The following is a 43,234-nucleotide window of genomic DNA, read 5'->3' on the forward strand; positions in this document are numbered from 1 at the left end:
GCCCACAACGGCCCCCACCACCCCCACCACCCCCACCACCCCCACCACCCCCGCCGCGCACGCCGCCTCCACCTCACCGGACGCCGCCCCCGACATCGCCCCCGACCCCACCCCGGTCCCCGACAACGAGTGGCTCTGGCTGCTCGCCCACGACAACGCCCCCGAGCCCGACGCGCTCGAGCTGCTGCTGGCGGCGGTCGAGATCGCGCCGTCGGTCTCCATCGCCGGACCCAAGCTCATGCAGTGGTCGCAATCCGACGTAATCTCCGAGTTCGGCGAGTCGATGACGAAGTTCGGGGCATCCGTCGACCTCGTCGACGACGAACTCGACCAGTCGCAGCACGACGTGCAGGACGACATCCTCGGCGTCTCCGCGTCCGGCATGCTCGTGCGGCGCTCGCTCTGGACCGAGCTCGGCGGCTTCGACGAAGCCCTGCCATCCATCGACGCGTCCCTCGACTTCTCGGTGCGCGCCCGCCTCGCCGGGCACCGCGTCGTCGTCGTTCCCGACGCCAGGGTCGCCAGCGCAGGCGGACCCCACCTCTTCGGCCGGCGCACCATCTCCGAGGCGCGCCGCGCCCGCATCGCCCGCACCGCGCAGCTGCACCGCCGCCTCGTCTACGCCCGCGGGTTCGCGCTTCCCCTGCACTGGCTCACCCTCGTGCCGCTCGCCATCCTCCGCTCGCTGTGGCACCTCGTCGCCAAGCGCCCCGAGGTCATCAGCGGGGAGTTCTCCGCGGCCCTCGAGGTGGCGTTCTCGGGCGGGGAGGTCACCGCCGCCCGCCGCGCACTCCGTCGCACGAGAACCGCGAAATGGTCGTCGATCGCGCCGCTGCGCCTCACCTCACGGCAGGCGAGGGAGAACCGCATCCGCCAGGCAGACCGCGCCCCCGCGGCCGAACCGATCGTGGCCCGCGAAGACCGGGTCAGCTTCGTCGGCGGCGGAGCGCCGTGGGTCATGCTGGGCCTCGCGGTCGTCGGCCTGGTCGCGTTCGGGCGCCTCATCCCCGCGCAGACCCTCGTCGGCGGTGCCCTGCTCCCGCTCAGCGACACCGCCGCCGCACTCTGGGCGCAGGTGGGCTATGGATGGCGCGACATCGGGGTCGGCTTCACCGGCGCCGCGGATCCGTTCACCGCCGTGCTCGCCGTCATGGGATCCCTCACCTTCTGGCAGCCCTCCTACTCCATCGTGCTGTTCTACCTGGTGGCGCTGCCCCTGGCCTCGGTGTCCGCCTGGTTCGCCGCGCGCCGACTCTCCGACCGGCCGTGGCTCCCCGCCGTGGCCGGAGTGCTCTGGGGCGTCGCCCCGCCGTTCCTCGATTCACTCGACTACGGACACCTCGGCGCTGCGATCGCCCATGTGCTGCTGCCATGGCTCGTTCTGCTGGCACTCGGGGCACGCCGGTCGTGGGCCGCGTCTGCCGGCACCGCCCTGCTGTTCGCCGTGGTCGCGGCATCCGCCCCCGTCATCATTCCCGCGCTGCTGGTCGGCTGGATCGCCCTCATCGTGGCCAGGCCACGCGGCGCGCACCGCCTGGTCGGCATCCCGATCCCGGCCGCCCTGCTCTTCGCCCCCCTCGTCGTCGACCAGCTCGCGCGCGGCAATCCGCTCGCGCTGTTCGCCGAACCTGGCGTGCCGGTGCCGTTCGCCCAGTCGACCGGAATCCAGCTGGCCTTCGGTGCGGCGGGCGGCGGCTCGAACGGGTGGACGTCGCTGCTGCAGCAGCTGCAGTTCTCCGGTTCCGCGGCTCCATACGTCGTCGCCGCACTGCTCCTCCCGCTCGGGGCGCTGGCCGCGATGTCGCTGTTCGTCAAGGGCTCGCATCGCGCCATTCCTGCCCTCTCGGTCGCCCTGCTCGGCTATGCCACGGCCGTGCTCGCTTCGCGCGTCGACGTCGCCAGCGTGGGACCCGAGACCGTGGGCATCTGGACCGGCGCCGCCCTCAGCCTCTACTGGATGGGCCTGCTCGGCGCAGCGCTCGTCTCGCTCGACGCCATCAAGGACTCCGCGAACGGCTCGGCCGTACTGCTCGGCGTCGCCTCGGTGCTCGTCGTGCTCCCGCTCATCACCGCGGCGCTGGCCGGGGCGTCCCCCGTGCAGCCCGGCATCGGACGCCTCCTCCCCGCCTTCGTCGACGCCGAGGCGAACACCCTGCCCGACACCGGAACCCTGCTGATCGAGCCGCGCGGCGACGACGCCCTCACGGTCACCGTGCAGCGCGGCCGCGGAACGACGCTCGACGACCAGTCGACCCTGCAGGCCACGGCGACCGAGGTCAGCGCCGACGAGCGCCTGCTCTCGGTGCTCGCGGGCAACCTCTCCTCCCGCAGCGGCCGCGACGTCGAGTCCGACCTGCGCGACCTCGGCATCCGGTTCATCGTGCTCTCCGCCCCCGACGGCGACCCGATCGCCCTGACTGCCACCGAGGACGAAGAGGTCACCGGTGGCCAGGACGACGACACAGTGGATGCCGGCGCCGACCCCGACGCGGCCACCGACGGTTCGGCCACCGACGAGCCGGGCACCGCGTCACCCGACACTGACGGGTCCGACACCGGTTCCGGCACCGACGGCGACGGAACGGGCACCGGCACCACCGAGCCCGCGGTCGACGATCCGGAGCGACTCGCGAACGAGGCGACCTTCGTGCGGGTGCAGGAGGCCCTCGATGGCAACCCGATCCTGGTGCCCGTCGGCGAGACCAGCAACGGTCTGCTGTGGCGCTTCGACGGCGTCGACGACGAACCGACCGACGCGGGTGCGGGGCCGGGTAATACCGACACGGTCGGCGGCACGCTGCTGCTCGTCGTCCAGGGCATCGTCTTCGGGGCCACGCTGCTGCTCGCCATCCCCACGACGAAGCGCCGCAAGCGACAGGTAGCGCGCGGCACGGCGGCCGACGTTCCCGCCCGCACCTTCGAGGAGCCGACGGATGACTGACCGCGACGACACCACCCCCGTGAACCCCACGCCGGCGGATGCGACGCCCGGCACCGGCGCTCCCGGTACGGGCGCACCCGGCACTGGAGCACCCGGTACCGGCGCTCCCGACACGGGCGCACCCGGTACAGCCCCGTCCGGCACCGTCCCGCCCGGCGCCAGCACGCCGAATCGCTCCGCTCCTGCCCACGCGGCATCGTTCGACGCTGATTACAGCGACTCGCAGACCGCCCCTGAACCGACCGGGTCCGAGTACGACGAGCCATCGTCGCTCGAATCGGTGCACGTGCGGGACGACGTGCCGGAGCCGCCCCGGCGGCCGTCGCGAAGCACCGTCATCTCGGTCGGCGCCCGCGGTCTGGCCGGAGTGGTCGGACTCGCGATCGCGGTCGTCGCCATCGCCGGCGCCACCGTCGTCGAGCTGCCGTCGTACCGCATCACGCCACCCTCCGTACTGGTGAGCCCCACCGCGGCCGAGCAGCAGCGCGTCTGCCCCGGCCCGCTGCTGCGCCTGGGCAACGCCGACCAGGGCGCGAGCGCAGTCACCTCCGACGGGCAGGCCCAGGTGGCCTTCACCGCTGAGCCGGGGGATGCCACGGCCAGCGACCTCCCGACGACGGAGAACACTGCCGGGGTCGCCCCCCTCGTGCTGACGCTTCCCCCGGTGGGCGGCACTGCCGCGTCACCCGAATCCGCGCTTCCCGCCGATCCCGACGCCGCACTCGACATCGACCCCACCCTCACCGGCAGCCAGTCGCAGGCCATCCAGTCCACCGACCTCACCGGATTCGCCGCCGCCGAGTGCGCCGAGGCCAGCGCCGAGTCCTGGCTCGTGGGCGGCTCGACCATCACCGGCCGCACCACCCTGGTCAGCGTGACGAACCCGACGACCGTCATCGCGACGGTCGCCATGACGATCTACGGGGAGGACGGCATCGTCGCGGCACCCGGTGCCGAGGGCGTCGTCGTCGAGCCCGGGGAGCAGCGCATCTTCTCCCTCGCCGGGTTCGCCGGAACCATCGAGTCTCCCGTCGTGCGCGTGCAGAGCCGCGGCGGACTGGTCGTCGCCAGCCTGGTGCAGGAGACCGTGCGCGGTCTGCAGACCGGTGGAGTCGACATCGTCGGAACGTCGGAGGCGGCATCCACCACCACCGTCATTCCCGGCGTCGTGATCGACACCGCCGATCGTGTCGCGGCCGCGCAGTCCACCGACGGCTACACCGACCTCCAGCCGACCATCCGGGTCGTCGCGCCCGACACTGCAGAGGCGACCCTCGAGGTGACGGTCACCCCCGAGCAGGCCGGCGGCGAAGATGCCGCCACCAGCTTCGAGGTGGACGTCGAACCCGGGGAGGTCACCGAGCTGCCGCTGCAGGGCGTGGCAGACGGCCGGTACTCGGTCTCGATCGTCTCGACGTCGCCCGTCGTCGCGGGCGTTCGCGTCAGCACGGTCACCGAGGCGGGCCCGAACGACTTCGCCTGGCTGCCATCCACGCGCGCGCTGGGCGAGCGGGCCCTCGTCAGTGTCGCGCCCGGGCCGTCGCCGCGGTTGAGCCTCGCCAATACCGGCGGGGCCGACGCGACCGTCGAGGTCGTGGCATCCGGAGCTCAGGACGGCGACGCGACCGGCGAGACCGACAAGACGGTCACCGTGCCGGCCGGCGGAACGGCGTCAATCGAGGTCGCCGCGGGCAGCGACCTCGTGCTGACGGGAGCGGAGGGCCTCGGCGCCACGGTCACGTACCTGGGCGACGGGCAGCTGTCGTCATTCCGGGTCACCCCGCCCGGGCCCGCGTCGCGCGACATCACGATCTACCCGTAGCGACCCGTCCATTCGATGCGACCCGTCGCGGGGTGGTGCCGGTGCCGTCCGCGCCTCGCCCGGCGGGGGACTCACCGCTGCGGACCGACTAGCGACGCGAGTTCTGCCGGTGGGCGCAGGTGCGTCAGGGCAGGTGCCGGAACCGGTCGGGCGCGAGGTCCCACGGGTCCTTGCCCAGCAACTCGGCGACCGCGCGGAACACCGACGTCTCGACGAGCATCCGCCGCTGCAGCTCGTCGACGCGGCGCGCGCGGGCGAGTCGCTCGATGGGCAGCCTAAACAGCACTACCCGGCGCTCGGGCGCGACGACGAGCCACCGGTCGACGCCCGTCGCACCGACCGACCTGGGCAGGTCGGCCACCTCGAACGTCACGTCGGCGAGCTCGTCCTCCCACAGGTCCCTGAGGTACTCGGCGGTCGCGGCGACCGTGCCCTCGAACACGTCGGCGCGGGAATTGAGCGGGGGCAGGAACGGTCCGGTGACGGCCGAACGGATGCCGCGGCCGTGCCTATCCCGGGATGCCCCTCGCCCCGAGGGCCGCGAATGATCGCGGCGGGATGTTCCAGCCATCCGATCAGTCTAGGCGCGGCATCCACGTGTCCGGTGGGTCGCACCGGGCTGGCTGCCGGCCCGTCATAGTGTGGGCCGAATGAACGCACGGCTCTGCAGCAAGGTCACCTGCTCGCGCGACGCGGTGTCGACCCTCACCTACGACTACGCCGACCAGCTGGCGGTGCTCGGGCCCCTCAGCTATACGGTCGAGCCGCACACCTACGACCTATGCTCGATGCACTCCGAGAAGCTGTCCCTCCCTCGGGGGTGGCAGGTTATTCGGCACGTTCTCATGCGTGACCTAGGCTTCTCGGCATGACCGATGCCCGCACCGCCCCCATCGACCTCGCACCATTCATCAAGGCGTACGACGTCCGCGGACTGGTCGGATCGCAGCTCACCCCCGAGGTCGTCACCGCCCTCGGAGCGGCCTTCGCCGACGAGGTGGGCACCCCCGGAAGCGCCGTGGTCGTCGGGCACGACATGCGCGACTCCTCGCCGGGATTCGCCGCGGCTTTCGCCGACGGCGTCATGGCCAGGGGAGTGAACGTCGTCTCGATCGGACTCTGCTCGACCGACGAGACCTACTTCGCGTCGGGGCACCTCGACCTTCCCGCGGCGATGTTCACGGCGAGCCACAACCCCGCGACCTACAACGGCATCAAGTTCAGTCGCGCGGGTGCCAAGGGCATCAGCTTCGACACCGGCCTCGAGGCGATCCGCGACCGCGCGACCGCGTTCCTCGCCGGCGGCATCGAGACCCTCGCTACCCCGGGGTCGCTCGAGAACGTGGATGTGCTGACGGACTACGCGACCTACCTGCGCAGTCTCGTCGACCTCCGTGGCATCCGCCCCATTCGTGTCGTCGTCGACGCCGGCAACGGAATGGGCGGGTTCACGGTGCCCGCCGTGCTCGGCGAGGCGGCCGGGCTCGAGGCGCTGCCGATCGAGGTCATTCCGCTGTACTTCGAACTCGACGGAACGTTCCCCAACCACGAGGCGAACCCGCTCGACCCGGCGAACATCGTCGACCTGCAGGCCGCCGTCGTCGAGCACGGCGCCGACCTCGGACTCGCCTTCGACGGCGACGCCGACCGCTGCTTCGTCGTCGACGAGAAGGGCGACGCGGTCACCCCGTCGGCCCTCGCCGCGATCGTCGCGCTGCGGGCGATCGAGCGCGAGCAGGTGAAGAAGACCGGCGACGAGATCGTCGTGCTGCACAACCTCATCACCTCGCGCATCGTGCCGGAGACGATCCAGGGTGCGGGCGGCGTGGCCGTGCGCACCAAGGTCGGGCACTCGCTGATCAAGGACGAGATGGCCTCCACGGGCGCGATCTTCGGCGGCGAGCACTCGGCGCACTACTACTTCAAGGAATTCTGGGGAGCGGATAACGGCATGCTCGCCGCGATGTACCTGCTCGCCGAGTACGGGCACAACTCCGAGGCGATGTCGGTGATCTCGGAGCGGTACACGCCGTACGCGCTGAGCGGCGAGATCAACTCGACTGTGACCGACATCCCGGCCGCGTACGCGCGCATCGTGGACGCGTTCACAGGCGTCGGCGACTTCGACGAGCTGGACGGCCTCACGGTGACCGGCATCGTGCCGCAGGACGACGCGTTCTGGTGGTTCAACGTGCGCCCCTCGAACACGGAGCCGCTGCTGCGCCTCAACGTCGAGGCCGGGTCGCTCGCCGAGATGGAGCGCATCCGCGACACCGTGCTGGGGCTCATCCGCACGTAGTGCGTGGTGGGGCGGGCCGCGGTGGGGCGGGCCGCGGTGCGTCGGCTGCGGTGCGGGGCGGGCCGCGGCGCCGGCCTTGTGTCTCGCGTCCGCGCGCTTCACCAAAACGAAGGAACTTCTGTCGTCGATGCCGGAAACGGTGTCCCTGTGGCCCGCCTCGGCCCGTTTCTCCGTCGTTTTCGTCGATTGCCGTGGTAGGTGTCTCGTGCCGGGGTCGCGGTGCCGCCGCATCCACCAAAACGAAGGAACTTCTGTCGCCGACGCCGGTAACGGTGTCTCTGGGGCCCGCCTCGCGCAGTAACTCCTTCGTTTTCGCTACCACCGCGGCATACCACCGCACCCCGCACCCCGCACACCCCACCCCCTCCCACCGCGGCAGGCGTCCGCTCGGCAAAGGCTGCGATGATGTCAGCATGACTCTCGCTGCAACCCCAGCTACCGACGCGTCGCTCGCGTCAGCCACCACCGCCCCCGCGACGCCCCTGTCGCCGCCGGCCGCGACCGTGCCGTCCGCCATGCCCGACGCGCCGTCCGCCGCCCCGTTCGTCGCGCCGCCCGCGGGCATCGCCGCCGACTCCGCCGGACTTCCGTACGCGATCCGCGACATCTCCCTCGCCGAGGCCGGCCGCCACCAGATCCGCCTCGCCGAGAACGAGATGCCCGGACTCATGGCCCTCCGCGAGGAATTCGGCCAGACCCGCCCCCTCGCCGGCGCACGCATCGCGGGCAGCCTGCACATGACCGTGCAGACCGCCGTGCTCATCGAGACCCTCGTCGCGCTCGGCGCGCAGGTGCGCTGGGCGAGCTGCAACATCTTCTCCACGCAGGACGAGGCCGCCGCAGCCACCGTCGTCGGCCCCGACGGCACGCCAGACGCCCCCGCGGGCGTCCCGGTATTCGCCTGGAAGGGCGAAACGCTCGAGGAGTACTGGTGGTGCACTACTCAGATCTTCGACTGGTCAGCCGCGATGGATGCCTCGGGCGACACGTTCGCCGGACCTAACATGATCCTCGACGACGGGGGCGACGCCACCATCCTCGTCCACAAGGGGCGGGAGTTCGAAGCGGCTGGCGTCGTGCCGGATGCCACCGACGCCGACACCCACGAATGGCGCGTGATCCTCGACACGCTCCGCGCCTCGCTCGAGACGAGCACCGACCGCTGGACCCGTATCGGCGACGAGATCCAGGGCGTCACCGAGGAGACCACGACCGGCGTGCACCGCCTCTACGACCTCGCGAAGTCCGGCGAGCTGCTGTTCGCCGCGATCAACGTCAACGACTCGGTCACCAAGAGCAAGTTCGACAACAAGTACGGCATCCGCCACTCCCTCCCCGACGGCCTCAACCGCGCCACCGACGTGCTCATCGGCGGCAAGGTCGCGTTCGTCGCCGGATACGGCGACGTCGGCAAGGGTGCAGCCGAAGCACTCCGCGGCCAGGGCGCCCGGGTCATCGTCAGCGAGATCGACCCGATCTGCGCGCTCCAGGCTGCGATGGACGGCTACCAGGTCACCACCATCGAGAGCGTTCTGGACCAGGTCGACATCTTCGTCACCGGAACCGGCAACGAGAACGTCATCACCGTCGATCACCTGCTCGGTATGAAGCACCTCGCGATCGTCGCCAACGTCGGGCACTTCGACAACGAGATCGACATCGCGGGCCTCGAGAGAGTCGACGGCGCCGAGCGCATCGAGATCAAGCCGCAGGTGCACGAGTGGCGCCTGCCGTCGGGGCGAGCCGTACTCGTCCTATCGGAGGGACGCCTGATGAACCTGGGCAATGCGACGGGGCATCCATCATTCGTCATGAGCAACTCGTTCACTAACCAGGTGCTCGCGCAGATCGAACTCTTCGCGAACGGGGAGGAATACCCGGTCGGAGTGTTCGTGCTTCCGAAGTACCTCGACGAGAAGGTTGCGCGCCTGCACCTCGACGCCCTCGGCGTCACGCTCACCCGCCTCACCCCCGAGCAGGCCGGGTACATCGGCGTCGAGCCCGACGGCCCGTACAAGGTGGACCACTACCGCTACTGATCCGCTGCTGCCGGTCGGTCGCATCGTTGCCGTGTCGACGGGCGCTTCGTTCTTCGGAACGGGGCGCCCGTCGTCGTTCTGCGGCATGAAGCCGAGCCCGTTGCGCGACGCCCGATGACCGGTGCAGCGCCGTGCCGGCGGCCCCTCGCCGTCGCGCGCTCGTCACCGCCCTGGGCCGCTCAGTCGCCGGGGTCGAGCGTTCCCGTGATGCGGGTGACGGTCGCGCCGCCGACCCAGGTCTCGCCGTCGCGCTGGTCGATATGGATGCGTCCGGCCCGCCCCACCGCACGTCCCTGTGCAGCCACATACGACGACGGGGCGATGCCCTCCGTGATGAGCCACTGCGCGATGCCCGCGTTGAGGCTGCCCGTCACGGGATCTTCGGGCACGCCGAGGTCCGGCACGAAACCGCGGACCTCGAACGCGGCGTCGGCGGCAGCATCCATGCCACGGTCTGGATGGAGGCCGACGACGCCGACCGCGAGTCCGCGCATGGCGGTGAAGTCGGGGTCGATGGCGAGGACGGATGCTGCGGAATCGAGCAGCACGCCGATCCAGCCCGGCCCGTTGTCGATCCACTGGTGCCCGACGATCGCGGAGGCGTCGACGCGCAGGCTCGCGATCACGCGGTCGAGGGTCTCCGGGTCGAGCGGACCGGTGCGGCGCAGCGGCGGTGCGGCGAACGCGAGTCGCCCGCCGTCACGGCGAAGGGCGACGAGGCCGACGCCGCACTCCTGCACGATGGCGTCCGGATCGCGGGGACGGCCACCCCGTTCCAGCCAGGCGTGGCAGCTGCCGAGGGTCGGGTGCCCGGCGAACGGCAACTCGCCGCCCGGGGTGAAGATGCGGAGGCCGTAGTCGGCGTTCCGGTCTCGCGGGGCGACGAGGAAGGTGGTTTCCGAGAGGTTGGTCCACCGCGCGAACGCGGCCATCTCGGCATCCGTCATGCCGTCGGCGTCATGCACCACCGCGACGGGGTTGCCGCCGAACGGCGTCTCGGAGAACACGTCCACCTGGGAGAACTGTCGCGTCGTCACCGCTCGATTCTACGAGTGGCGCAGTGCGGCGCGCGGCTCGACGCCCTGCCGCGTGCCGCCCGGTGGCGCGGCGCCCGACGTGTGACGAAAACGAAGGAACTTCTTGCATCCGGGCCGCGATCGGTACCCATCCGGCACGGTCGACGCAGTTTCTCCGTCGTTTTCGTTACCAGCCGCGCTGTCCACCGCGCGGTACCAGCCCCCGCGCTACTCCCGCACCGGAAACCCATGCGGCAGCCCGCCGAGCACGGGCGCCAGCTGCTCGCGCCGCTCCTGCTCGAGCTGCAGCGCGGCGAACTCGCGGTCGCGACGGATCGCGGTGATGGCGAGCAGCAGCGCCTCGGGGTGCGCCGATGGCACGGGGCTCACATAGGGAGCCGCCTCCGCGGCGAGCTCCCGGCCGACCCGGTCGCGGGCCGGCGGCAGCATCGCGCTCGCCTGCAGCAGGAACGACGAGATGCGGCGGCTCAGCCGGTCCGGCATGCGCGCGACGTCGGCGACGGTTGCCCACTCCGAGAGTTCCGGCGGCACCGTGAACACCGGGTCTTCGATTCGCTTGACGCGCTCGTTCTGGCTATAGGTGCCGGCGAGGAGGTCGCCGAGGCGCTTCGATCGGGTGTTGAGCAGCCCGAACATCGCGGCGAACCCGCCGATGGTCATGTAGATCTCGAGAAACCCGGTCAGCGCCCGGATCAGCGCGTGCCTGAAGCCGATCGATCCGCCGTCGTCCCGCACCACGCGCGCACCGATCGCCCACTTGCCGAGCGACTTACCGTGCGTGATGGTCTCCACGGCGGTGGGCAGCGCAATCGTCACGGTCACGATGAGCGCGATGGTCACCGCCTGCAGGGTCGCCTCGTCGAGCGACAGTCCGATCGCAGGGCTCGAGATGAGCAGCAGCACCCCGACCACGAGCACGACGGTAGTGAGGAAGTCGATGATGGCGCCCGCACCCCGCAGCACGAAGCTCGACGACCGCAGGTCGAGCGCGACGGCCTCCCCGGTGACGAGCTCGTCGTCGTCCGCGTGGTCGTCATCGAGCGCGATCCGCTGGGGCATGTCTAGTATTCAAACAGATGGATCTTGACGCATACTCCGCCGCGCACCGCGATGAGTGGGAGAAACTTGCCCAGTTCGGCCGGCGCCGCACCTTCACCGGCGCCCAGTCCGACGAGTTGATCGACAGCTACCAGGCCGGCACGGCCCAGCTCTCCGCCATCCGCAGCACCGCAGGGCAGTCCGTGCAGGGCGACCGCCTGTCGCTCTACCTCAGCCGTGCCCGCCTGCGCTTCACCGGCGCGAGCGCGAACGTCGCGAGCCAGCTGCCCCGCTTCTTTCTCGTACAGCTCCCCGCCGCGCTGTACCGGGTGCGGTGGGCGAGCATCGCCGTCGCCGCCGCCACCGTGCTCATCGGGCTGCTCACCGCCCTCTGGTACATCCAGAACCCGGTGCTGCTCGAGAGCGTGGGCACCGAGGAGCAGCGCCGCGCCTACGCCGAGACCGAGTTCATCGGCTACTACTCCGCGAACCCCGAGGGCGCATTCGCCGGCCAGGTCTGGACCAACAACGCCTTCATCGCCGCGCAGTGCATCGCGTTCGGCGTCACCGGACTATGGGTGCCGTACGTCATCGTGCAGAACGCCCTCGGCCTCGGGCAATCCGCCGCCGTGATGAACGAGTTCGGGCGCCTCGGCGACTTCTTCCTCTACATCTCCCCACACGGCCAGCTCGAGCTGTACAGCGTCTTCGTCGCCGCGGCCACCGGCCTGATGATCTTCTGGGCCTGGGTCGCACCCGGCCCGCGCACCCGCCTCACCGCGCTCGCCGACGACGCCCGCGCCCTGTTCACGATCGTGATCGGGCTCATCCTCGCGCTGCTCGTGTCCGGCATCATCGAGGGCTACGTCACCCGCCAGGACTGGCCGTGGCCCGTCAAGATCGGCATCGGCACCGTCGCCCTGGTGGCATTCCTGTACTACCAGTGGGTGCAGGGGGGACGGATGCATCGCGCCGGCGAGACCGGAGACCTCGACGAATTCGACGCAGGGGCCCGCCGCCTCGTCGCCGCGTAGGCCCGGGGCAGCGAACCCCTCTCGCCCGAGGCTCCCGCCGAACGGTGTGAGTCCACCCGCAGGGGCCCGCCGCCTCGTCGCCGAGTAGGCCCCGGGTAGGGCCCGGCCGGGCCCAGGCACCCGCCACCGCCCCTACAGCCGCCCGGCCCGCTTCAGCGCGATGTACCGGTCCGCGACCGCGGGCGGCAGGTCCTCGGGGGAGCCGGTCACGACGTCCGCGCCGAGCTGCCGCAGCGCCGCGGATACCCGCGCGGTGTCGAGCGCTGCCCGCTCGGCCGCCGCCGCCCGGTACACCTCGGTGCGGTCGCCACGGCTGGTCACAGCCTCGAGCACGTCGGGGTCGGTGACCGACGCCACCAGCACGAGGTGCTTCTTCGTCAGCTGCGGCATCACCGAGAGCAGCCCGCGCGATGCACCGGGCGCATCGACCGAGGTCATCAGCACCACGAGCGACCTGGTCGTGGTCACCGAGCGCACGAGCCCCGGCACCGCGGCCCAGTCCATCTCGATCAGCTCCGGCTGGATCGGCGCCATCGTGGTCACCATGCGGTTCAGCAGTTCCGCGCCGACGGCGCCCTGGATGCGCCCGCGGATGCGACGGTCGTAGATCACCGTGTCGACGCGGTCGCCCGCGCGGCTGGCCAGCGCGGCGAGCAGCAGCGACGACTCGAATGCGGTGTCGATGCGGGGCTCGTTGGCGATGCGCGCGGCGGAGGTGCGTCCGCTGTCGATCACGATCACGACCCGACGGTCGCGCTCGGGCCGCCAGGTGCGCACGACGAGTCCCGCCGACGCGCTCGCCGAGGCGCTCGCGACCTGCGCGCCCCGCCTCGCGGTCGCCCGCCAGTCGATCGACCGCACGTCGTCGCCGCGTACGTATTCGCGCAGGCTGTCGAACTCGGTGCCCTGCCCTCGCACCTGCACGCTGGTGGCGCCGTCGAGCTCGCGCAGCCGGGCGAGCCGAGACGGCAGGTGCTTGCGGGAGGCGAACGGCGGCAGTACGCGCACCACGCCTTCCTCGGCGATGGTGGCCTGCCGCGCGACCAGCCACAGCGGGCCGAACGACCGGATGGTCACGTGCGCCGCGCGGCGCTCCCCGCGACGGAACGGCGTCAGCGTCGTCAGGACGTTCCGCCGCTCGCCCGCGGGAATCGACACCCGCGCCCGGGTCGGGGCGGCGCCGGCCGACGGCTGCCAGGCGTCTCGAACGATTCCCCGGATGCCGCGGCGCCCGGTATTCGTCACAATCAGCGTGCTGCGCACACTCTCGCCCAGGCGCATGCTCTGCGGAACCTCCCGCGCCAGCGTCACCGCGCGCGGCGACCCGGCGAGCACGAGGTCGACTGCGGCCAGGGCGATCGCGAACGCGAGCCAGGCGATCATTGCCGCGGCGCTGTCGAATACCACCACCGGAACGATGCCGACCGCGACGAGAACGACGAACCACCCGGAGATCGCCACTAGATCGGCACCTGCACCTGCTGCAGGATCGAGCGGAGGATGGTGTCGGCCGAGACCCCCTCGAGCTCCGCCTCCGGGCGCAGCTGGATGCGGTGCCGCATCACCGGCAGCACCATGGCCTGGATGTGGTCGGGCGTCACGCCGTCCGAGCCGGTAAGCCACGCCCACGACTTGGCCGCGGAGAGCAGCGCGGTCGATCCGCGGGGCGAGACGCCGAGGCGCACCGACGGGCTCTCGCGGGTCGCGCGGGCGAGGTCGACGGCGTAGCCGACCACGTCGGGACTCGCCCCCACCGTCTGCACGAGGGCCTGGGCATCCGCCAACTGCCCTGCCGAAAGCACCGGGGTCACGCCGGCGCCCGCGAGGTCGCGGGGGTTGAAGCCCGCCGCGTGCCGGCGCAGCACCTCGACCTCGGTCGCCCGGTCCGGCAAGTCGAGCACGAGCTTGAGCAGGAACCGGTCGAGCTGCGCCTCGGGCAGCGTGTAGGTCCCCTCGTACTCGATGGGGTTCTGGGTGGCGGCGACCATGAACGGCGCGGGGAGCTGTCGCGACACACCGTCAACCGAGACCTGGCGCTCCTCCATCGCCTCGAGCAGCGCGGACTGCGTCTTCGGGGGTGTGCGGTTGATCTCGTCGGCGAGCATGATGTTCGTGAACACCGGGCCCTTGCGGAACTCGAAATCCCCGGCCCGGCTGTCGTAGACCAGCGACCCGGTCACGTCACCCGGCATCAGGTCGGGCGTGAACTGCACGCGCGTGGTCTCGAGGCTCAGCGCGTGGCTGAGCGACCTCACGAGCAGCGTCTTCGCGACGCCGGGCACTCCCTCGAGCAGCACGTGCCCGCCCGACAGTAGGGCGATGAGCAGCCCGGTGACGGCGCCGTCCTGCCCGACCACGGCCTTGCCGACCTCCGTGCGAACCTGCGCGAAAGAATTTCTGAGTTCGGTGGTCATGCGGTGTCTCCCGGTCGTGATGTCGGTCGGTCGTGGTGTGGTCGGTCGGTGAGGGGTGAGCCGTGGTCGGTGGTCGAGTATTTCGCCACACTGGTGGCGGTGTTCGCGGGGGCGGGGTGGCAGGACGGGTGGGTCATGGCCGTGCCGCCGCATCCACCCTGGCTTCGAGCGCGAGCAGCTCGTCGCTGAGGCGCACCAGGTCGGCATCGGTGCGGGGAACCCCGTCGACGAGCAGCCCGCGAATGGCGGTGCGGTCGGATGCCACGAGCGCGGCCACCGCGGCCACCACCGTGTCGACTCCCGCCGACGGCGGCAGACCGCATACCGTCGCGAGGCGGGCGATGGTGCCGATGCGCAGCGCGTCGAGAGCGTGCAACCGCGCCGACCCCCGCTGATACAGGCGGGCGCGGCCTTCCATGGTCTCGCTGGCGCGCACCACCACGGGCAGGTTCTCGATCACCAGTGGACCGAACCGGCGGCCCCGCCAGAACGCGGCGGCGAGCACGGTGGCGGTGAGCAGCAGGATGGCGGGCGTCAGCCAGTCCGGGGTGAGCTCGCCCGGCGTGGGCGGGCCGTCGACGTCGGCGGCGGATGGCAGGTACCAGACGAGCGTGTCGTTCGCGCCGAGCAGGGTGAGCGCGAATGCGGCGTTGTCGCGATCGGCGATGGCGCCGTTCGTGAGCGCGTCGGTCGCGCCGACGATGGTGACGCTCGTGCCGGTGTCGGTGCCGGTGTCGGTACCGGAGTCCGCACCAGAGTCGGAGTTGGCCCCGGTGCCCGCGTCGGTGTCCGCACCGCCCGCTCCGGCAACCGTGTCGATCCGCACCAACGAGTACGCGTCGTCGGCATCGTCGCTGTCGCTCGCCAGGCAGAGCGAGATCCTCGAACTCGATTCGCCCACATCCGCGTCGGGCTCGGCAAGGGCGCCCGGCCCCGGCGTGAACCGGTACGACGACCCGCCCGGCGAGACCTCGCCCTCGAGCTCGGTCGTGCCGAGCACGCACGCCGACGCCTCTGGCGACACCGCGAGCGGGTCGTCGTCGGGGGTCCCCGCCGCGCTCACCCCGGGGGCCAGCGCCTGCAGCATGCCGAAGCTCGGGTCGATCACCACGAGGTCGTCGGCGAGGTCGGGTAGCGCCTCGAGCTGCTCGGCCTCCAGCATGTCGTCGATGTCATGCACGAGCACGGTCGCTGAACCCCGGTTCGTGGATGCCGCCTCTTCCGTCTCGGCGAGGCTCCCGGTCACCACGACATCGATGCCCCGCTCGCGCAGCACCTCGGCGACGGCCATCGTGCCCCCGGGGGCCGGGCTGGTCGGCGACAGCGGGGTCGTGTCGTCCGACGCGCCGACGAGCAGCAGCGCGCCCGTGGCGACGAGCGCCACGAACAGTGCGGCGACGAGCCAAAAGGAGACGCGGCGGGTGCCCTGCCGCACGGTCGGCGTGAGCACGGCGGGTCCGGGCGCGGTCGTCGTCGACGCGGCTGCCGTGGGCCCCGACGCCGCGCGCCCAGATCCTGCGCGCCCGGATGCGCCGGGCGCGCCGGCAGGGGGAACGGTGGGCGGCGAGAAGGTCATGCGGTCACGTCCGTAGTCACGGCGGAGCCGGAGAAGTTCGGCTGCGCGGACCGTACCCGCTTCTCGAGGGCCGCAACGCGCTGCCACGCTTCCACGGATCCGGGGCGTGACAGGTAGCGCACCTCGTCGAAGCTGCGGGCGGATGCCGCGAGCTCGTCGGCCTCGTCGGTGAAGTACCGCGCGGCATCGACCGCGAATGCCGTCGCGGTCGTGCCAGGGGTGGTCTGCAGTACCGCGCGTTCCGCGAGGCCGCGCGCGATGCAGCGGAACATCTCCTCGATCGCGAGCGGCCAGTCGCTCGCCGCGGCCGCCTTCTGGGCCGCCGTGCGCATCGCCGCGGCATCCCGGGCATCGTCATCGCCGAATAGCGCCCCGGTCGCGGCGCTGCGGCGGTTGAGCCGCGGGGGACCGAAGAACAGGTAGGCGGCCACGATCGCGGCCAGCACGAGCAGCACCACCACGGCGGCGAGCACCGACGGGGTGCCGCCCACCCCGGCCTCGAGCAGCCCCTGGAACCACTCCCACACCGCAGACGCCGCGCGGTCGAACCACGACGGCTCCGCCTCGCGGTAGGCGGGCTCGGCGAGTTCTCGCACCAGCCAGTCCCTGGCCTCGTCCGGTGTCGGGTCGAGGGGAGTAGCCGCGATCACGAGGCGGGCGCGTCAGCGCGCCGTATCGCCATCACGAGCTCACGCTGTCGCACCGGGCTCACGCCGTCGCATACGGGTCGGGCAGGTCGAGCGCCCCCGACTGCTTGGCCTCCACGAACCGGGCGAGCTCGAGGTCGAGGCCCTCCTTGCGGATGCGCTGGTCGATGTAGAGCAGCGCCGTCGTCGCCGACTGGATGACGAGCGCGATGGCGCTGACCACCAGGGTCACGACGACGAGCACGAGGTAGCCGAGGCCGAGGAGGACCAGCATCGTGGTCTCCTCACCCGTCGGGGCGAACATCACGGGCAGGAACGACACCAGCAGCTGCACGGGCGCGGTGACGATCGAGGTGGCGATGTTGATGATGAGGGCGACGAGCAGCAGGATGCCGAGGGTCTTCCAGAACGACCGGTTCGTCAGGGCCCACGACCTGGCCATCGCCTGTCGGATAGTGGTTCGCTCGAGCATGATCACGCTGGGTACGAAGGCCAGCTTGGTGCCGAGGAACGCGTACAGCACGATGAGGCCGAGGACCAGCAGGATGCCGAGGGCCACCCCGACGCCGATACCCGCGTCACCGCCCAGGGCGACCGCGCCCACGACGATACCGGCGGCGATGCCGATGCCCAGCAGGATGGCGAGGGTCAGCAGCACGGTGTAGCCGGCGACGGCCCAGACGCGGCCCTTGGCCATCGCCCACAGCTGCGGGAAGCGCAGTTTCTCGCCGAGCGACTGGCGGGAGACCTCGAGCACGAGGATGCCCTGCAGGAACCCGGTCGCGACGATGGAGAGGCCGACCGGGATCAGCGACGACAGCAGGATGGTCGCGATCGATCCGGCGGCGATCTCGTCGGCGTCGGCCGACGTCGACGCGAAGTCGATCCGGCTGACGCTGAACCAGGTCGCGAGCCCGACCACGAGTAGGGTCAGGAACAGCAGGCCGCCCTGGATGAGCAGGCTGATGCCGAAGGTCGGCCGGGGGTTGCGGCGCAGTGCCTGGTACGGCGCTCCGAGGATGGTTCCGAAGTCGAGGGGGCGCAGCGGAATGAGTCCGGGCTTGGGCGGGGGAGCCCAGCCGGCCTGCTGCGGGGCGAACTGCTGGGGGGATGGCGCCTGCTGCGGCATCCACTGGCCTGCGCCCTGTTGTGCGCCTGGCCCCTGCTGAGCGCCTGGACCCTGCGGTGCGCCTGCAGCCGGGGGCGGAGCGGGGGCGTAGGGCGGCGGAACGGGCGCGCCGCCGCCGGGTGACTGCCACTGCTGGTCATCGGTCATTGCTGTCCCCTGTCGGTCGCTGCAGGCCGGGCCGGCCGTCGCCGACCCCGTCGAATACTGCTGTTCCTCGAGCACACCCCACTCTCGGGCCTCCCTCACGATGCTTTCACACTGCACTACTCTTGTGCGAAAGCTCCTCACGCCACGGATGTTCGGGCGTGCCCAACCGAAGACGGGACGATGACAGAGCGAATCCTCGTTGTTGATGACGACACGGCCCTCGCGGAGATGATCGGCATCGTCCTGCGCGGCGAAGGATACGAACCGGTGTTCTGCGGCGATGGAGCGAGCGCATTCGACGCCTTCATGGCGGCCAAGCCCGACCTGGTGCTCCTCGACCTCATGCTCCCGGGCAAGGACGGCATCGAGGTCTGCGCGCAGATCCGCGCCGAGTCCGGCGTGCCGGTCATCATGCTGACCGCGAAGTCCGACACCTCCGACGTGGTGCGGGGGCTGGAGAGCGGCGCCGACGACTACGTCGTGAAGCCGTTCAACCCCAAGGAACTCGTCGCCCGCATCCGCACCCGGTTGCGCCCGACGCCCGCCGATTCGCCCGCGGTACTGCAGGTGGGTGACATCACGCTCGACGTCGCCGGCCACGAGGTGCGGCGTGGAGACCAGCGCATCAACCTCACCCCCCTCGAATTCGAACTGCTGATGGCGCTCGCGCTCAAGCCGCAGCAGGTGTTCACGCGGGAGATGCTGCTCGAGCAGGTGTGGGGGTACCACTACAAGGCGGATACCCGGCTGGTCAACGTGCACGTGCAGCGGCTGCGGGCCAAGGTCGAAGAAGACGCCGACAATCCCCGCATCGTCATGACCGTGCGCGGCGTCGGCTACCGGGCCGGGTCGACCAGTTGAGGTGACACCCGGCGACCTGCCCCCCGGCGACCCGCGCGGCCCCGACCTGCCGACGCGCGACCTGTCGGCGCGCGCCCTCCCTGTACGCGACCTGCCGGCACGTGACCTGCGCTGGGGTGACCTGGACTGGGCCGACCTGCACTGGCGCACGCTGCTCGCCCGGCTCCGCCGCTTCTGGCGGGTGTCGCTGCAGTTTCGGACCGTGGCGATCACCGTGGTGCTGTCGAGCCTCGCCGTCAGCGTGATCGGTGCCTACATTTCGATCAGCATCGGCGACAACCTGTTCAGTTCGCGGCAGGAGCAGGTGACCACCGAGGCCGTGCGAGCCAACCTCATCGCGCAGCAGCTGTTCACCGGGAGCCTGGAGACCGAGGAGACCAACCCGGTCGAGCTCTCGGCGCTCGGGGTGAGCGTGCGCGAGGCGGTCAGCAGCTCGACGACCAGCCCGGGCGGAACGGGCATCGCGATCTTCCGCACCCCCGGCCAGCCGTCGACCCCGCAGTTCCTGCAGCCGACCAGCAGCCGCGACTTTCCCGCCGACGTGATCACCGAGGATCTCAGCGCCGCGGTCGCCGCCACGGCCGGCCAGGTGCTCCTGCAGTCGGTGCAGCTGCCGAACGGCGCACCCGGACTCGTCGCCGGGTCGCAGCTGTCGGTGCCGAGCGCCGGATCCTACGAGCTGTACCTGGTGTACGACCTCAGCGACGCGCAGACCACCCTGGGGTTCGTGCAGCAGACCCTGTTCGCCGGCGGGCTCGCGCTGGTCGCCCTCATCGGCGGGGTCACCTACATCGTGGTGCGCCTCGTCGTCGGCCCGGTGCGCCTCGCGGCCGCCACCTCGCAGCGCCTCGCCGCTGGCGACCTCGAGGTGCGCATCCCCGAGAAGGGCGAGGACGTCATCGCCACCCTGGCCCGCTCGTTCAACGGCATGGCAGACGGGCTGCAGCAGCAGATCACCAAGCTCGCCGAACTCTCCCGGCTGCAGCAGCGCTTCGTCTCCGACGTGTCCCACGAGCTCCGCACGCCGCTCACCACCATCCGGCTGGCCGGCGACGTGCTTTACGACCGGCGGGAGGACTTTCCCCCGGAAACGGCCCGCATCGCCGAGCTGCTGCACACCCAGGTGCAGCGCTTCGAGGTGCTGCTCTCCGACCTGCTCGAGATCAGCCGCTACGACGCGGGTGCCGTGGAGCTCGACCTCGAGCCGACGAACCTCGTGCGCCTGGTCGAAGACGCCGTGGACGCGATGGGGTCACTCGCCACCGAGCGCGGCAGCGATCTGCACGTCGTCGCGCCCGGTGGGTACTTCGAGGCGGAGGTCGATGCGCGTCGCATCCGTCGCATCCTTCGCAACCTGCTCGGGAACTCGATCGAGCACGGTGAGGGCAGGCCGATCGTCGTGACCGTCGACAGCAACGCGACGGCGGTCGCGATCGCCGTTCGCGATTACGGTGTCGGAATGACGGAGTCGGAGGTGGCCAAGGTGTTCGACCGCTTCTGGCGGGCCGACCCGTCGCGCCAGCGCACCATCGGCGGAACCGGCCTCGGGCTCGCCATCTCGCTCGAGGACGCCGTTCAGCACGACGGCCGCCTCGACGTCTGGTCGGAGCCCCACGTCGGCACCTGCTTTCGCCTCACCCTGCCCCGCGAGCGCGGCATCCCGATTACGACGTCGCCGCTCGACCTCCCGCCGGAAGACCGGGCAGAAGCCGTGAAGAGCATCGATGCATAGGGCGGCCGCACCCACGCGCCCCGGCCTGGTGCTGGTCGCGATGCTGCTGGCGATGCTGACGGGATGCGTCGGCATACCCACCGGCGGGCCCGTGACCGAGGGGCAGGAGATCACCGAAGAAGACGCAGGCGACTTCGACTTCTTTCCCGTCGGGCCCGTCGACGGGGCGAGCCAGTCCGACATCCTGCGCGGCTTCGTGGCGGCGTTCACCGGCTCGGCCAACGACTACTCGGTCGCGCGGCAGTTCCTCAGTTCCGGTTTCGCCGACGAGTGGAACCCGCGCGCCAGCGTCACCGTGCGGGATGCCAACGAGCGGCTCTCACCGGTCGACGACGACACCATCGCCTACTCGGTCAACGCGTCGGCGACCGTGAACTCCTCCGGCGCCTACCGGCAGAACGCCGACCCGGTTCCGGTCACCCTCCCGTTCGACTTCGTGCTCGAGGACGACCAGTGGCGCATCAGCGCGGCCGAGAACGGCATCGTGCTGGCGGATGTCACGTTCCGCGCGATCTTCGACCAGCACTCGCTGTACTTCCTCGATCCGACCAACGAGTACCTGGTGCCGGACATCCGCTGGTTCGCGTCGGGAACGGCCACCCTCCGCATCGTCGCGGGGGTGCTCGACGGTCCACCGGACTGGCTGCAGGGTGCTGTCAGGACGGCGTTCCCCGACGGCACCCAGCTCGCCGACCCCCAGGTCGACATCGAATCCAGCGTGGCCATCGTCGACCTGTCGACCGAGGCCCTCGGTGCAGAGCCATCGGAGCGGCAGCTCATGCAGCTGCAGCTCAGCACGAGCCTCGCGACCGTGCCGAACGTGCGCGGCGTCAGCATCTCGGTGAGCGGCACGCCCCTCGAGATCCCCGAGCTCGCCGCATCCGCACCGGTGCTCAACCCGCAGGTCGACGACCGGCCCGTGGTACTGCGCGGCGACGACTTCGGCTACCTCTCCGGTGACAGCGTCACGTCGCTGCGCGGCCTCGGCTCCCGTGTTGTCGAGACATCGCCGCGTGCCGCCGCAACCGACGGCGACTCGGTGGCGGTGCTGGGGGCGGCCGGCGTCTCCCTGGTGCGACCGGATGACGCGCCGACCGTGCTCCTCGACGACCGCGCGGGCCTCGTCGCGCCGACCATCGACCACAACGGCTTCGTGTGGTCGGGCGTCGCCGGGGCACCCCAGACGCTCCGCATCTCGACGGCCGACGGCACCGTCGGCAGCGTCGACACCGGTCTCTCGTCCGACCTCTCCCTCGTCTCGGTCGATCTCTCCCGCGACGGCACCCGGCTCGCCATGCTGCTGTCGAACGGATCGGTGTCGCGATTGGTGATCAAGGCCGTCAACCGCGACGCGAGTCGCAGCCAGCTCCCCGTCGCGCTGAGCGAGTCGGTGCTCGACATCTCGCTGCCCGCGGGGTCGGCCATCGATGCCACCTGGGTCGACGACCGGTCGGTGGCGGTGCTCACCGCGGCGCGCGACGACGAGGGTGAGCAGGGCAGCGTCTCGGTGTTCGAACTCGGGGGCGAGAGGTCGTCACTGGGCCAGCCCGGCATCGCCACCGCGCTCATCGGCGGCAACGGGCCGTCCGGCCTGCGCGCGCTCGGTGCGGATTCGACCATCCTGGCGCGTAGCGGCGTCGGCTGGACCGACACCGGCGACGAGGTCACGCTCATCGCGACGCAGTACTAGCTCGGCGCCGCAGCACCCGGCGCTGCAGGACCCGGAGCTGGAGTACCGGGAACTGCAGGACCCGTCCTCCCCGGCGCCCCGCGGTGCCCTCCGTGCACCGGTCGGGTGACGCGGGCAGCGCACCCGGCAGCAGCGGCGCACGCTCGTGCCATGCGCAAACCGTTCGCCGCGGCATCCACTCGCGACGCCATCCGTGCCGCCGTCATCGAGGCGTGGTCCGTGCTGTCGCCCGTCGAGTGTGCTGGATGCGGCGTGCCAGACCATGCGGTCTGCCCGACGTGCCGCGGGGCCCTCGACCCGCAGCCCACGCACCTCGCCCTCCCGAGCCCGCACCACTCCACCGGCGCGATCCCGGTAGTCAGCGCGTTGCGCTACGACGGGGCGGTGCGCCGCGTGATCCTCGCCCTCAAGGAGCAGGGCAGAACAGACGTCGCCCGCGCGCTCGCCGCACCCCTCGCCGCAGCGGTCACCATCGCGGCGACCGAGGCCAGGGGCGAGGTGCGACTCGTCACGGTGCCGCGCAGCCGGTCGTCGTACCGTCGCCGGGGGTACGACCCGGTGTCACTCGTGCTACGCCGCACCGGACTCCCACGCCCGGTCGCCGCCCTGCGCTGGACCCGGCGAACCGGCGCGCAGAAGGCGCTCGACGTCACCGACCGGGGCGCCAACCTCGCCGGATCGCTGGCGGCCCGCTGGCCCCTCGACGCTGGGCGGTTCGTGCTCGTCGACGACGTGACCACCACGGGCTCCACCATTCGCGAGGCCGCCCGCGCGGTACGCGAGGCCGGCGGGGAGGTGGTTACCGCGGCCACGATCGCCTTCGTGCCGAAGCTGGTTCCCGAGCGGTCGACCTGAGCCGAACACACCGATTACCCGTGGCCCCGTCCTGTCAGCGGTCCCGACCCTCATCCATTCTGGGAAACGATGATGGCTTGCCCCAGAAGCGAGACACGGGGCGTCACCGGGGTCTACGGTGGGGCTGAAGAGGCGCGGACCACCGCGTGTATTCACGGGGTGACCACTAGCCGCGCCATGTGGATTGGGAGGACGCCATGGAAATTTCCGTAAACGGCCTGGGGCTCGGAATCACCGATCGATTCCGGGACTACGCAACCGAGAAGGCGGAAAAGGTCGCGCATCTGGCGGACAGGGCACTCGCTTTCGAAGTGAAAGTCAGTCGCCACAATGAGAAGAACGGTTCATCGGGGGATGATCGGGTCGAGCTGACCCTGATCGGGCCCGGCCCCCTCGTGCGGGCGGAATCGAACGGGTCGGACAAGTACGTCGCCTACGACCTCGCGCTCGACAAGCTGATCATGCGGTTGCGGCGGGCGAAGGACCGCCAGAAGGTGCACCGCGGAAAGCACCGCCCGACCTCGCTGCGGGAGGCCGCGTCGACGGGCTTCAGCGTGGTCGACATCACGCCGGCGGCACCCGACGTTCTCGAGCGGGCGCTCACCGGGTCGTTCGACGTCGTCACCCCCGCAGAGGAAGTCGAGGCGGAGTGGAGCCCCGTCGTCATCCGCAAGAAGGTGTTCGCGGCGGTGCCCATGACCGTCGACGACGCGCTCTACTACATGGAGCTCGTCGGTCATGATTTCTACCTCTTCATCGACGCGGAGACCGACCGGCCGAGCGTCGTCTACCGCCGCAAGGGCTGGGACTACGGGGTGATCGGCCTCGACGACCAGGTCGACGAACTGCCGGAGGCGCAGGCCGCGGCCAGGGGGCTGCGCGGCTAGGCGCCACGCGCGACAACCGATCCCGAAGGGCACCAGTCAGCGACGATTGGTGCCCTTCGGTCATCGTTCGGCAGCACTTCGCTAGGATTGCCACGCATCACGAATCGGTTACGACCGATTGATATCGTCGCGGCGAGTAGTCCGGGCGCAACAGCAATGGGAGTTTTCGGTGGCAAATGTTCTTGAGCGTGTCCTCCGTGTCGGCGAAGGACGCACCCTCCGCCGGCTGCAGCGCTACGCGGAGGCGATCAATCATCTGGAAGACGACTTCACGGCCCTCACCGACGACGAGCTGAAGAACGAGACCGTCGAACTGCGTGAGCGCTACGGCAACGGGGAGTCCCTCGACGACCTGCTCCCCGAGGCATTCGCCGCAGTTCGGGAGGCCGCGAAGCGCACCCTGGGGCTTCGGCACTTCGACGTGCAGCTCATGGGTGGGGCGGCGCTCCACCTCGGCAACATCGCCGAGATGAAGACCGGTGAGGGCAAGACGCTGGTCGCCACGACCGCCGCCTACCTCAACGCCATCGCGTCGCGCGGCGTTCACGTCATCACGGTCAACGACTACCTCGCCTCGTACCAGTCCGAGCTCATGGGCCGCGTGTTCCGCGCCCTCGGAATGACGACCGGCTGCATCGTGAGCGGCCAGACACCGCCGCAGCGCCGCGAGCAGTACGCCGCAGACATCACCTACGGCACCAACAACGAATTCGGCTTCGACTACCTGCGCGACAACATGGCGTGGCAGGCATCCGACATGGTGCAGCGCGGCCACTTCTTCGCCATCGTCGACGAGGTCGACTCGATCCTCATCGACGAGGCCCGCACCCCGCTGATCATCTCCGGCCCGTCGTCCGGTGAGGCCAACCGGTGGTTCACCGAGTTCGCGCGCCTCGCCAAGCGCCTGGTGGCCGACGTCGACTACGAGGTCGACGAGAAGAAGCGCACCGTCGGCGTGCTCGAGCCCGGAATCGAGAAGGTCGAGGATTACCTCGGCATCGACAACCTCTACGAGTCGGCCAACACCCCGCTGATCTCGTTCCTCAACAACGCCATCAAGGCGAGCGCCCTGTTCAAGAAGGACAAGGACTACGTCGTGATGAACGGCGAGGTGCTCATCGTCGACGAGCACACCGGCCGCATCCTGATGGGCCGCCGCTACAACGAGGGAATCCACCAGGCCATCGAGGCCAAGGAGGGCGTCGCCGTCAAGGCGGAGAACCAGACCCTCGCCACTGTGACGCTGCAGAACTACTTCCGCCTCTACAGCAAGCTCTCCGGCATGACCGGAACGGCCGAGACCGAGGCCGCCGAGTTCATGAGCACGTACAAGCTCGGCGTCGTCTCCATCCCGACCAACAAGTCGATGGTGCGCATCGACCAGCCCGACCTCGTCTACAAGAACGAGGAAGCCAAGTTCGGGCAGGTCGTCGAAGACATCGACGTTCGCCACAAGAACGGCCAGCCCGTGCTCGTCGGAACGACCAGCGTCGAGAAGAGCGAGTACCTCTCCAAGCTGCTCGCCAAGCGCGGCATCAAGCACGAGGTGCTGAACGCCAAGAACCACGCCAGGGAAGCGGCCATCGTCGCGCAGGCCGGCCGGTTCGGCTCGGTCACCGTGGCCACCAACATGGCCGGTCGTGGAACCGACGTCATGCTCGGCGGCAACGCCGAGTTCCTCGCGGTCGCCGAGATGAATTCGCGCGGACTGAGCCCGGTCGACACTCCCGACGAGTACGAGGCGCAGTGGGACGAGGTGTTCGACCGCGTCAAGGCCGAGGTCGCGACCCAGGCCGAGCGCGTCGTCGAGGCCGGCGGTCTCTACGTGCTCGGCACCGAGCGCCACGAGTCGCGTCGAATCGACAACCAGCTGCGCGGGCGTTCCGGCCGCCAGGGCGACCCCGGCGAGAGCCGGTTCTACCTGTCGCTCACCGACGACCTCATGCGCCTGTTCAACTCAGCGGCCGCCGAGCAGCTGATGGGCAGGGGCAACGTTCCCGACGACCTCGCCATCGAATCCAAGGTCGTCAGCCGCGCCATCCGCAGCGCGCAGAGCCAGGTCGAATCGCGCAACGCCGAGATCCGCAAGAACGTGCTCAAGTACGACGACGTCCTCAACCGCCAGCGCGAAGCGATCTACGGCGACCGCCGGCACATCCTCGAGGGCGACGACCTGCAGGACCGCACCCAGACGTTCCTCGAAGACGTCGTCACCGAGGTCATCGACGAGCACACGTCGGAGGGAAGCGCCGACGACTGGGACCTCGACGCGATGTGGACCGAGCTGGGTACCCTGTACCCCATTTCGATCTCGGTCGACGAGGTGCTCACCGAGGCGGGGTCCCGTGGACGTGTCACCCGTGACTACCTGACGAAGGAGATCCTCTCCGACGCCAAGCTCGCCTACCAGAAGCGCACCGAAGGCCTCGGCGAGGCCGCGATGCGCGAACTCGAGCGCCGAGTCGTGCTCTCGGTCATCGACCGTCGCTGGCGCGACCACCTCTACGAGATGGACTATCTCAAGGACGGCATCGGCCTGCGCGCCATGGCACAGCGCGACCCGCTGGTCGAATACCAGCGCGAGGGCTTCGCGCTGTACCAGAGCATGATGGGGCAGATCCGCGAGGAGACCGTCGGGTTCCTGTTCAACCTCGAAGTCGAGGTCACCGGTGCGGGAGCGACTGCGGCGGTGCCGTCGGTGGCCGCGAAGGGCCTCGGTGCGCCGAGCGCACCCGTCGAGAAGCTGCGCTACTCCGCGCCCAACGCCGACGGCGAGGTCGAGGTACGCGACCAGCGAGGCCAGCTCGAGCGGGCCGCCACCGCCAAGGCGCAGCGCATCCAGGACGAGGCGGAGCGGGCAGCCGCCGGGCTGGAACCGGATGACGAGCCGGCACCCGCGACCACCGGGGGCCGCGGGGCATTCGGGCAGCAGCCGACGCAGGTCGCACCGCCCGTAAACCGCGCGGAACGCCGCTCGCAGTCGAAGCGCAAGTAGCCGCGGGCAGCAGCCGGTAGCAGGCACAGCATCCGCACGACGAAACGAGCGCATGTCCACTGCGGTGGACATGCGCTCGTTTCGCATTGATCGCGTAGGGCCAGGCCTCGTGACGCTCCGGCCCGGTGACGTCTCGCTACAGTACGTTGATGGCGGTGGCCCGCCACCGGTTGTCGAGCCCCTCGAGGCGGATGGCCACCGCACGGGCACGCACCCGGCCGCGCACGATGACAACCGCTTCGACAACGCCAGCGCGCGGTTCGCACAGCGACGTCGATCCGATCGTGAACGTGGGCCTGGTCGGCACCTGCCCCTTGGCCTGGCGGGCCTTCGATGACAGCACCACCCGCTTGAGGAGGTGCCGATAGACGTCGTCAGTGACCCAGCGGGAGATCTGTTCGAGGTCGCGCGCCCCGGCCAGGATCTCGATCACGCACCGCGTGAGGTTCTCCAGCAACGGCTCAGGGCTCGGCAGCGTCGACCGGTCGGCGGGCTGGAACGAGAAGAACTCGTCGGCGTGGAACCGCACGTGCGACGGTCGGGCGGGCGCCGGGGCGGGGAGTGCATCACTCATGATCGACCATCACCTCTCACGGGATTGGCGCCGCCGGTAACCCCCGAACAGGGGTCATACCGCGCCGGAGATGTCACTGTGTCACCTCGGGGGAGGAGAGTCCACGCCCCACAAGGGGGCTGTGGATAACGCGTGACCCCCGCGTGACCTGTGGTTAACGTCATCCAATGCGCTGGGACAACCTCTTCGACGACCTCGAGGGCCAACTCGACCAGGAGCTCGGGGCCGAGGAGATCGACCTGCGCGCCGAAGAGGAACGCCTCCGCCTCGGCCGGCTCGGGCTGCGGGATCGCATCCGCGGCATCCAGGAGGCCGCAGGCAAGCACTCGCCGACCTCGCTCGCCGTGCAGCTCACCGACGGGTCGCGCATCGCCGTTCGCCCGACGACCATCGGCCGGGACTGGTTCTCCGCCACGGTGGTCGCCGAGTCGCGGCATCCCTCCCGGTGTGTCATCCCGATCGCCGCGGTGTCGAGCCTGCACCTCACCCGAGAGCAGGTGCTGCCGAGCCTCTCCGTGACCGCGGGTGCGCCAGACGCCGAACCGACCCTGTCGGAGCGCCTCACGTTATCGTTCGTGCTCCGCGACCTGTGTCGTCGCCGCCGGAGCCTGGAGTTCCATCTCCTGGACGGCACGGTGTTCGGCACCGTCGATCGTGTCGGACGCGACCACCTCGACGTCGCGGTGCACGAGGTCGGCAGCGCGCGACGGGAATCCGCGGTCAGCGGGTACCGCGTGGTGCCGATGGCTCAGCTGCTGGTCGTGAAGTTCTGACCCGGGCTGGAGCCGTCGGTGCCCGGCCAGCGGCGGTCGCCGCGGTCGAACGAATACTCGGGCAGCGCCTCGTACTCCGCCTGGTTCCACAACCCGATGCGCCTGGCCTCTTCGTACTTGGCGGCGATGTAGGCCTCGAGGAGGCTCTTCTCGATGCGCCAGTGCCCCGCCCCGCCGATCTTGATCGCGGGCAGTTCTCCCGACCTGACCAGGGCGTACGCCTGGCGGGCAGAGATGTTGAGGATTTCGGCGGTGTCGGCGAGGGTGAGAAACCTGGCCACCCCGCCGTCACCGTCGAGTTCGTCCATGCGTCGAGTATGGCCGCGTGTCCCCCGTCGTGACGGTGGTGTGGATAACTAGCGCGGGCCGCGGCGGTCGGGATGACGATGGAGAACACATCCTTCTCGAACCGGGAGTCGACGAATGAAGCGCACGGCAGCCGCACCGCGCAGTGAGCGCGGACAACGATCGTTCTGGCTCGACCCGCGGTTCGCGGTCGGGGTGGTGCTGGTCATCGGGTCGGTCGCCGGCGTCATCGGGGTGGTCTCGGCCGCCGACCGGCGCGTCGAGGTGTGGGCGGCCAGGTCGGCGCTGACACCCGGCGACGCGGTAGACCCCGACGACCTCGTACTCCGCAGTGTGCGGCTCGGCGAGGCCGATGGCCTGTACCTGCCGGGGGAGGCCGTGGCGAACGACGACCTGGTCATCACCAGGTCGGTACCGGCGGGCGAACTGGTTCCCGTGTCGGCGGTGGGGGATGCCGCGGGCACACGTGAAGCGTCGGTCGTCGTCACCGTTCCCGGCCGGTTGCCGCAGTCGGTCGTCGCCGGGGCGGGCGTCGATATCTGGTCGGCCAAGGAGATCGAGGCCGGGGTGTACGGCGCGCCGTCCGTCGCGGTCGGCGGCGCCACCGTGGTCAGGGTGATCGAGAGCGAGAGCCTCATCGTCGACGGGTCGTCGGTATCCGTCGAGGTGCTCGTGCCGCGCGACTCGATCGCGCAGCTGCTCGAGTCGCTGGCCAACAATGATTCGATGTCGCTGGTGCCCATCGGCATCCCGATGGAGGGCTGACCGGTGGCCGTCGTCGTACTCGCCGTGCCGGCCGACCTGCTCACTCGCCTCGACCGGCACCTGCGCAACCACGGCCACGAGGTCGGCGAGGCGTGTTCCTCGGCGGACGAGCTCATCGCGGTCATGACATCGAGTGGATGCGACGCCGCCCTGGTCTCGGCCGACCCGCGGTTCCTCACCGCGGCGGTGCTCTCCGCGGCGGATGCGGCCGGTGTCAGGGTGATCGGGATCATCGCGTCCGACGGGCAGCGGCGGCACGCGGCATCCATCGGCCTTCTCGAGACGGTGCAGGGTGACGGCGACTGGACCGTGGTCGAGCCGATGATCGAGGCGCTGATCGCGGGGGTCGGCACCGACGCGGCGGTTCCCGCGGGCCGCGGGCGGGTGATCGCGGTGTGGGGGCCGGCCGGGGCCCCAGGGCGCACCAGCCTGGCCATCTCGATCGCCGCGGAGATCGCGGCCGCGGGCTACAGCGTCGCCCTGTGCGACGTCGACACTTACAGCGGCTCGGTCGCGCCCGCGCTCGGCTTGCTCGACGAGGCACCGGGATTCGCCGCGGCGTGCCGGCTCGCCGGGGCCGGCGGACTCACCCTGCACGAACTCGAGCGCATCGGGCAGCGCTACCGGTCGGGGCACGGCAGCTTCTGGGTGCTCACCGGCATCGGGCGTCCGAACCGGTGGCCCGAACTGTCGTCCGACCGCGTCACCGCGACCCTCGCCACCTGCCGGGAGTGGGTGGACTACACGGTGGTCGACACCGGGTTCAGCCTCGAGACCGACGAGGAGATCTCGAGCGACCTGTTCGCGCCGCGTCGCAACGCGGCGACGCTGGCGGCACTGCGCGAGGCCGACGACGTGGTGGCGGTCGGGGCCGCCGACCCGGTCGGGCTGTCGCGTTTTCTGCGCGTGCACTCCGACCTGCTCGAGGCGGCCACTACCGACCGGGTGACGGTCGTGATGAACCGGGTGCGGCAGAGCGCGATCGGACTGTCACCGGCCAGTCAGGTGCGCGGTGCGCTGCAGCGGTTCGGTGGCATCTCGACACCGGTCATCGTTCCGCACGACCAGTCGGCGTTCGACGCCGCGGTGCTCGCGGGAACGACGGTGCGCGACGCCGCGACGCGGTCGGCCGCGAGGGTCGCGATCGGCGAGCTCGTGGCATCCCGGCTGCTTCCGCAGGTGCCGCAGACCATGCGAACGCGGCGGGCACTGCGCAACGGCACCCGGTCGGCCGGCGCGCGCGGCGGCACGCGGGGTGGCGCGGCGACGGGATGGTGGGGATCCGCGCGGCGGGGAGAGGCCCAGGGGCAGGCCCGACCCGCTCCGGCACTCCACCGCTCGGCCGCGCTTCACCGGGATCTCGGATGACCGCGTGCTTCGCTTGGCGCATGACCGACATCCCCATGTTCCCGCTCGGATCGGTGCTGTTTCCGCACATGCCGCTGCAGCTGCGCATCTTCGAGGACAGGTACCTCGCGATGCTCGCATCGATGATCGAGACGGAACGCACCGAATTCGGGGTCGTCCTCATCGAGCGTGGCCAGGAGGTCGGGGGAGGGGAGCACCGGTACTCCTACGGAACGATGGCGAGCGTCACCCAGATGGCGGCGGGCGACGGCTTCGTCGGCCTCGTCGCGCTGGGAGCGGAGCGTATCGAGGTGGTCGAGTGGCTCGACGACAGCCCGTTCCCGCGGGCGGAGGTGCGCGAGCTCGACGACCTCGAGTGGAGCGACGACCTCGACACGCTGCGCCACACCGCAGACACCGCGGTCAGGCGCATCCTCGCCATCGCGAGCGAATTCTCCGACCAGTACTGGCCGCCGGACGTCGCCTTGTCGGACGACCCGGCGGAGGCCGCGTGGCAGCTGGCGGCGATAGCGCCGGTCGGGGAGGTCGACCAGCTGCGACTGCTGCGGTCGACGTCGATGGAGGGCCTACTCACGGCCATCATCGAGGTTACCGAAGAGGCGGCGGTCGCGTTCTCGGTGCCGTGGTCGGATGCGGCGCCCGACGGTATGCCCGGTGGCGACGACGAGGTGCCCCCGCCCGCGCCCTGAGCCCGCGGTGTCACTCGGCCGCACCCGGGCGCGGTTACGCTGGACGGGTGTCGACCCTCAGTGACCTCGTCCTCGCCCAGGGGCGTTCCTCCGAAGCCGACGTCGAGTGGCTGCACCTCCTGGTCGGCGACTGGCAGTTACTGGCCGACCTCGCGTTCGCCGACATCGTGCTGTGGGTGCCCACGACCACCGACACCTTCGTCGCGGTCGCGCACGCCAGGCCGTCGAGCTCGGCCACCCTGTTCTACCGCGACTTCGTCGGGCAGAACGTCAAGCCGGAATGGCGCAAGCAGGTCTCCGACGCGTTCGCCTCTGGTCAGATCATCGACTCCGCCGCACCCGACTGGTACGAGGAGACTCCCACGCGGGTGCGCGCCGTTCCCGTGCTGCGCCGGCTCGCCGCATCCGGGTCCGCCACCGCAGACAACCCGGTTGCGATCATCACCCGCCATACCAACCTCAGCGAGGCGCGCACGCCCAGCCGCCAGGAGCTGACCTTCAACGAATGCGCCAACGACCTGTTCGGCATGATCGCCATCGGGGACTTTCCCGACCTCGGTGCGCCGACCGGCCCCCGTCGCGGCGCGCCGCGCGCCTCTGACGGCCTGCTGCGCCTCGACGTCGACGGGCTCGTCACGTTCGCCAGCCCGAACGGTCTGTCGGCGTTCAACCGCATGGGGTTCGCAGGCGAACTGGAGGGCGAGTCGCTCGCCGAGGTGACCACCGGGCTGCTCACCGGAAAGCACATCACCGACGAATCCCTGCCGCTCGTGGTGACCGGCCGGGCGCCGTGGCGCACCGACATCGAGGCCCGCGGCGTGACGATCTCGCTGCGTGCCATCCCGATCCGTGACCGGGGCGAGCGCACCGGCGCGATCGTGCTCTGCCGCGACGTGACCGAGCTCCGTCACCAGGAACGGGAGTTGATCACGAAGGATGCCACGATCCGCGAGATCCACCACCGGGTCAAGAACAACCTGCAGACGGTCGCGTCCCTGTTGCGAATCCAGGCGCGTCGCTCGCACTCCGAAGAGGCGCGCGAGTCGCTGAACCAAGCCATGCGGCGGGTCGCCGCCATCGCTGTCGTGCATGACACCCTCAGCGAGGGACTCAGCCAGAACGTGGACTTCGACGCGGTGTTCGACCGCGTACTGCTGCTCATCGCCGAGGTCGCGTCGACCCTCAACACCAAGGTGCACCCGAAGCTCACCGGCAGTTTCGGCGTGCTGCCGAGCGCCTACGCGACCCCACTCGCCCTGGCGCTGACCGAACTGGTCACCAACGCCGTCGAGCACGGACTCGCCGGGCGCGAGGGCGACGTGGAGATCACGGCGGGGCGCACGGAGGAGACGCTGAGCGTCAAAGTGCGCGACTCCGGGGTCGGGCTACCCGAGGGCAAAGTCGGATCGGGACTCGGCACACAGATCGTGCGCACGCTGATCCAGGGTGAACTCAGCGGAACCATCGACTGGCACACGCTCGTGGGCAGTGGCACCGAGGTGACCATCGACATTCCCCTGGCGTTCATTACCGCATCCTGAGCCCGGGGAGAGCCCGAGAGCCCGGGGAGAGCCGAAGAGCCCGGTGAGAGCCCAAGCGAAAGCCCCGCCGAAAGTCCTTCGACGGGGCTGTGTCGCTTGGGTAATGCGGGTGCCCGGGGGCACCGATGATCAGGAGGCGCGGCGGGCGCGAGCGGCGCGACGCTTGAGGGCACGGCGCTCGTCTTCACTCAGGCCGCCCCAGACGCCGGAATCCTGGCTGGTCTCGAGGGCGTACTGGAGGCACTGCTCGGAGACGCTGCAACGCCCGCAGACCGACTTGGCCTTCTCGATCTGGTCGACGGCCGGTCCCGTGTTTCCCACGGGGAAGAAAAGCTCTGGGTCGGCCGTGAGGCAAGCCGCTTTGTCGCGCCAGTCCATAGGGGTGCTCCTTAGATTGCTGATGGAAATACAGAGAGTCGACAGGCCGGAAGTCTTCATTCGAGACTCGAATTGACCGGCGTGAACAGTCGGAAATGGGATGCGCCTACGACCCTGTAAGCATCAAATCAACCTCCAATAGACTCTCACACGTATACCCGCAAATCAATAGTTTTGTATTGGACGATGCTGTGAGCCCGCACCCCGACGACGCCCCCGCCCGGGGGCGCGAGCCCCGTATTCCGGCGCAGTTGCGGGTGCTCGTCGGCCTCATCGCACTTGAGGCACTCGCCCTGGTCGCCGCCACCGTCTACCTCGTCGTGGAGCTCCTGGTCGACACCCCCGACTCGTTCGTGAGCGCCGTTGCGCTCACCGTCGTGGTCGCGATCGGCGCGGTCGGCGTCGCGGCGATCGCCGTCGGCGCGTTGCGCGGCCAGCCCTGGATCCGGGGCGCGGGTATCACCGTTCAGGTGCTCCAGATCGCGCTCGCGATCGGCAGCTTCCAGGGCCTGTTCGCGCGCCCGGGAATCGGCTGGCTGCTCCTCACCCCGGCCATCGCCGTCATCGTGCTGATGTTCTCGCGCCCCGTCGTGCTGGCGACGACCCGGCCCGAGGAGCAGGCCTAGCGGCATTCGCCGGAGGAGGCGTCGGCTCCTCCGGCGGCGGTGGCCGGGGCTAGTCGAGACCGAGCTTCTTGCGCAGTGACGCGACGTGCCCGGTCGCCTTCACGTTGTAGAGCGCGAGCTTCAGGGTGCCGTCGGGATCGACCACGAAAGTGGACCGGAGCACCCCGGTCACGGTCTTGCCGTACAGGGACTTCTCGCCGTACGCGCCGTATGCGTTGTGCACGACGAGGTCGGGGTCGCTGAGCAGGGGGAAGTTGAGGCCCTGCTCCGCCTGGAACTTCTGCAGAGCGGGAGCGTCGTCTTTCGAGACGCCGAGCACCTGGTAGCCGGCGGACTTCAGCGAGTTGATGTTGTCGCGAAAGTCGCAGGCCTGGGTGGTGCAGCCGGGAGTCGACGCGGCGGGGTAGAAGTACACGATCACGTTCTGGCCGGCGAAGTCGGCGAGCGACACCGGGGAGCCGTCCTGGTCGGTGAGCGTGAAGGCGGGCGCGGTGGCGCCGGCGTCGAGTCTGGCGGAGGTGTCGACCACGGTGGGCTCCTGGATGAGTCGGAAGGCGAACATAGGGTGGGAAGGTGAGGCGCGGGGCGAATACGACCATGCACTGACGTGCAGTGCGTCGTAGACGGTGAACTCTCATGCTAACCTTGGTCCTCGGCCCGGGCATTTGCCCCAAGCCGCATGCATCCCTAGCTCAATTGGCAGAGCAACTGACTCTTAATCAGTGGGTTCCCGGTTCAAGTCCGGGGGGGTGCACCAGTCACTGGGCCTGAGCCTCGTAGTTACCTCACAACTACGAGGCTTCAATGTTTTCACCCATACCCTCAGCGACACTCAAGTCGTCAGAAACTCGTCAAAAACCACCGCAGACACGCCCTCCGCGGGCCTCATCATCCGGTTGTTTCGGGGTGTTCCCCGCCCACTTCCGGGTGGTGCCGGGAGTCCGTTCCTACCTACGAGGTATGAACGAGCCTCGCCCCTTCGCAGAGCTGCCGAGCCGCCTTGAGCGACTGCTCACGGTGCAGCAGCTTTCGGACTATCTCGGCGTGCCGGTCAAGACGCTCTACGAGTGGCGCACGCAGAAGGTCGGTCCTCGCGCGGTCAAGGTTGGGCGTGCGCTGCGCTACCCCGAGAGTCACGTGATCGACTGGCTGGAGGAGCAGTCGTGAGCCGCCCTGTTCAGCCGCTGGGCACCTACGGGTCAATCTCGGTCAGGAAGCTCGGGGCGAAGTATGCGGCCACCACGCGTTACCGCGACATGGACGGCGACTACCTCCGCATCCAGGCCACGGCAACCAGCGAGACAAAGGCCACGAACGCGCTCAAGGCGAAGATCGCCGAGCAAGCGGACACAGCGGGTGATAGCGATCTGGATCGCAACACCAGCCTGCGCGACCTCGCGAGCTACTGGCTGGAGGAGGTCCGAGTTACTGGACGGCAGGCTCCGCAGACGCTCGATGCCTACGAGCGCAGTCTGGAGGTGGTCGTGCTCCCGGCGCTCGGTCAGTTGCGGCTTCGGGAGCTGACCGTCGGCCGCGTCGATCGGTTCCTGAAGGCGCTGGCCCCCGAACACCCGTCGCGCGCCCGTCGGGCCAAGATCGTGCTCGCGCTGGTCTTCGATCTCGCCGTGCGACACGACGCGGTAGGCAAGAACCCGGTGCGCGACACCGCGCCCGTTCCGCGCGGGCGCAAGGAGATTCGCAGCCTCGATCACGCCGAACTGGCGCGGCTGCGTGACGCCGTGGCGAAGTGGCGCACGGGCGAGAAGGTGCACGGTCCCAAGCCCGATGGTCAGCTCGCCGACGTCATCGAGACGATCCTTGGAACGTCTGCGCGCATCGGGGAAGCGCTGGCGATCCGCAAGTGCGACGTCGACATGACCGTCTCGCCACCGGAGGTCACGATCAGCGGCACGCTCGTGCAGCGCAGGGGGCACAGTCTGTACCGGCAGCCTCAGGTCAAGCACTCGAAGGACTGGCGAATCATCGCCGTGCCGAGCTACACGGCCCAAGCCATTCGCTCACGGCTCGCGATGCTGGGCAACGTGCCTGACGATCACCCGATCTTTAGCACCCGCAACGGCACGTTCATCTCCCCGAACAATCTGCGCCGCCAGCTTCGCGCCGTGCTCGCGTCGGCGGGGCTGCCGGAGGATCTCGACCTGAGTGACATCACCCCGCACACGTTCCGCAAGACCGTAGCCACGACAATCGACCAGGCAGCCTCCATAGACCTCGCTGCAGAACTGCTCGGCCACGCCTCGAAGGAGGTCACCGAGACCTACTACGTTCAGCCTACGAAGCGCGTCAACCCGGTCACCGCCGAGATTCTCGAACGACTCGCGCCGGATGGTGGCGAGTTGACGCTCAGCGCCGTCGAGCTTGATGAGGGTGTCGACGATGTCGCTTAGTCGAAATTCACTGCACACTTACCCTGGACCGAGTGTGCAAGTCGGCGTAGGATGGGGTCATGTCACTGGCACACCTGACGATCAATCCCGAAGACGTACGCGCGAGCACGCGGGATACTGGCCCGCGCCCGGCCTGGCTGGAGGAGGTTGCCGCCTACGTGCAGCGGGCTGCCGCCGAGGGCGCAACGGTGACGCTGACGTCGAAGCAGCGGATGCTGACGCCCGAGCAGGTGGCCGAAGCGATAGGGGTCTCCCGGTCGACGATCTCACGGAAGATCAAAGCTGGCGAGATCCACGCGGTGAAGGTCGGCAATCGCAACCGCGTCCCGTACGAGGAGTTCGAGCGGTTCTGGGACAAGACGATGGGCGACATGGTGGAGCTGGTGCGCGATGACATCGAGGCGGACCTCTTCGGTGACGCTCGGTAGCGCCACCCTCGTCTTCCTCGACGCCAACGTCCTCGCCAAACCGGTCACCCGCACTCTCTTCATGGTCGGAGGCATGCCGAGCGGCTTCCATGCGCTCTGGAGCGAAACTGCGGAGCAGGAAGCCGCTCGGCACCTACGTCCGCGCGCCGTCACACCCGCTGATGTTCGCCGCCGGTTCGAAATCCCACTCGGGCCGACCGGTGACATCGTGGGCCGGTTTGCATCGACCAAAGGCAACGACAGGCAGATCCTCGCCGACGCGGAGGCGGCTCGAGCGACATTCCTCGTCACCGAAGACGTGGACGATTTCGCTGAAGTCGACCTCATCAGCCTCGGCATATCGGCGGTGAACCCCGACTTGTTCCTCGCCGAGCGGCTGACCCGCGAGGCTTATGCACTCGTGATCGACCTGTTCGTCGAACGCCAAGTCGCGCCGCCGACCACCGCGGCCCAATTCCATAGCGCGGTAGCACGCCAGCACCCGCGGTTGTTCGCCGCGCACGCCGATCTCCACAATGTCGGGCCTTCACCGAGCATCCACCGAGAGCCCTCGGTGATCTTCCGGGGCACACGGTGCCTGAGCTGCGAAACGATCGTGGCCCAGCTCGGCGAGCTGATTGACGGGCTCTGCGCGGACTGCCGCCGTGCTCGCGACCGCCCGTAGCTCAGCGTCGCACCGTCGCGTGCAGCGGCCTGGGTCTCGTCGGAGGTTGCCTCGTCGAGACCCCAGAGGTCGAACTTGAGCTGCCCCGGCGAAGGCTTCCGAAGGTGCCGCTGCGCCATGCGTCACCGTGCCAAGCGCGACGGCCTAATGATCCACAGCGAGCTGCGCGTAGAACGCGTCCTCTGCTGCGCGACGCCGAGCGATGTCGTCACGGACGAACTGCACGAAGTCCTCGTCCCGGTTGGTGATCGCCGATTCCTCGACAGCCGGGGCGGGGTCTTCGCCGGGCCACGCGGCCAGCCTCGTTGGCCGGTCGCTGTCGAGGCGGGTGCCGCAGGCGGCAACCCAGTCGTGCAGTCGTTGTTTGGCGTCAGCGAAGTCGCGGTGCCAGCCGATCGGGGCCGAACCGTGCTGCTTCGACTCGTACGCGCTCAGCCAGTGTTGGCGCAACGCCGACAGCTCCCAGATGAGTTCGGAATGCCGATGCCACAGCGGTGGGATGACGCCCACGCTGAGTCCGTAGGTGTGCCGCAGCCAGTTGATCCAGGCGTTCAGCTCCAGCCATTCGACCTGTGCCTCCTCGGCGGTGAGCAGGTTCCAGTTGATTGGTCGCGGGGGCTCCGGGGTGTGAGCATCGTCTTCGCCGGGTGTGGGCATCGGCTCGGGTTCATCGGCCGGCGGCGGCTCGAAGTCGAAGCCGGGGATGGCGAGCGTGTTGTCGTCGAGTGGCATCGCCGGGCCTCACAGCGTGATCGGGCGGCTCGGCCTCGCCGCCGCCGCGGCGTCCGGGGCGGTTTGCTCGATCCCCGCGCCCTGACCGCGGCTGCGGTCGACGACGTAGATCGACCGGGCCGCATCGTGTCCGAGGCGCTTGGCGACGAACTCCTCACCGGTTATGGTTTGTCCATCGCGCTCGTAGCTGTATGGGTGCACGTAGCCCTCGGCGACGAAGTTGTCACCCTTGGCGAGCTGCGCGAATGCCCGCTCTGCACTCCGGCGGTACATCACGAGGTCGTGAAACGTTGTCTCCTGCTGCGTGAAGCTGCCATCGGGGTTGCGCTCGAAATGCTCTTGGCCGATACGCACGTGCAGACGCGCTTCGCCGTTGGCATTGAACGAGAGTTGCGGATCAGTGGCGATGAATCCCGAGAGGGATTGTTGGGTGTGGATCGCCATCAGAGATGCTCCTTAGTCTGGTCAGGTGACCCAAATGGGTCTCGGCTTGCTAGACAGGTGCGCGCGTCATCCCCGGCGAAGCAGCCTCTCGACCCCAGCCCGCTGCGCGCTCAGATCGGCGGCGTCGGGGCGCGCAGTCCACTCGCGCATCCGGGTCACGATGGGCGGAGCGGAGCGGAGCAGCACGAGCGCCGTGCCATACGGCAGGGTACGGATGACGTCGGGCGGCATGATCGGCACGCGCCGTGTCGAGCGCTGATTCGAGCGCAACCCGCGCTCGCCGATGGTCACGGAGTCGGTGATCTCATCACGGTCGCCGATGAGGGTGGAGAGATCCTGAAGGTCGCGGGAGCCGGATGCGCCGCCGAGCACGATCTTGGCGATGCTGGCATCCCAGATCGCTGTCGCCGCATTCTCACCCCAGCGTTCGCGCGCCTGGGCCATCGACTGCAAGACGGGCATCACCGTCAGCCCGGTACCCCCGCCCTCGGCCATGAGTACTGGGAGCGACGGCAGGGGCGCGAGGTTACCGATCTCATCGAGCGCGAGCAGCACCGGCGGGTCGAGTCGTGCGCCGGGTGAGCGCGCGGCGAGACGGCGCGCGGTTTCCACGAGGTCTTCGACGAATGCGGCGACGAGTGCCGACGATGCACCAGCACCGGCACCCGTTGCCAGCAGGTAGAGCGTGCCCGAGTTGCGGAGAAATGCCTCGGGGTCGAACTGCTCGTCCTCGCTCGGACTGACTGCTTCGAGCACCCGCGGGTCGGCGAGCGCTGCCAGAGCCAACGAGACCCCCTGCCAAATCGAGTCGCGCGTACGCGGGTCGGACTGGAGCATCGCGTCGAGGGACTCCGCCCAGCCGGTCGCCGCACCGGAGGAGGCGGACAGGATGGCGACGGCATCCGCTGCCGCCGCGGGATCGAGCGTCCAGCGGAACAGCTCGGTGGGTGGTCTGCCGTCGAGGGCGGCCGCGTGCAGCAGTGCTTGAAGTGCGGTGCGGGTCTTGCCCTCCCAGAAGCCGCCGTTCTCCACAGCGGGGCCGGAGAGCCCGGTGCCCGCGGCGAGCCCGGTGGCACGGATCATCGCCGTGAGCGGCAGCTCGCACCCCCGCACCGGATTCCAACGCAGACCAGCAGGCACGCCCTGGGCGAGCCGCTGCGGGTCGAAGACGGCGACCGGTCCGTGCTGCGAGCGTGCGCGGAGCGTGGCAGTGAGGTTGTCGGGGCGCGTCGAGGTAGTCACGACCGCGCCGGGGGCATCGAGGATGCTGTTGATGACAATGTGCGTACCCTTGCCAGAACGTGGCGGCCCGATGAGCAGGATGGAGTCCTCCACCGAGGTCCAGACCCGCTTCCCGTGAGCGGTGCCGATCAGATAGCCGACGTCCATGGGTCGGGGCTTGTCGAGCGAGGGACGAAGGATGCCCGCGCGGGTGAGCAGCGCGCGATCCGAGGCGGAGCGCACGATGTCGCCGGTCTCGGCGATGCCGACGATCTTGTTCGGGTCGGCTTTCGAGCGACGACTCAGTTCGTGGACGAATCGCCAGAGAAACCATCCGGCGACTCCGGCACCCGCGACCATCACACCGGCAGTCAGCCAGTAGGCCACGGGATGAAGGGTCTCCGAGCCGAGTGCCGAGCCGGGGTCGTCGGCGTGGAAGACGACGCCGAACCCGGCCTCAAGGCCCGCCGTCGGCTGTGCCGCTCCCGTCAGGAACGCCGCCACGTTGCCCGCGAGCCGCAGTGTTCCGGCTAGCACCATCGCACCGATCAGTGCGCCGAGCGCGAGGTTTGTCAGCTCGTCGCCGAACGAGCCCGATCGCGTCGACGCGCTGCTCACGTCGGCTGCCCGACGATGCAGGTGCCCGACATGCGCCCGAGAAGGACAACCTCGCGGGTGGGGCTGAGGTCGAGTAGTCCCGGCTCGATCAGCGATCGGGCGGAGCCTTCGCTCTGCGCGTCAGTGTGGCGGATGATGATCGCCACCGCGACCTGCTCGCCGGGGATGAATCCCTCGTCGCCGTGCACGGCCAGCAAATGCGCAGATATGCCCGCGCTCGGTTCAGCCGTAACCGGCGCCGGTTCCTCGCCTGGCTCAGTCGCCAGGGTGCCCAGGATCGGCTGCGTCACGATGTCGGTGTAGACGCTGCCATCCTGCTCGTTGATGACCACGCGGACGGGCGAATGACGCTGCTCGATCACCTGGCTGATGACCTGCGCGAACGAGTGGCGCTGCCACAGCGGGGCGAAGGTCGGCGAGTCGAGCGGCTGCCCATCGACGGCGACGCTGAGCGTTGCATCCGGCTGGACGGTCATCACGATGATCGGAAGCACCGGGGGTACTTGTATGGGCCGCGCAGCCTCGGTCTCGCTGCTGGAGCTGGGCTTGCGTCGCTTCGTCAGTGTGCTGCTCATCGCACGCCTCCTGTCATCCGGCTGGTCGTGTCGAATGCCGCCAGCTCGGCGGGGTGGAGCTGGTGCTGCACGACGAAGCTTCTGTCCTTGATGCGCCAGAGCCCCTGTCCGGTGCCGAGCCCCGGGAGCAGCCCTTCCTCGGTGCCGGTCAACCCCAGCGCGCTCGCCGTTGCGCCGAGCTGGTCGGACTCCTGGCGGTAGATGATCCTGGTCTCCGCGTTGGCGAGCAGCGACGACGCGAGAGCGCGCATCGCAGAACCCTGATCGCCCACGTTGTCGAGGTCGCTGAGTTTGTGGAAGATCAGCATGTTGGCGATGCCGAAGTGCCTCGCCAACCGCCACTGTGCATCCATTCGCCGAAGGAGCGCGGGGTGCGACATCAAGCGCCACGCCTCGTCATAGATCACCCATCGCTGCCCGCCTTGCGGGTCGAGCAGCGCCGACTCCATCCATGCGGATGAGCAGGTCATCAGCACCGATACGAGGGTCGAGTTCTCGGCGACGCGCGAGAGATCGAGCGAGATCATCGGCAGGGACGGATCGAACTTCACCGTGCTCGGCCCGTCGAAGAGGCCCTGGAGGTCACCAGCGACGAGCCGCCGCAGCGCGTGACCGACGACACGACCGTCTTCGATGAGGCGGCCGTCGACATTGTTGTCGATGGCGGGCGCGAGGATGCGGTCGACGACCATCGGGAGGATCGGAACGTCGGACGATCGCACGGCGTCGGCGAGGGCGAGGTCGATCGCGGTGTGTTCCAGCGGTGTGAGCGGTCGATCGAGCACCGTCTCGGCGAGCGCGCCGATGAGGTCGCGACGCCTCGATGTGACTTGGCTCAGCCATTCGGTGTCGCTGAGCCCCGAGGGGCGGTGGCCTTCATCCAGCGGGTTGAGGCGGTTCGGCATACCGTGCCCGAGCACGATGGCCCGGCCGCCTACGGCTTCGGCGACGGCCGTGTGCTCACCCTTGGGATCTCCGGGCACGTAGACGCGGCGGCCGAATGGGATGCTGCGGGTGTAGAGGCTCTTCGCCAGCGACGACTTCCCGGAGCCCACGATCCCGGCGAGCACGATGTTCGGCGCGGTGATGGCGCCCCTGGCATAGAGCACCCACGGGTCGTAGACGAAGGATGCCCCGGAGTAGAGATCTTGTCCGACGAAGACACCTTGTGATCCAAGTCCGCCCTCGGCGAGGAACGGGTACGCGCCCGCGAGAGTCGCACTCGTGTCCTGGTGGCGTGGGAGGTGGAACTTGCCCGGCGTGCGCAAAGCGGCGGGGCGGGCCTCGCCCGCGCTCGGCAGGTAAGTCGTCGCGCGTTGCGCATCGCGCTCGGCTTCCCACTCGGCCCGCGCCTGTGCCTGGTGCGCCTTGCGGTCGTCGGTAGCGATTTGCTGCGCAGCCTGTCGCCGTGCCCTTCGCACTGATCGACGCTCGTTCGCCGGGTCGAGCAGCACTGTCGTGTGGAGGCGCTCGCGCTCGTCGTCGTTCACAGCGACAGCCCCCGCCGTTTGGAGAGCGCACGATGTTCGAACCGGTCGCCGTCGCCGAGGAGAGCCCGCGGCGTTCGCTCGGGCGAGGTGCTTCGGCGCTCCGCAGCTGGTGCCCACGCGACGCGACCGGAATGCTGGGACGCCTGATCGACGGCCAGCTCGGCGCGACGCACAAGACTCGCCGCCCGCCGAAGCGCGTTCGCGGCGGCGAATGCCTCCTCTACGCCCGCCCAGTGGTCGCCGCTGTCGGTGTGCGCCCTGGACTCATCGCAGGTGTGCGCAGTGGCGACCTGCTCCAGCACTTGCACAAGCGACCGGAGACCGCCGAGCAGCTCGCCCATCACCGTGTACGTGTGCGCGGGATCGGTCAAGTCCCCGGTGGTGGTGTAGCGGTGTCCTTCGGTTTGGGGGTTAGGCGCTGAGTCCGAGGGCGGGTTCGGTGGTCACCTCGGTTCCGGTGTCGGGGACGAGGGTGAGGCGGGATCTGGCGA

The 43,234-nt window shown here is 69.7% G+C and carries 40 protein-coding genes and 1 tRNA gene; 23 read left to right on the plus strand and 18 right to left on the minus strand.

Annotated features, from left to right (window positions below; translation table 11 throughout):
• Positions 1 to 2,941: glycosyltransferase (locus tag G5S38_RS15530; RefSeq protein ID WP_268921059.1), on the plus strand; the 2,941-nt coding region annotated here is incomplete at its 5' end.
• Positions 2,934 to 4,763, plus strand: a complete 1,830-nt coding sequence (locus tag G5S38_RS08665; protein WP_165067368.1) for a DUF5719 family protein — start codon at positions 2,934 to 2,936, stop codon at positions 4,761 to 4,763. The genes G5S38_RS15530 and G5S38_RS08665, both read left to right, overlap by 8 nt.
• Positions 4,764 to 4,887: 124 nt before the next feature.
• Here G5S38_RS08665 and G5S38_RS08670 read toward each other — a convergent pair whose 3' ends face one another.
• Positions 4,888 to 5,334 (minus strand): metallopeptidase family protein, encoded by a 447-nt coding sequence (locus tag G5S38_RS08670; protein ID WP_165067371.1) that lies wholly within the window; start codon positions 5,332 to 5,334, stop codon positions 4,888 to 4,890.
• A gap of 79 nt (positions 5,335 to 5,413) precedes the next feature.
• On the opposite strand from G5S38_RS08670, the gene G5S38_RS08675 reads away from it, so the two are divergent.
• The 3 genes from G5S38_RS08675 (at position 5,414) to ahcY (ending at position 9,101) form a co-directional block, all read left to right on the plus strand.
• Positions 5,414 to 5,635, plus strand: a complete 222-nt coding sequence (locus G5S38_RS08675; RefSeq protein ID WP_165067374.1) for a DUF3499 family protein — start codon at positions 5,414 to 5,416, stop codon at positions 5,633 to 5,635.
• Complete coding sequence (locus tag G5S38_RS08680; RefSeq protein ID WP_165067377.1) at positions 5,632 to 7,062, plus strand: phosphomannomutase/phosphoglucomutase; 1,431 nt, start codon at positions 5,632 to 5,634, stop codon at positions 7,060 to 7,062. The genes G5S38_RS08675 and G5S38_RS08680 overlap by 4 nt, the downstream gene beginning before the upstream one ends.
• 515 nt (positions 7,063 to 7,577) lie before the next feature.
• On the plus strand, positions 7,578 to 9,101 hold the full coding sequence (ahcY, locus tag G5S38_RS08685; RefSeq protein ID WP_165067470.1) for an adenosylhomocysteinase: 1,524 nt from the start codon (positions 7,578 to 7,580) through the stop codon (positions 9,099 to 9,101).
• Between the two features lie 179 nt (positions 9,102 to 9,280).
• On the opposite strand, the gene G5S38_RS08690 is transcribed toward ahcY, so the two are convergent.
• Both G5S38_RS08690 and G5S38_RS08695 read right to left on the minus strand, forming a co-directional pair.
• On the minus strand, positions 9,281 to 10,138 hold the full coding sequence (locus tag G5S38_RS08690) for a PhzF family phenazine biosynthesis protein (protein WP_165067380.1): 858 nt from the start codon (positions 10,136 to 10,138) through the stop codon (positions 9,281 to 9,283).
• Between the two features lie 207 nt (positions 10,139 to 10,345).
• Positions 10,346 to 11,197: an RDD family protein gene (locus tag G5S38_RS08695; RefSeq protein ID WP_165067383.1), complete on the minus strand. Its 852-nt coding sequence runs from the start codon at positions 11,195 to 11,197 to the stop codon at positions 10,346 to 10,348.
• A gap of 17 nt (positions 11,198 to 11,214) precedes the next feature.
• Here G5S38_RS08695 and G5S38_RS08700 point away from each other — a divergent pair, with 17 nt between their 5' ends.
• Positions 11,215 to 12,210: a stage II sporulation protein M gene (locus tag G5S38_RS08700; protein ID WP_165067386.1), complete on the plus strand. Its 996-nt coding sequence runs from the start codon at positions 11,215 to 11,217 to the stop codon at positions 12,208 to 12,210.
• Positions 12,211 to 12,342: 132 nt separating this feature from the next.
• On the opposite strand, the gene G5S38_RS08705 is transcribed toward G5S38_RS08700, so the two are convergent.
• The 5 genes from G5S38_RS08705 to G5S38_RS08725 form a co-directional block, all read right to left on the minus strand.
• Positions 12,343 to 13,671, minus strand: coding sequence for a DUF58 domain-containing protein (locus G5S38_RS08705; protein ID WP_165067389.1), 1,329 nt, complete (start codon positions 13,669 to 13,671; stop codon positions 12,343 to 12,345).
• Complete coding sequence (locus G5S38_RS08710) at positions 13,671 to 14,624, minus strand: AAA family ATPase (protein ID WP_165067392.1); 954 nt, start codon at positions 14,622 to 14,624, stop codon at positions 13,671 to 13,673. The genes G5S38_RS08705 and G5S38_RS08710 overlap by 1 nt, the downstream gene beginning before the upstream one ends.
• 133 nt (positions 14,625 to 14,757) lie before the next feature.
• The gene (locus tag G5S38_RS08715) at positions 14,758 to 16,200 is read right to left on the minus strand and encodes a DUF4350 domain-containing protein (RefSeq protein WP_165067395.1); all 1,443 of its coding nucleotides are present in this window, start codon (positions 16,198 to 16,200) and stop codon (positions 14,758 to 14,760) included.
• On the minus strand, positions 16,197 to 16,850 hold the full coding sequence (locus G5S38_RS08720; RefSeq protein ID WP_165067398.1) for a DUF4129 domain-containing protein: 654 nt from the start codon (positions 16,848 to 16,850) through the stop codon (positions 16,197 to 16,199). The genes G5S38_RS08715 and G5S38_RS08720 overlap by 4 nt, the downstream gene beginning before the upstream one ends.
• 58 nt (positions 16,851 to 16,908) lie before the next feature.
• Positions 16,909 to 18,123: a glycerophosphoryl diester phosphodiesterase membrane domain-containing protein gene (locus G5S38_RS08725; RefSeq protein ID WP_165067401.1), complete on the minus strand. Its 1,215-nt coding sequence runs from the start codon at positions 18,121 to 18,123 to the stop codon at positions 16,909 to 16,911.
• Between the two features lie 180 nt (positions 18,124 to 18,303).
• On the opposite strand from G5S38_RS08725, the gene mtrA reads away from it, so the two are divergent.
• The 6 genes from mtrA (at position 18,304) to secA (ending at position 27,143) form a co-directional block, all read left to right on the plus strand.
• Positions 18,304 to 18,984 (plus strand): MtrAB system response regulator MtrA, encoded by a 681-nt coding sequence (mtrA, locus tag G5S38_RS08730; RefSeq protein WP_165067404.1) that lies wholly within the window; start codon positions 18,304 to 18,306, stop codon positions 18,982 to 18,984.
• 1 nt (position 18,985) lies between these two features.
• The gene (gene mtrB / locus G5S38_RS08735) at positions 18,986 to 20,716 is read left to right on the plus strand and encodes an MtrAB system histidine kinase MtrB (RefSeq protein ID WP_235928974.1); all 1,731 of its coding nucleotides are present in this window, start codon (positions 18,986 to 18,988) and stop codon (positions 20,714 to 20,716) included.
• On the plus strand, positions 20,709 to 22,406 hold the full coding sequence (locus G5S38_RS08740) for a GerMN domain-containing protein (RefSeq protein ID WP_165067407.1): 1,698 nt from the start codon (positions 20,709 to 20,711) through the stop codon (positions 22,404 to 22,406). Before mtrB ends, G5S38_RS08740 begins: the two co-directional genes overlap by 8 nt.
• A 150-nt stretch (positions 22,407 to 22,556) precedes the next feature.
• Positions 22,557 to 23,261, plus strand: coding sequence for a ComF family protein (locus G5S38_RS08745; RefSeq protein ID WP_165067410.1), 705 nt, complete (start codon positions 22,557 to 22,559; stop codon positions 23,259 to 23,261).
• Between the two features lie 197 nt (positions 23,262 to 23,458).
• Positions 23,459 to 24,148, plus strand: a complete 690-nt coding sequence (gene hpf / locus G5S38_RS08750) for a ribosome hibernation-promoting factor, HPF/YfiA family (protein ID WP_165067413.1) — start codon at positions 23,459 to 23,461, stop codon at positions 24,146 to 24,148.
• 169 nt (positions 24,149 to 24,317) lie between these two features.
• Positions 24,318 to 27,143, plus strand: coding sequence for a preprotein translocase subunit SecA (secA, locus tag G5S38_RS08755; protein ID WP_165067417.1), 2,826 nt, complete (start codon positions 24,318 to 24,320; stop codon positions 27,141 to 27,143).
• Positions 27,144 to 27,279: 136 nt separating this feature from the next.
• Here the strand turns inward: secA and G5S38_RS08760 are convergent, their stop codons facing one another.
• Positions 27,280 to 27,717: an Rv3235 family protein gene (locus tag G5S38_RS08760; RefSeq protein WP_235928975.1), complete on the minus strand. Its 438-nt coding sequence runs from the start codon at positions 27,715 to 27,717 to the stop codon at positions 27,280 to 27,282.
• Positions 27,718 to 27,884: 167 nt separating this feature from the next.
• Between G5S38_RS08760 and G5S38_RS08765 the strand changes: the two genes are divergently transcribed.
• On the plus strand, positions 27,885 to 28,490 hold the full coding sequence (locus G5S38_RS08765; protein WP_165067420.1) for a hypothetical protein: 606 nt from the start codon (positions 27,885 to 27,887) through the stop codon (positions 28,488 to 28,490).
• Here the strand turns inward: G5S38_RS08765 and G5S38_RS08770 are convergent.
• Positions 28,466 to 28,798, minus strand: coding sequence for a helix-turn-helix domain-containing protein (locus G5S38_RS08770; protein ID WP_165067423.1), 333 nt, complete (start codon positions 28,796 to 28,798; stop codon positions 28,466 to 28,468). The genes G5S38_RS08765 and G5S38_RS08770 overlap by 25 nt on opposite strands.
• 115 nt (positions 28,799 to 28,913) lie before the next feature.
• On the opposite strand from G5S38_RS08770, the gene G5S38_RS08775 reads away from it, so the two are divergent.
• The 4 genes from G5S38_RS08775 to G5S38_RS08790 are packed head-to-tail and all read left to right on the plus strand — an operon-like array spanning position 28,914 to position 33,159.
• On the plus strand, positions 28,914 to 29,561 hold the full coding sequence (locus tag G5S38_RS08775) for a hypothetical protein (protein ID WP_165067426.1): 648 nt from the start codon (positions 28,914 to 28,916) through the stop codon (positions 29,559 to 29,561).
• 3 nt (positions 29,562 to 29,564) lie between these two features.
• A complete protein-coding gene (locus G5S38_RS08780) occupies positions 29,565 to 30,929 on the plus strand; it encodes an AAA family ATPase (RefSeq protein WP_165067429.1) in 1,365 nt (454 codons plus the stop codon).
• Between the two features lie 20 nt (positions 30,930 to 30,949).
• A complete protein-coding gene (locus tag G5S38_RS08785) occupies positions 30,950 to 31,618 on the plus strand; it encodes an LON peptidase substrate-binding domain-containing protein (RefSeq protein ID WP_165067432.1) in 669 nt (222 codons plus the stop codon).
• A 47-nt stretch (positions 31,619 to 31,665) separates the two neighbouring features.
• Positions 31,666 to 33,159, plus strand: coding sequence for a sensor histidine kinase (locus tag G5S38_RS08790; protein ID WP_165067435.1), 1,494 nt, complete (start codon positions 31,666 to 31,668; stop codon positions 33,157 to 33,159).
• Positions 33,160 to 33,288: 129 nt separating this feature from the next.
• Here G5S38_RS08790 and G5S38_RS08795 read toward each other — a convergent pair whose 3' ends face one another.
• The gene (locus tag G5S38_RS08795) at positions 33,289 to 33,537 is read right to left on the minus strand and encodes a WhiB family transcriptional regulator (RefSeq protein ID WP_165067438.1); all 249 of its coding nucleotides are present in this window, start codon (positions 33,535 to 33,537) and stop codon (positions 33,289 to 33,291) included.
• A gap of 179 nt (positions 33,538 to 33,716) precedes the next feature.
• On the opposite strand from G5S38_RS08795, the gene G5S38_RS08800 reads away from it, so the two are divergent.
• Positions 33,717 to 34,163 (plus strand): hypothetical protein, encoded by a 447-nt coding sequence (locus G5S38_RS08800; protein WP_235928976.1) that lies wholly within the window; start codon positions 33,717 to 33,719, stop codon positions 34,161 to 34,163.
• A 49-nt stretch (positions 34,164 to 34,212) separates the two neighbouring features.
• Here G5S38_RS08800 and bcp read toward each other — a convergent pair whose 3' ends face one another.
• On the minus strand, positions 34,213 to 34,725 hold the full coding sequence (gene bcp, locus G5S38_RS08805; RefSeq protein WP_165067441.1) for a thioredoxin-dependent thiol peroxidase: 513 nt from the start codon (positions 34,723 to 34,725) through the stop codon (positions 34,213 to 34,215).
• A gap of 119 nt (positions 34,726 to 34,844) precedes the next feature.
• Here bcp and G5S38_RS08810 point away from each other — a divergent pair.
• From G5S38_RS08810 to G5S38_RS08830, 5 genes are all read left to right on the plus strand, one after another.
• Positions 34,845 to 34,920, plus strand: a tRNA-Lys gene (locus tag G5S38_RS08810).
• Positions 34,921 to 35,123: 203 nt separating this feature from the next.
• Positions 35,124 to 35,330, plus strand: a complete 207-nt coding sequence (locus G5S38_RS08815; RefSeq protein WP_134434758.1) for a helix-turn-helix domain-containing protein — start codon at positions 35,124 to 35,126, stop codon at positions 35,328 to 35,330.
• Positions 35,327 to 36,571, plus strand: coding sequence for a tyrosine-type recombinase/integrase (locus G5S38_RS08820; protein WP_165067444.1), 1,245 nt, complete (start codon positions 35,327 to 35,329; stop codon positions 36,569 to 36,571). Before G5S38_RS08815 ends, G5S38_RS08820 begins: the two co-directional genes overlap by 4 nt.
• Positions 36,572 to 36,630: 59 nt before the next feature.
• Positions 36,631 to 36,999, plus strand: a complete 369-nt coding sequence (locus G5S38_RS08825; protein ID WP_165067447.1) for an excisionase family DNA-binding protein — start codon at positions 36,631 to 36,633, stop codon at positions 36,997 to 36,999.
• Entirely contained in the window at positions 36,986 to 37,663 is a 678-nt protein-coding gene (locus tag G5S38_RS08830; RefSeq protein ID WP_165067450.1) for a hypothetical protein, read from the plus strand. Before G5S38_RS08825 ends, G5S38_RS08830 begins: the two co-directional genes overlap by 14 nt.
• A gap of 144 nt (positions 37,664 to 37,807) precedes the next feature.
• On the opposite strand, the gene G5S38_RS08835 is transcribed toward G5S38_RS08830, so the two are convergent.
• The 6 genes from G5S38_RS08835 to G5S38_RS08860 form a co-directional block, all read right to left on the minus strand.
• Entirely contained in the window at positions 37,808 to 38,395 is a 588-nt protein-coding gene (locus G5S38_RS08835; RefSeq protein WP_165067453.1) for a hypothetical protein, read from the minus strand.
• A 9-nt stretch (positions 38,396 to 38,404) separates the two neighbouring features.
• Positions 38,405 to 38,839, minus strand: a complete 435-nt coding sequence (locus G5S38_RS08840) for a single-stranded DNA-binding protein (RefSeq protein WP_165067456.1) — start codon at positions 38,837 to 38,839, stop codon at positions 38,405 to 38,407.
• Positions 38,840 to 38,905: 66 nt separating this feature from the next.
• Entirely contained in the window at positions 38,906 to 40,678 is a 1,773-nt protein-coding gene (locus tag G5S38_RS08845; RefSeq protein ID WP_165067459.1) for a type IV secretory system conjugative DNA transfer family protein, read from the minus strand.
• Positions 40,675 to 41,253, minus strand: coding sequence for a hypothetical protein (locus tag G5S38_RS08850; protein ID WP_165067462.1), 579 nt, complete (start codon positions 41,251 to 41,253; stop codon positions 40,675 to 40,677). The genes G5S38_RS08845 and G5S38_RS08850 overlap by 4 nt, the downstream gene beginning before the upstream one ends.
• Positions 41,250 to 42,743, minus strand: a complete 1,494-nt coding sequence (locus tag G5S38_RS08855) for an ATP-binding protein (RefSeq protein WP_165067465.1) — start codon at positions 42,741 to 42,743, stop codon at positions 41,250 to 41,252. Before G5S38_RS08855 ends, G5S38_RS08850 begins: the two co-directional genes overlap by 4 nt.
• Complete coding sequence (locus G5S38_RS08860) at positions 42,740 to 43,114, minus strand: hypothetical protein (RefSeq protein ID WP_165067467.1); 375 nt, start codon at positions 43,112 to 43,114, stop codon at positions 42,740 to 42,742. Before G5S38_RS08860 ends, G5S38_RS08855 begins: the two co-directional genes overlap by 4 nt.
• Positions 43,115 to 43,234 lie beyond the last annotated feature (120 nt).

Source organism: Marisediminicola senii, assembly GCF_011057645.1.
Classification (GTDB): Bacteria; Actinomycetota; Actinomycetes; order Actinomycetales; family Microbacteriaceae; genus Marisediminicola; species Marisediminicola senii.

What these genes read in the sequence shown, in the direction of transcription:
- G5S38_RS08710 (WP_165067392.1), bottom strand. Translation starts at nt 14,624, where the DNA reads ATGACCACCGAACTCAGAAATTCTTTCGCGCAGGTTCGCACGGAGGTC.
- G5S38_RS08760 (WP_235928975.1), bottom strand. Translation starts at nt 27,717, where the DNA reads ATGAGTGATGCACTCCCCGCCCCGGCGCCCGCCCGACCGTCGCACGTG.
- G5S38_RS08850 (WP_165067462.1), bottom strand. Translation starts at nt 41,253, where the DNA reads ATGAGCAGCACACTGACGAAGCGACGCAAGCCCAGCTCCAGCAGCGAG.
- G5S38_RS08745 (WP_165067410.1), top strand. Translation starts at nt 22,557, where the DNA reads ATGCGCAAACCGTTCGCCGCGGCATCCACTCGCGACGCCATCCGTGCC.
- ahcY (WP_165067470.1), top strand. Translation starts at nt 7,578, where the DNA reads ATGCCCGACGCGCCGTCCGCCGCCCCGTTCGTCGCGCCGCCCGCGGGC.
- G5S38_RS08675 (WP_165067374.1), top strand. Translation starts at nt 5,414, where the DNA reads ATGAACGCACGGCTCTGCAGCAAGGTCACCTGCTCGCGCGACGCGGTG.
- G5S38_RS08815 (WP_134434758.1), top strand. Translation starts at nt 35,124, where the DNA reads ATGAACGAGCCTCGCCCCTTCGCAGAGCTGCCGAGCCGCCTTGAGCGA.
- bcp (WP_165067441.1), bottom strand. Translation starts at nt 34,725, where the DNA reads ATGTTCGCCTTCCGACTCATCCAGGAGCCCACCGTGGTCGACACCTCC.
- G5S38_RS08840 (WP_165067456.1), bottom strand. Translation starts at nt 38,839, where the DNA reads ATGGCGATCCACACCCAACAATCCCTCTCGGGATTCATCGCCACTGAT.
- G5S38_RS08665 (WP_165067368.1), top strand. Translation starts at nt 2,934, where the DNA reads ATGACTGACCGCGACGACACCACCCCCGTGAACCCCACGCCGGCGGAT.
- G5S38_RS08825 (WP_165067447.1), top strand. Translation starts at nt 36,631, where the DNA reads ATGTCACTGGCACACCTGACGATCAATCCCGAAGACGTACGCGCGAGC.
- G5S38_RS08740 (WP_165067407.1), top strand. Translation starts at nt 20,709, where the DNA reads ATGCATAGGGCGGCCGCACCCACGCGCCCCGGCCTGGTGCTGGTCGCG.
- G5S38_RS08775 (WP_165067426.1), top strand. Translation starts at nt 28,914, where the DNA reads ATGAAGCGCACGGCAGCCGCACCGCGCAGTGAGCGCGGACAACGATCG.
- G5S38_RS08835 (WP_165067453.1), bottom strand. Translation starts at nt 38,395, where the DNA reads ATGCCACTCGACGACAACACGCTCGCCATCCCCGGCTTCGACTTCGAG.
- G5S38_RS08795 (WP_165067438.1), bottom strand. Translation starts at nt 33,537, where the DNA reads ATGGACTGGCGCGACAAAGCGGCTTGCCTCACGGCCGACCCAGAGCTT.
- G5S38_RS08695 (WP_165067383.1), bottom strand. Translation starts at nt 11,197, where the DNA reads ATGCCCCAGCGGATCGCGCTCGATGACGACCACGCGGACGACGACGAG.
- G5S38_RS08765 (WP_165067420.1), top strand. Translation starts at nt 27,885, where the DNA reads ATGCGCTGGGACAACCTCTTCGACGACCTCGAGGGCCAACTCGACCAG.
- G5S38_RS08770 (WP_165067423.1), bottom strand. Translation starts at nt 28,798, where the DNA reads ATGGACGAACTCGACGGTGACGGCGGGGTGGCCAGGTTTCTCACCCTC.
- mtrA (WP_165067404.1), top strand. Translation starts at nt 18,304, where the DNA reads ATGACAGAGCGAATCCTCGTTGTTGATGACGACACGGCCCTCGCGGAG.
- G5S38_RS08700 (WP_165067386.1), top strand. Translation starts at nt 11,215, where the DNA reads ATGGATCTTGACGCATACTCCGCCGCGCACCGCGATGAGTGGGAGAAA.
- hpf (WP_165067413.1), top strand. Translation starts at nt 23,459, where the DNA reads ATGGAAATTTCCGTAAACGGCCTGGGGCTCGGAATCACCGATCGATTC.
- G5S38_RS08715 (WP_165067395.1), bottom strand. Translation starts at nt 16,200, where the DNA reads ATGACCTTCTCGCCGCCCACCGTTCCCCCTGCCGGCGCGCCCGGCGCA.
- G5S38_RS08670 (WP_165067371.1), bottom strand. Translation starts at nt 5,334, where the DNA reads ATGGCTGGAACATCCCGCCGCGATCATTCGCGGCCCTCGGGGCGAGGG.
- G5S38_RS08725 (WP_165067401.1), bottom strand. Translation starts at nt 18,123, where the DNA reads ATGACCGATGACCAGCAGTGGCAGTCACCCGGCGGCGGCGCGCCCGTT.
- G5S38_RS08785 (WP_165067432.1), top strand. Translation starts at nt 30,950, where the DNA reads ATGACCGACATCCCCATGTTCCCGCTCGGATCGGTGCTGTTTCCGCAC.
- G5S38_RS08680 (WP_165067377.1), top strand. Translation starts at nt 5,632, where the DNA reads ATGACCGATGCCCGCACCGCCCCCATCGACCTCGCACCATTCATCAAG.